Genomic DNA, 56027 nt, shown 5'->3' with positions numbered 1-56027 from the left:
CGCGCCCTCATCCCCCTCCAGGCCACCCTCGCCGCCCGCTCCGGCGCACCCATCACCGCCCTCGCGCTCCTCGGCCTCGCCCCCCTCGCGCGCACCCTCGCACGGAAGGTGAGCCCCACATGAGCGCCCTCGGCACCGCCGCCCCCGCCCCTCGCCTCGGCTACGGCACCAACGGCCTCACCGACCTCCGGCTGGACGACGCCCTTGCCCTCCTCGCCGACCTCGGCTACGACGGCGTCGGCCTCGCCCTCGACCACATGCACCTCGACCCCCTCGCGCCCGACCTCGCCACCCGCACCGCCCACGTCGCCCGCCGCCTCGACACACTCGGCCTCGGCGTCACCGTCGAGACCGGCGCCCGCTACGTCCTCGACCCCCGCCGCAAGCACGGCCCCTCACTGCTCGAGCCGGACCCCGACGCCCGCGCCCACCGCACCCGCCTCCTCCTGCGGGCCGTCCGCGTCGCCGCCGACCTCGGCGCCCACGCCGTCCACTGCTTCAGCGGCATCACCCCCGACGGCACCACCGAGCCCGTCGCCTGGAAACGCCTCGCCGCATCCCTCACCCCTGTCATCGACGCCGCGGCCGCCGCCCGCGTCCCCCTCGCCGTCGAACCCGAACCCGGTCACCTCCTCGCCACCCTCGACGACTTCCACCACCTCCGCGGCCTCCTCGGCGATCCGGACCCCGCCGTCCTCGGCCTCACCCTCGACATAGGCCACTGCCAGTGCCTGGAGCCGGCCGCCCCGGCCGACTGCCTCCGCGCCGCCGCCCCCTGGCTGCACCACGTCCAGATCGAGGACATGCGCCGCGGCGTCCACGAACACCTTCCGTTCGGCGAAGGCGAGATCGACTTCCCGCCCGTGCTCGCCGCCCTCGCCGACATCACCGCCGGCGGCTACCAGGGCCTGACGGTCGTCGAACTGCCCCGCCACTCCCACGCGGGCCCCGCACTCGCCCGCACCTCCCTCGCGTACCTCCGCGACCACCTCGCCCGACGGGAGACTCCGGCATGCTGACCGACTCCGCCCGCAGCTGGCTCGACGAGGCCCTCGCCGCCGCCGCTGCCCGCACCTCCCTCTGGGAGCTGCGCTTCGCCTCCGCGGGCCGGCACTGCGGCCAGGAGCACGCCGACTCCGTCCGGGTCCTTCTCCTCAAGGAAGCCCGCGCCGACGCGACCACCCTGACCCGGCTCTACCACCAGGGCACCGCCGCCGAACGCCGCGCCGTCCTCCTCGCCCTCCCCTCGCTCCTCACCGGCCCCGAGGCCCTGCCCCTCGTCGAGGACGCCCTGCGCACCCACGACACCACCCTGATCGCCGCCGCCGTCGGCCCCTACGCCGCCTCCCATCTGGCACCCCACCCCTGGCGCCACGCCGTCCTCAAGTGCCTCTTCACCGGCATCCCCGTCGACACCGTCGCCGGCCTGCCCCACCGGGCCCGGGGCGACGCCGAACTCGCCCGGATGCTCATCGACTACGCCGCGGAACGCACCGCCGCCGGACGCCCCGTCCCCGACGACCTCCACCGCGTCCTCGCCCTCACCACCCCCACGGAGGACTCCTGATGCGCATCTTCGACCCCCACATCCACATGACCTCGCGCACCACGGACGACTACCGCGCCATGTACGAGGCCGGCGTCCGCGCCCTGGTCGAACCCTCCTTCTGGCTCGGCCAGCCTCGCACCTCGCCCGCCTCCTTCTTCGACTACTTCGATTCCCTCCTCGGCTGGGAACCCTTCCGAGCCGCCCAGTACGGCATCGCCCACCACTGCACCCTCGCCCTCAACCCGAAGGAGGCCAACGACCCCCGCTGCACCCCCGTCCTCGACGCCCTGCCCCGCTACCTCGTGAAGGACAACGTCGTCGCCGTCGGCGAGATCGGCTACGACTCCATGACCCCCGCCGAGGACACCGCCCTCGCCGCCCAGCTCCAGCTCGCCGCCGACCACGGCCTGCCCGCTCTCGTCCACACCCCGCACCGCGACAAGCCGGCCGGCCTCAGGCGCACCCTCGACGTCGTGCGCGAATCCGCACTCGCCCCCGACCAGGTCCTCCTCGACCACCTCAACGAGACCACCGTCAAGGAAGCCGCCGACAGCGGTGCCTGGCTCGGCTTCTCCATCTACCCCGACACCAAGATGGACGAGGACCGCATGGTCGCCGTACTCAAGGACCACGGCCCGGACCGCGTCCTCGTGAACTCGGCCGCCGACTGGGGCAAGAGCGATCCGCTCAAGACCCGCAAGGTCGGCGACGCCATGCTCGCCGCCGGATTCTCCGACGACGACGTCGACCGGGTGCTCTGGCGCAACCCCGTCGCCTTCTACGGCCTCAGCGGCCGGCTCCGGCTCGACCTCCCTTCACCCGGCGCGTCCCACCAGGGCAACTCCATCCTCCGCGGCGGGGAATGAGGGAGGCCCTCGATGCGCTTTCGCCACCCCGACGGCTCGACCGTCCACCTCGCCTACTGCACCAACGTCCACCCCGCCGAGACCCTCGACGGCGTACTCGCCCAGCTCCGGGACCACTGCGAACCCGTTCGCCGGCGTCTCGGCCGCGACCGTCTCGGCATCGGCCTCTGGCTCGCCCGGGACGCCGCCCGCTCACTGATCACCGATCCCGCCTCCCTGCGCGCACTGCGCGCCGAACTCGACCACCGCGGCCTCGAAGTGGTCACCCTCAACGGCTTCCCCTACGAGGGCTTCGGCGCCGAAGAGGTCAAGTACCGCGTCTACCAGCCGGACTGGACCCGCCCCGAACGTCTCGCCCACACCACCGACCTGGCCCGGCTCCTCGCCGCGCTCCTCCCCGACGACGTCACCGACGGCTCCGTCTCCACCCTGCCCCTCGCCTGGCGCACCTCCTTCGACTCCCGCGCCGCCGACACCGCCCGCAGGGCCCTGAGGACCCTCGCCGAACGCCTCGACGCCCTGGAGGAGCTCACCGGCAAGTCCGTCCGGATCGGACTCGAGCCGGAACCCGGCTGCACCGTCGAGACCACCGCCGACGCGATCGCCCCGCTCACCGCCGTATCGAGCCGGCGCATCGGCGTCTGCGTCGACACCTGCCACCTCGCCACGTCCTTCGAGGACCCCCGTACCGCCTTGGACGGCCTCGCCGCCGTCGGTGTCCCCGTGGTCAAGTCCCAGCTCTCCGCCGCACTGCACGCCGAGCACCCCCATCTCCCCGAGGTCCGCGCCGCGCTCGCCGCCTTCGCGGAACCCCGATTCCTGCACCAGACCCGCACCAGCACCGCCGCCGGTCTGCGCGGGACCGATGACCTCCCCGAAGCCCTCGCGGGCCGCTCGCTCCCCGACGGCGCGCCCTGGCGCGCACACTTCCACGTCCCCCTCCATACGCCGCCCGCTCCTCCGCTCACCTCCACCCTCCCCGTGCTCCAGGACACCCTCGGCCTCCTCCTCGGCGGCCCGCGCCCCCGCACCCACCATCTGGAGGTCGAGACCTACACCTGGCAGGCCCTCCCGGCCGCGCAGCGCCCCCGCACCCGCGCCCGTCTCGCCGACGGCATCGCCGCCGAACTCACGCTGGCCCGTGACCTCCTGACCGACCTCGGCCTCAAGGAACTCCCATGACCGGTCTCCGGAGCGACACCCGACCCATCCCCCTCCTGGTCCTCGACGTCGTCGGTCTCACGCCCCGCCTCCTCCAGCACATGCCCCGCCTCCGGGCCCTTGCCGGGTCAGGCTCCCAGGCCGCTCTCTCCACCGTCCTGCCGGCGGTGACCTGCACCGCCCAGTCCACCTTCCTCACCGGTACTCTCCCCTCCGAGCACGGCATCGTCGCCAACGGCTGGTACTTCCGCGACCTGGGCGACGTCCTCCTCTGGCGCCAGCACAACGGCCTCGTCGCCGGCGACAAACTCTGGGACGCGGCCCGCCGCTCCCACCCCGGCTACACCGTGGCCAATATCTGCTGGTGGTACGCCATGGGCGCGGACACCGACATCACCGTCACCCCCCGTCCCGTCTACTACGCGGACGGCCGCAAGGAACCCGACTGCTACACCCGGCCCCCGGCCCTCCACGACGAACTCACCGAGAAATTCGGCACCTTCCCCCTCTTCCACTTCTGGGGCCCGGGCGCGGATCTCGTCTCCAGCCGGTGGATCATCGACGCCACCCGGCACATCCTGCGCACCCGCCGCCCCGACCTCGCCCTCAGCTACCTCCCGCACCTCGACTACGACCTGCAGCGGTTCGGACCGGACGACCCGCGCTCCGAGCGCGCGGCCGCCGATCTCGACGCCGCCCTCACACCCCTCCTCGACGAGGCACGGGCCGAGGGGCGCACCGTCGTCGTCCTCTCGGAGTACGGCATCACCCGCGTCGACCGGCCCGTCGACATCAACCGCGCCCTGCGCCGCGCCGGACTGCTCGAGGTCCACACCCAGGACGGCATGGAGTACCTGGATCCGATGGCCTCCCGCGCCTTCGCGGTCGCCGACCACCAGCTCGCCCACGTGTACGTCCGCCGCCCCGAGGACCCCGGAGAGATGGCCGCCACGCGCGAGGCCCTCGCCGGGCTTCCCGGACTGGAACGGCTCCTCGACGACGAGGGCAAGAAGGAGTACGGCCTCGACCACCCCCGCTCCGGGGAGCTCGTCGCCCTCGCCGAGCGCGACGCCTGGTTCACGTACTACTACTGGCTCGACGACACGAAGGCGCCCGACTTCGCCCGGCTCGTGGAGATCCACCGCAAACCGGGCTACGACCCCGTCGAGCTCTTCATGGACCCGCTGGACCCCTACGTACGGATCAAGGCGGCGACGGCGATCGCCCGCAAGAAGCTGGGCATGCGCTACCGACTGGCGGTCGTGCCTCTCGATCCCTCACCTATTCGCGGCAGCCATGGCCGCCTCCCCACGAGCGATGACGAAGGTCCGCTCATTCTGTGCTCCACCCCCCGCGCTGTCAGCGGCCGCGTCGCGGCCACCGATGTGAAGTCCCTGCTGCTCCAACTGGCCGGTCTCTGCTGACCGGACTCCAGTGAATCAGACCCCACCGACAACGAGGAGTTATCCACAGATGAGCCGCACCCGCCGTATCCACAGCGCCCCGGCCGACCCCGAGCTCACCCGGAAGCTCAGCAGACGGAACATGCTCGGTGTCGCCGCCGGCGCCACCGCCGCCGCCCTCCTCGGAGCGGCCGCCCCCACCGCAGGCGCCGCCGAGGCCGCCCCCGCCGCGGCCGACCCCACCGACCGGGGCAACGGCCACGGCCGGCCCGTACTGCCCCCCGGCCACCTCGGCATCCAGCTCTACTCCCTGCGCGACAAGGTCTCCACGCTCGGGTTCGCCACCGTCTTCGCCGAGCTGAAGAAGTACGGCTACGACGAGGTCGAGTTCGCCGGGTACACCCAGGGCTCCGCCGGCCCGATCACGCTCGCCGAACTCGATCGGCTCACCCGCGACCACGGCCTGCGCGGCATCGGCAGCCATGTCGGCTACTACTCGTCCGACCCCAACGCCTACACCTTCGCCCAGAACCTCACCCGGGTCCTCGACGACGCCCAGGCCCTCGGCCTCCCGCACATCGGCACCGCCTCGGGCCCCTGGCGCTACGGGGCGACCGTCGACGGCTGGAAGCGCTGCGCCGAGGAGTTCAACCACTACGGCGCCGAGGCGAAGAAGCGCGGCATGAAGTTCTACCAGCACAACCACGCCGAGGAGTTCTCCTTCGCCACCGACCAGCCGGACGTCCGCCTCTACGACGTCCTGCTCGCCGAGACCGACCCCGACCTCGTCCACCTCGAAATGGACATCTACTGGGGTTACGTCGCCCAGCACCGCTTCTCCCGCCGCGCCGACGGCACCCCCGCCCCCTTCGACCCGCTGACCTACGTCCTCGACCAGCCCCACCGCTATCCGCTCTTCCACGTCAAGGACGGTGAACGCGACGACTCCGTCCGGGACGGCTACCGCATGGCGGACGTCGGGGACGGAGACATCGACTACCGGCGCTTCATCTCGGCGGTGAACCGCACCCGTCACGGACGCCACGCCCACCACTGGCAGGCCGAACGCGACAACCCGGTCGAGTCGTTCGACTTCGCCCGCAAGTCGAGCGCGCACCTCCACTCGCTGCGTGAGAAGAGCTGACCTGGGTGGTCACTCCGCCCCCGCGTCGCGGCTGATCGGCCGCGGGTTCGCCGTCACACGGCGGGCCCGCGGCCGTCCCGGCGGATGCAGGAACAGCGCCACGAAGCCGGCGAAGAGCGAGATCGACCCGGCGAGCACGAAGGCTCCGGAGTAGTCCCAGGCGGAGACCACCACCGCGCCCATACCGGAACCGAGCAGTCCCGAAACCAGCTTGGAGCTGTAGACCAGGCCGTAGTTGGAGGCGTTGTTGTTCTCACCGAAGTAGTCCGCGGTCATCGCCGCGAACATCGGGAAGATCGCTCCGCCGCCGAAGCCGGAGATGCTGGAGAACACCAGGAACAGCGGCAGATTGTGGATGCTGCCGGACCAGAGGATTCCGTACTGGGCGAGCCCGAGGACGATACAGACGAAGATCAGGCACTGCTTGCGGCCGTACCGGTCGGAGAGCCAGCCGATCACGCCACGCCCGGTGCCGTTCACGATCGCCTTCAGGGACATCGCGGTCGCCACGATCCCGCCCGCGAACCCCGCCTCGTCGCCGAACGGCACCTGGAAGGCGATCCCGAAGATGTTGACGCCCGAGGTGCACAGCAGACAGAACCACATCAGCGCGACCCGCCCGGTCCGCCAGGCCTCGATCGGCGTGTACTGCTTCACCGCCGGAGGGTTCTTCTCCAGCGCCCGCCTGGCGCGCGGGTCGTCGGGCTTCCTCAGCGGATCGATCTGGGCCGGCCACCAGTTCTTCGGCGGGTCCTGGAAGAAGTACCCCGCCACCGCCACCATCGCGGCCAGGAAGAGACCGACGGCGACCAGCACCCAGCGGAAGTTCGTCAGATCCATGTAGCCGGTGAAGATGAAGACGAACGGCACCGAGCCGTAGGCGAACCCGCCGTTGACGAAGCCGGTCTTGCCGCCCTTGCGTTCCGGGTACCACTTGCCGACCATGTTGACGCAGGTCGCGTAGACCATGCCCGCGCCCATACCGCTGAACATGCCGAAGCCGATGTAGGCGACGATCACATGCGGCGCGAACGCCAGCGAGAGGTAGCCGAGGAGCGTGCCGACCGCGCCCAGCATCATCGCCCAGCGGGCCGGAAGCTTTCCGCTCTCGCGCAGCTTCCCGGCCGGGAAGGCCACCGAGGCCTGGAAGAACACCCAGACGCCGAGCATCCAGAAGATGTGCGCGCTGCTCCAGCTGTGCGCGGTGTGCAGGGTTTCCTCGGCGGACGCGAAAGCGTACTCCGCCGAGCTGATGCCCATCATGCCCACCCACGGCAGGATGACCATCCACTTGCGTGTGCGGCCCATCAGGTCGATGTCGGTCTCGCCGACCCGGTACGTGCGGCCGTTGGCGTCCGTCACCTCTCTGTAGGGGAGGGAGGTGGTGATGTCGGTTGTCGTCATGGAGATCGAACCCCTCGCGTGGAAGAAGTCTGGCCAGCGCCCCCTGTCCGTTCCCTTCGCACCGGGACCCGCGGCGAGCGGCCGCCGCGAGCCCCGTGGTTCGAGCTGTCGCTCAGCTCACCGCATCACCGCCCAGCAGTCCGGCGGCGCGCGCCCACCGGTATTTCGCACCGAGCACGTCCACGGGCCGCTCGGTGGTGTACGGGTAGGCCACGACGCCCCGTTCGAAGAGGTACTGGCAGGCCTCCTCGACCTCGACGTCACCGGCGAGGGAGGCCACCACCGGCTTCTCGATGCCCCGTTCCCGGAACTCCGCCACCACGCGCGCGGTGAGCTCGGCGAACACCATCGGGGGAGTGACGATGGTGTGCCAGTAGCCCAGCACGAGCGCGTGGATGCGTGGGTCCTCCAGGCCGAGCCGGATCGTCGCCTCGTACGTGGAGGGCGGCTCGCCGCCCGTGATGTCGATGGGGTTGCCCGAGGCCCCGAAGGGCGGGATGAACGCCTTGAAGGCTGCGTCCAGATCGTCCGGGATCTCCATCAGCCGCAGCCCGTTGTCGACGATCGCGTCGGACAGCAGTACTCCCGACCCGCCGGCGCCGGTGATGACGACGACGTTGTCCCCCCGCGGAGCCGGCAGCACGGGCAGGGCACGCGCGTACTCCAGCATGTCGCTCAGCCCGGGCGCCCGGATGACGCCCGCCTGCCGCAGGATGTCGTCGTACACCGCGTCGTCACCCGCGAGCGCCCCCGTGTGCGAGCCCGCCGCCTTCGCCCCGGCACTCGTACGGCCCGCCTTGAGGACGATCACCGGCTTCTTCGGCACGGTCGCCCGGGCCGCCTCCACGAAGGCCCGCCCGTCCTTGAGGTCCTCCAGGTGCATCGCGATGCACTCGGTACGGGGGTCCTCGCCGAACCAGGTGAGCAGATCGTCCTCGTCGATGTCCGACTTGTTGCCGAGCCCGACGATCGCCGACACACCCGTGCGCGTGGTGCGGGCGAAGCCCAGGATGGCCATCCCGATGCCGCCCGACTGCGAGGTCAGCGCCACGCCGCCCTTGACGTCGTACGGAGTGCAGAACGTGGCGCACAGGTCCTGCCAGGTCGAGTAGTAGCCGTAGATGTTCGGGCCCAGCAGACGGATGCCGTACCGCTGCGCCACCTCCACGATCTCGTCCTGCAGGGCGTGCTCCCCGGTCTCGGCGAAGCCGGACGGGATCAGCACCGCGTTGGGAATGCCCTTGCGCCCCACCTCCTCCAGCGCCGATGCCACGAACGGAGCGGGGATCGCGAAGACCGCCACATCCACCTCACCGGGAACGTCCGTGACACTCTTGTACGCCTTGCGGCCCAGAATGTCATCGGCTCGGGGGTTCACCGGATGGATCTCGCCCGGGAATCCGCCGTCGATGAGGTTGCGCATCACCGAATTGCCGATCTTCCCGGTCTCGTTGGAGGCGCCGATGACGGCCACGGCGGTCGGCTGCATCAGCCGCCGCATGGAGCGCAGGATCTCCTCCCGGGTGTACGTCCTTCGCGGCGGGGGGAGTTCGGAGGCGAGGATCACGCGGATGTCGGCGGCCGTGGCGCCGGTGGGTGTGGCGATCACGGGGTTGAGGTCGATCTCGGCGATCTCCGGAAAGTCGGTGACCAGCCGGGAGACGCGCCGGATCTGCTCGGCGAGCGCCCACCGGTCGACGGCCGGCGCCCCCCGCACCCCACGCAGGATCTCCGCCGCCCGGATCGAGTCGAGCATCGACACCGCCTCGTCGGCGGTCACCGGCGCGAGCCGGAACGTGACGTCCTTCAGCACCTCCACCAGCACCCCGCCGAGCCCGAAGGCGACGATCTTGCCGAAGGCGGGATCGGTGACGGCACCGACGATGACCTCCTGGCCCGGCGGCAGCATCTGCTGCACCTGGACACCATCGATCCGCGCGTCGGGAGCGTAGGCGCGGGCGTTCTCGACGATCCGGCAGAACGCCTCCCTGACCTGGGCCGCGCCCTCCACACCGATGACGACAGCGCCCGCGTCGGTCTTGTGCAGGATGTCCGGAGAGACGATCTTGAGGACCACCTTGCCGCCGAGCCGGTCGGCCTGTGCCACCGCCTCGTCCACGTCCCGTGCGAGCGCCTCGCCCGGCACGGCGATGCCGTACGCGTCGGCGATCCTCTTCCCCTCGGGCGCGGTGAGCGCGGTGCGCCCCTCCGCCCGTACGGCGTCGAGCAGTTCCCGTACCGCCCGCTGATCGAAGCTGTGCGCTGTCACTAGATCACCCCGCTCGTCTTGAGCAGCCGCAGTTCCTCGTCGCCGAGCCCGAGCTCGCCGACGTACACCTCTTCGTTGTGCTCGCCGAGCAGCGGGGAGGCGATCACCTCCACGGGGGAGTCGGAGAGCTTGAGCGGGGAACCGACGGTGGTGAAGGTGCCCCGCTCGGGGTGGGCGACCTCGACCACCATCTCGTTGGCGACCAGCGAGGCGTCCTCGATGATCTCCTTGGTGGACAGGATCGGACCGCACGGAATACCGCGGCTGTTGAGCAGTTCCAGCACCTGCCACTTGGGAAGCGTCGAGGACCACTCCTCGATCAGCTGGAACATCTTGGAGAGCTTGGGCAGCCGGGCCTCCGGAGTCGCCCACTCCGGGTCGTCGGCGAGCTCGGGCCGGCCGATGAGTTCCGAGATGGGGGCCCAGCCGACGGGCTGGACGATGACGTACACGTAGTCGTTGGGGCCGCCGGGGGCGCACCGCACCGCCCAGCCCGGCTGGCCTCCGCCCGAAGCATTACCCGAACGGGGGACTTCCTCGCCGAAATCTTCGTTGGGATACTCGGAGAGCGGCCCGTGGGACAGCCTCTGCTGATCCCGCAGCTTCACGCGGCACAGATTCAGCACCGCGTGCTGCATCGCGACGTTCACCCGCTGCCCCCGCCCGGTGTTCTCGCGCTGGAAGAGCGCCGCGAGGATCCCAGCCACGGCATGGACGCCGGTGCCGGAGTCACCGATCTGGGCGCCCGTCGCCAGCGGCGGCCCGTCCTCGAACCCCGTGGTGGCCATCGAGCCGCCCATGGCCTGTGCGACGACCTCGTACGCCTTGAAGTTGGTGTACGGGCCGTCCCCGAACCCCTTGATGGAGGCATAGACGATTCGTGGATTGATCTCCTGGATGCGCTCCCAGGTGAAGCCCATCCGGTCGACGGCCCCGGGGCCGAAGTTCTCGACCATGACGTCGCTGCGCCGGATCAGCTCGGTCAGGATCTCCTTGCCCCGCTGGGTCTTGGTGTTGAGGGTGATGCTCCGCTTGTTGCAGTTGAGCATCGTGAAGTAGAGCGAGTCGACGTCCGGGATGTCCCGCAGCTGCTTGCGCGTGATGTCCCCGGACGGGGCCTCCAGCTTCACCACGTCCGCGCCGAGCCAGGCGAGCAGTTGGGTGGCGGAGGGACCGGACTGCACATGCGTCATGTCGAGAACGCGGATGCCTTCGAGTGCCTTGGTCATGGCCGGGCGCTCCTCACTTGTACATGGTCTGGTTCATGGTTCCGGGGGCGTACGCGTCGGGGTCGACCCAGACGTTGATCAGGGACGGCAGCCCGGACTCGCGGGCCCGGCGCAGCGCCGGTCCGATGTCGGCGGGGTCGCGCACCTCCTCGCCGTAGCCGCCGAGCATCTGGGCGAACTTGTCGTAGTGGACGTCGCCGAGGGTGTTGCCGACCCGCTCGCGCTCCAGGCCGTACTTCTGGGCCTGGCCGTAACGGATCTGGTTCATGGAGGAGTTGTTGCCGACGATGCCTACGAAGGGGAGGTTGTAGCGGACGAGCGTCTCGAAGTCCCAGCCGGTGAGGGAGAACGCGCCGTCACCGAAGAGCGCCACCACCTCCTTGTCCGGGCGGGCCTGCTTGGCGGCCAGGACGAAGGGGATGCCGACGCCGAGCGTGCCCAGGGGACCGGGGTCCATCCAGTGCCCGGGTGATTTGGGCTGCACGACCTGGCCGGAGAAGGTGACGATGTCCCCGCCGTCGCCGATGTAGATCGAGTCCTCGGTGAGGAAGTCGTTGATCTCGCTGACCAGGCGGTACGGGTGGATCGGCGAGGCGTCCGAGCGCAGTTGCGGCAGCCGCTTGTCCAGAGCGGTCTGCTCGGCGGTGCGCAGCTCCTCCAGCCACGCCTTGCGCCGGATGGCTCCGCCGTTGAGCCGGCCGCTCGCCGCCTCGGTCACGGACCGCAGGACCAGCCCCGCGTCGCCGACGATCCCCAGGTCGATGTCCCGGTTCTTGCCGACGGTGCGGTAGTCCAGGTCGATCTGGACGACGGTCGCGTCCGGGGAGAGCCGCTTGCCGTAGCCCATCCGGAAGTCGAAGGGAGTGCCGACGATGACGATGACATCGGCGTTGGCGAAGGCGTAGCGCCGGGAGAGCTGGAAGTGGTGCGGATCGCCGGGCGGCAGGGTGCCGCGTCCCGCCCCGTTCATGTACGCGGGGATGTTGAGGGTCCGGACGAGTTCGACGGCGGCGTCCGTGGCGCGGGTCGTCCACACCTGGCTGCCCAGCAGGATCGCGGGCTTCTCGGCGTGCACCAGCAGATCGGCGAGCTTCTCGACGGCCTCCGGGTCGCCGGCGCTGCGGGTGGAGGCGCGGTACTGCCCGGCCTTGGGGATCCGCGCCTTCTCCACCGGGACGGTGGCGTCGAGGACGTCGCGCGGGATCTCCAGGAAGGACGGGCCGGGCGCTCCGTGGTAGCACTCGCGGAACGCCATGGAGACCATGTCCGCCGCCCGGGCCGTGTCCGGGACGGTGGCGGCGAACTTGGTGATGGGGGTCATCATGTCGACGTGCGGCAGGTCCTGCAGGGAGCCCATCTTGTGCTGGGTGTGGGCGCCCTGGCCGCCGATCAGGAGCATGGGGGACTCGGCGCGGAAGGCGTTGGCCACTCCGGTGACCGCGTCGGTGGTCCCGGGGCCGGCGGTCACGACCGCGCAGCCGGGCTTCCCGGTGATCCGGGCGTAGCCGTCGGCGGCGTGCGCGGCCACCTGCTCATGGCGTACGTCGACGACTTCGATGCCCTCGTCGACACAGCCGTCGTAGATGTCGATGATGTGGCCGCCGCAGAGCGTGTAGATGACGTCGACCCCCTCCGCCTTGAGGGCCTTGGCGACCAGATGTCCGCCGGAGATCCGTTCCTGCTGGGGCTGCTGGCTGTCGTCGGGCATGGCGAAGTCCTGTCCCTTCGTAGGGGCGTTGGGTACTCGGTGCGCTTGATCGCGGTCGATTGCATACAGTCGACGAATACTGTATGAAGCTTGTTATCCCGCATCGCCCGGATGGTGTCCAGGGGGTGTGCGGCACTTTCGAGACAGGGAGCCGAGATGGACCTGTACGAGCACCAGGCAAGGGAACTCTTCAAGGGCTACGGCATCGCGGTCCCCGACGCGGCCGTCGTCGACCACCCCCGTGAAGCACGGCGGGCCGCCGAACTCCTCGGCGGCCGCGTCGTGGTGAAGGCGCAGGTGAAGACCGGAGGCCGGGGCAAGGCGGGCGGCGTCAAACTGGCGGACGACCCCGCCGCCGCCGAGATCAAGGCTCGCCAGATCCTCGGCATGGACATCAAGGGCCACACCGTGCGCCGGGTGATGATCGCCCAACCCGTCGACGTCCGGGACGAGTTCTATGCGAGCTACGTCCTCGACCGGGCGGCCGGCGCCTTCCTCGCCATCGCCTCCGCCGAGGGCGGCATGGACATCGAGGAGGTCGCCGCCAACCGCCCCGAAGCCGTCGCCCGCATCCCCGTCGACCCGGCCGAGGGCGTCACCGAGGCCAAGGCCGCCGAGATCGCCGCCGCGGCCGGCCTGCCCCCGGAGGCCGCCGACGTACTGCACCGCCTCTGGCGGGTCCTCGTCCGCGAGGACGCCCTGCTCGTCGAGGTCAACCCCCTCGTCCGTACGGCCGACGGCGCGATCCTCGCCCTCGACGGCAAGGTCACCCTTGACGACAACGCCCGTTTCCGGCAGTCCCGTTGGGGCGAGGAGTCAGCCGCACCGGACACGCCCGGCGCCGGCCCCGCCGCCACCGGCACATCCGCCGGCACCGACCGGCTGGAGGCCACCGCGCGGGCCAAGGGCCTCAACTACGTCAAGCTCGACGGCCAGGTCGGCATCATCGGCAACGGCGCCGGACTCGTCATGTCCACCCTCGACGTCGTCGCCGGCCAGGGAGCCCGCCCCGCCAACTTCCTCGACATCGGCGGCGGCGCCTCCGCCCAGGTCATGGCCGACGGCCTCGACGTCATCCTGAGCGACCCGGACGTGAACGCCGTACTGGTGAACGTCTTCGGCGGCATCACCGCCTGTGACGCCGTCGCCGAAGGCATCGTCCAAGCCCTCGAATCCGTCCACCTCACCAAACCCCTGGTCGTCCGCCTCGACGGCAACAACGCCGCACGCGGCCGGGCCGTCCTCGACGCCCGCGCCCACCCCCTCGTCGAGCAGGCCACCACGATGGACGGCGCCGCCGCCCGCGCCGCCCGACTCGCCACCACCTGAAGGGATGCCAAGGACATGGCCATCTACCTCACCAAGGACAGCAAGGTCCTCGTGCAGGGCATGACGGGCGCCGAGGGCATGAAACACACCCGCCGCATGCTCGCCGCCGGCACCGACGTCGTCGGCGGGGTCAACCCGCGCAAGGCAGGCACCACCCTCGACCTCGACGGCCGGGCGACACCCGTCTTCGGCTCCGTACGCGAAGGCATCGACGCCACCGGGGCGGACGTCACGGTCGTCTTCGTCCCGCCCCCCTTCGCCAAGGCGGCCGTCATGGAAGCCGTCGACGCCGGCATCCGCCTCGCCGTCGTCATCACCGAAGGCATCCCCGTCCACGACACCGTCGCCTTCCAGGCGTACGCCCGCGCCCGCGGCACCCGGATCATCGGGCCGAACTGTCCCGGCCTCATCAGCCCCGGCCAGTCCAACGCCGGCATCATCCCCGCCGACATCGCCGCCGAGCCCGGCCGCATCGGACTCGTCTCCAAGTCCGGCACGCTCACCTACCAACTCATGTACGAACTCCGCGAGCACGGCTTCTCCTCGGCCGTCGGCATCGGCGGCGACCCCGTCGTCGGCACCACCCACATCGACTGCCTCACCGCTTTCGAGGCCGACCCCGACACCGACCTCATCGTGATGATCGGCGAGATCGGCGGTGACGCCGAGGAACGCGCCGCCGACCACATCGCGGCCCACATCACCAAGCCCGTCATCGCCTACATCGCCGGCTTCACCGCACCCGAGGGCAGGACGATGGGCCACGCCGGCGCCATCGTCTCGGGCTCCTCCGGTACGGCGGAGGGCAAGAAGAAGGCGCTGGAAGCGGCCGGTGTGCAGGTCGGCTCCACCCCCACCGAGACGGCCGGACTCGTCCTCGCCCGGCTCGCGGCACCCGCCGACGCCACCCCCGCCTGACACCCCCGGAGCGCCGGCGCCATCCCCGACAAGCCGCCGCGGCGCCGTCGGGCGAGATCCCGGACAGTCGACATCCCGACTGCCGACAGCCGACATCCCGACACCCCCCCCGCGCACCCCACCCCCGTTCGGCCAGAGCAACTCCCGCCCCGACTGTGCACCGAGAGCGGAGAACCGTCATGGCACCCACCCCACCTCCCGCCCCCACCCTCACCCTCAAACCCGGCACCGCCTGGGCCGACGCCTGGCAGCGGTGCCAGGCCGCCGCCCCCGAGGCGTTCCGCGACGAGACCGTCCTCAACCTCTGGGCCGGCACCTGGCACCCCGACGGCCGGGCGCTCCCCGCCACCAGTCCCGTCGACGGCAGTCCCATCGCCGGACCACCGCGCCTCGACGCCACCACCGCCCACCAGGCCGTACGCGCCTCGCTCGACCAGCACCGCGCCTGGCGGCACATCCCCCTTCCGGAGCGCCGCGCACGCGTGGCCGCCACGCTCGACGCGCTCTGCGCGCACCGCGAACTGCTCGCCCTCCTCCTCGTCTGGGAGATCGGCAAGCCCTGGCGGCTCGCCCAGGCCGACGTCGACCGCGCGATCGACGGAGTGCGCTGGTACGTCGAGGGCATCGAGCCGATGCTGGCCGGCCGCACCCCGCTGCCCGGGCCCGTCTCCAACATCGCCAGCTGGAACTACCCGATGTCCGTCCTGGTCCACGCCCTGCTCGTCCAGGCGCTGGCGGGAAACGCGGTCGTCGCCAAAACCCCGACCGACGGCGGCCTCGCCTGCCTCACCCTCGCCTCGGCCCTCGCCGCCCGCGAGGGCATCCCGATCACCCTGGTCAGCGGCAGCGGGGGCGAACTCTCCGAGGCCCTCGTCCGCGCGCCCGAGATCGGCTGCGTCTCCTTCGTCGGAGGCCGCGACACCGGCGCGAGCATCGCCACCGCAGTCGCCGACCTCGGCAAACGCCACATCCTGGAGCAGGAGGGCCTCAACACCTGGGGCATCTGGAACCACACCGACTGGCCCACGCTCACCGCCGTCGTCCCCAAGCTCTTCGACTACGGCAAGCAGCGCTGCACCGCCTATCCGCGCTTCGTCGTCCAGCGCACCCTCTTCGCCGACTTCCTCGCGGCCTACCTGCCCCCCGTCCGCGCCCTCCGCTTCGGCCACCCCCTGGCCGTCGAGCACCCCGACGACGCCCTCCCCGACCTCGACTTCGGGCCGCTCATCAACGCGGCCAAGGCCAAAGAACTCGGCGACCAGGTCGCCGAGGCCGTCGACCGGGGCGCGATCCCCCTCCACCGCGGAACCCTCGCCGAGGGCCGGTTCCTGCCCGGCCAGGACACGTCCGCCTACCTGCCGCCCGTGACCCTCCTCGGCCCGCCGCCATCCTCGCCTCTCCACCACGCCGAACCCTTCGGCCCGGTCGACACGATCGTCCTGGTCGACACCGAGGCGGAACTCCTCGCCGCGATGAACGCCTCGAACGGCGCCCTCGTCGCCACCCTCTCCACCGACGACGAGAAGACGTACGACCGGCTCGCCCCGCAGATCCGCGCCTTCAAGACCGGCCACGGCACACCCCGTTCCCGAGGCGACCGCTCCGAACTCTTCGGCGGCTTCGGCGCCTCCTGGCGCGGCGCCTTCGTCGGCGGAGACCTGCTCGTCAAGGCGGTCACGGAGGGCCCGGACGGCGAGCGGCTGCCGGGCAACTTCCCCGACCACCACCTGATGCCCTGACGCGGCTCACCCGATCCCCTGGCGATCCGCCTCCAGGGCGAAGGCACGGTCCGCGCCCTCCGGCGCCGTACGCTCCACCAGCTGGACCAGGAGCGTACGGTGCCGGACCAGCGGCTCCCGGCGGTCCTCCGGCGCCAGCGACAGAAGATCGTCCAGCCCGGCCAGCATCCGCCGCGACACCTGCGGGTTGCCCGCCGCGCACCCCCGGATCTCGGTGAACCCCAGATCCACCAGATCGGTCCACCCCGGCACGTCCTGCACCAGCCGCACCACACCGGCGCGGTCGCGGTGGTGGACGGTCCCCAACGGCCGGCCGGCCAGCTCGGCGAGCAGCTGCGTGATCCGGTCCAGACTCTGCACGGCCGTCGTCGGATCGTTGACGGCGGGGGAGAGGGCCCGCAGACCGATGTCGGCGAGCTGCCGCAGCCCGAAACCGACGTCCTGGTGGAAGGTCCGCTCGACCCCGACGGAGACCGCCGCCGCCAGTCGGCGGGACGCCTGACCGCCGTGCACGGCCAGAACCGGCGTCCCCGGCACCACGAAATCCCCGATCCGTGGCAGCAGCCGCAGCACCACCCCCTGCCGCCGGGCCGCCCGCACCAGCAGCGCGACATTCACATCCCGGACCAGGCCCGCACGCCCCCGGTGAACAAGGAAGGCCGTCGCCTCCCCGAGCGCGTCGACCTCACCCGCGTAGCGCGGCTGCTTCGCGAGCACCCGGAACGACTCCGTCGTGATTCGCTCCACCACATGCCCCACCCGCATCAGCCGCAGTGTCGTGTTCACATACGCCACGAAGAGCAGCAGGCTCAGTCCCACCATCAGCAGCGTGAGGGCCGACTGCACGAGCGGCACGGTGGAGACACGGCGGGGATCGGTCCCGCTGTCGTACGAGGTGAGGACCAGCAGCGACAGCAGAAACGTCGCGAGGAAGACCGAGAAGGTCGCCTTGGTGATCCGGCTCCGGATGAAGATCCGCACCACCCGGGGGCTGAACTGCCCGCTCGCCATCTGCACCGCGACCAGCGAGATCGAGAAGACGACACCGATGAAGGTCATCATCGCGGAGCTGATGGTCGTCACGATCGTCTTGGCGTCCTCGACGATCCCGATCAGCTCGGTGACCTCGTCGTACGCCTCCGCCTCCTGCAGCGCCTCGACGAGCGCCGTGTCCACGGCGGACGCCGCCGCCCACAGCACGAACACCCCCGCCATCGCGACGACCGGGGCGAACCAGAAGGTGTCCCGCAGATGCTCGCGCAGCGGCGAGAGCATCCGGGGCCGGCGGTACTCGGAGAAGTAACCCACCTCGCGCAGGCTAGGCGCCGCCGCCCCGGAGAGGCCGACGACGCCCCGTGAAGCCGTGATCACCGTCCGCACGTGCGCCGCCCGGCGCCGGGCGGATCAAGCGCAACCGACCCGCCGCACCTCACTGACCACGGGAAACGTGGGTGAAAGGCGCCTCGAACCCCTGGTAGAGTTATCCATGTCGCCGCGGGGAACACCCCAAAGCGGCACAACACCTGGTCCGGGTGGCGGAATGGCAGACGCGCTAGCTTGAGGTGCTAGTGCCCTTTATCGGGCGTGGGGGTTCAAGTCCCCCCTCGGACACACAGAGAGATCTCCCGGGATCTCGCCCCAAGTGCTGGTTGAGATGTTCTCAACCAGCACTTTCGTTTTGGGCGGGCTGCGCCCTGCCGGGGCGGCACAGGGCGGCGGAAGCCGCCCATCCGTTCAGACCTTCCGTGCCACCACCACCCGGCACCTCGGGCTCCCGTCCTCCCGGCGCCCCAAGGACTCGACCGGCAGCAGCGACACCTCGAAGCCCGCCCGCTCCAGCTTCGCCCGCACGTCCGCGAGCCGGAAGGTGCGGTAGTACATGACGAAGCGCGGGCGCCACACCGCGTTGCGGACCCGCATCACGGTGTCGAAGCCGAGCAGGGCCCAGTAGGGCAGCGAGCCGACGCGCGGGGGAGCGGGGAGGGGGAAGGCGAAGAGGCCGCCGGGGCGCAGGGAGGCGTGAGCCTGCTGGAAGAGGATCTGCTGCTCCCCCGGCAGGAAGTGGCCGAAGGCGCCGAAACTCACCGCGAGGTCGAAGACGGGCGCGAAGGGGAGAGCCAAGGCGTCCGCGCGGATCAGGGTGGTCGTGGGGTGAGCGCGGCGGGCCTCGGTCAGCATCCCCGCGCTGAAGTCGACGCCCGCGACCCGGCCCGTGCACAGCGACCGGAGGACGCAGAGGCCCGCGCCCGTCCCGCAGCAGAGGTCGAGGCCCGTGGCGAAGGGGCCCAGCGGGCGCAGGGTGTCCGTCACCGCGCAGAGGATGTGGTCGGGGGTGCGGAAGGGCGTCTCGTCGAACTTCTTCGCCAGCAGGTCGTAGCCGCGTTCCACCGAGGCGAGCGCCTGGTAGGTCAGCTCACGGGCGGTCGGGCCCTGTGGGGTGAACATGCTCAGACAGTACGCCGTCGCCCCGCGGCCGCACGGCCGTCCACGAGGGGGCGATGCCGGTCAGCTGGCAGGTGAGCAGATAGAGGGGGATCGGCGGGGTGTACGGGGACGTGCCGTCCGGGTGGTGGATCAGGCGGGGGCGGCGGTCGGGGATCTCCGCGCCGGTGGCGTAACAGGCCGGCATGGGCCAGAGCAGGTCCAGGTCGGAGCCGGCCGGGACCAGCCACCACCACCAGTCGGTGTCGGCGTAGACGCAACCCTTCGCGGGCAGGCGGGAGAGGATCCGGAAGCCGTAGCGGGCCGGCACGCCGACCGCGTCGCAGCCCAGGCTGGTCGAGAGGGCCGGGGGGACGATCAGACGGGTCGAGCCCGTGGGCGTGGTCCGGCGCGCCCGAGGGGCCAGCAGCGTCGCCATCGACCTCAGCACGGCTCCCCCATGCCGTGGGCCAGCTCCGCCCACACGACTCTGGCCGTTCCGTGCCCCGTGCGGTCCGCGCCCCAGGCGGTGCACAGGCCGTCCACCAGCAGCAGCCCTCGGCCGCGCTCGTCCTCGCCGCAGTCGCGGATCAACGGGTCGCCCGCGCCGCCCTCGTCCCGTACCGCTATGCGCAACTGCTCCTCGCCCTCCCGCAGTTCGCAGACGACATGACCGCTCGCGGTGTGCACGACCGCGTTGGTGACGAGTTCGGAGACGATCAGGGTGACCGTGTCGCGTATCTCCGGATCGCAGCCCCAGAGGATGAGCCGCTCCTCCGCCAGCCTGCGGGCGCGCGAGACGGATTCCGTGCGGGCCGGGAGCTCGAAGGCGAAACGTCGGATATCGGGGCGGGTGACACCGGTTCGTGGGCGCTGGGTCATGACGCGGGGGCTCATGAGATCTGAGGGGAGCGCGTTACCAGAAGCCACGACCGGTTCCTCACAACAGTGGGTAAGCAGCTCCGTACGTCGCCCCCCGTGGCGGCGCGCGGCAGCAGCGCGTACTGGTTCATCGGAGTACTCTGCTCCTGACGAGGACACTTGGCAAGTGGCACTCTGAAAATTGCAGAGTGCCGTGTTCTCTCTGGCACCTCTTCATGGCACACTCGGTCGAAACAGAGCGCGTCGGGGAGGTCTGGGAGTGAGCGAGCCGCGGTCCGCCCCCACGGTGGGACAGGTCGTTCTCGGCAAGCGTCTGCAGGATCTGCGCGAGCGGGCCGGCCTGAAGCGGGAGGAGGCCGCCAAGGTCCTCCGCGTCGCGCCGGCCACGATCCGCCGCATGGAGACCGCGGAGGTCGCGCTGAAGATCCCGTACGTCCAGCTCCTGCTGAAGGCGTACGGCATCACCGACTCCGAGGCCGAGGGGTTCATCGCCCTCGCCGAGGAGGCCAACCTTCCCGGCTGGTGGCAGCGGTTCCACGACGTGCTGCCCGGCTGGTTCTCCATGTACGTCAGCCTGGAGGGGGCCGCGAGCCTCATCCGGGCGTACGAACCGCAGTTCGTCCCCGGTCTGTTGCAGACCGAGGGGTACGCCCGCGCCATTCTGCGCAGCGGGGCCGTCGGCGGCAGCGATGCCGAGGAGATCGAACGTCATGTAGCCCTGAGGATGGAGCGGCAGTCCCTGCTGACCAGGGACGACGCACCGAAGTTCTGGGTGATCATGGACGAGACAGTCCTGCGCCGACCGGTCGGCGACGGGCCGGAAGTGATGCGCGACCAGCTCGACCGGCTGCTCGAAGCGTCCGAGCTGCCGAACGTCACCCTGCAGATCGCGGAGTTCGCGTCCGGCCACCACCCCGGCACCTACGGACCGTTCGTCCTCTTCCGCTTCGCCATGCCCGAACTCCCGGACATGGTCTACAGCGAGTACCTGACCGGCGCCGTCTACCTCGACGCGCGCCCCGAGGTGGCTTCCCATCTCGAGGTCATGGACCGCATGGCGGCCCAGGCCGCGACTGCACAACGCACGAAGGAGATCCTCAAGGATCTCCGCAAGGAGCTGTGAATGGATCGCATATACAACGGCATGCCCGCCGCGGAGCTCGGTGCCGAGGGATGGCACAAGCCCTGGAGCGGCGGGAACGGGGGCAACTGCGTGGAGGCCATGAAGCTGGCCGACGGCAGAGTCGCCGTGCGACAGTCCGCAGACCCTGAAGGACCAGCGCTCATCTACACCCACGGCGAGATCGCCGCGTTCATCCAAGGAGCGAAATCCGGTCAGGCCGACTTTCTGCTCACCTGACCCCTTCCGTCACACCCCTACCGTCGCGTAACTCTTGCTCCAGCAACCGTAGTTCCTCCGCCGACCAGGAGCCCCGATGACCCAGGACCCCGCAGCCGTACGGATCGACACCAGCAAGCCGCATCCCGCACGGATGTACGACTGGTTCCTGGGCGGCAAGGACAACTATCCGGTCGACGAGGAGATGGCCCGGCAGCTGCTCACCGTCGACGCCCGCGGCCGGGACATGGCCCGGGTCAACCGGGCCTTCATGCACCGCGCCATCCGCTGGCTCAGCGCCAACGGCGTACGGCAGTACCTGGACATCGGCACGGGCATCCCGACCGAGCCCAACCTGCACCAGATCGCCCAGGAGGCCGCGCCCGAGTCCAGGGTCGTCTACTGCGACAACGATCCGATCGTGCTCGCGCACGCGGCCGCGCTGCTGCGCTCGACGCCCGAAGGGGCCACCGAGTACATCCAGGCGGACGCCCGCGACCCCGAACTGATCCTCGAAAGGGCCGGAAAGGTCCTTGATTTCGACCAGCCCATCGCGCTGTCGATGCTCGCCCTGCTGCACTTCGTCGGGGACGAGGACGGCGCGTACGACCTGGTCGGCAAGCTCGTCGAGAAGCTCGCACCGGGCAGCTACCTCGTCCTGTCGCACGTCACCGGGGACTTCGACCCGGAGGGCGCGGCGAAGGCCGTCGGCATGTACAAGGCCCGTGGCCTGACCCTGCGCCCGCGTTCGCGGGACGAGCTGGCCGCGTTCTTCGACGGCCTCGAGCTGGTCGAGCCCGGCGTCTCGCTCACGGCTGAGTGGCACCCGGAGCTGGGCGAGGCCGTCCCGGTTCAGGGCGACGACCCCATCCCGGGGTGGGCCGGCGTCGGCCGCAAGCTCTGACCTGTCGCCGTACCCGCTCGAAGGCCCGCGGACCGTCCGGTCCGCGGGCCTTCGGCCGTCAGCCCCGGGGCTCCACCAGCGTCACCAGGAACGTCCGCGCCGCGCCCACGTTCCCCGCCGCGTCGATCGTGCGGTACTCCACCGTGTGCGTGCCGTAGTCCGGCGTGGCGTCGTCCCACGGGACCGCGCGGCTCCGGCCCAGCTTCCCGTACACGAGGTCGTCGATCACCGTGCCGCCCGGCGAGAAGCGGAACGGCGCGTCGGCGTCCGTGGGCCAGCCGTAGTACGTGTACCAGCCGTCGCCGTCCACGCGGAACTGGCTCACCACGGGCCCCGGTCGGTCGTCCCGCCCCGCCAGCCGCATCGTGAACTCGCCGTCGTAGACGTACTCGACCGGCCTGCCCGGCCGCTGCACCGTGCGCAGCGGCGGTGACAGTTCGTACGACGTCGACGCCGCCCGGGCGTCGACCGTCCACCTCAACTCGGCGTCCGAGCCGGGAATCCGTGCCGTCAGGGTGTGGGTGCCGTCGGTGAGGCGGAGCGAACGCAGGTCCAGATCACGGTCGTTGCCCGGGTTCGCGACGGTACGGCCGTCGAGGCGCCACCGGACGGCGAAGGTGCGGTGGGTCGGGTGGGTGGTGTCGGCGTGGACCACCGACCGCCCTCCGACGGGCGCCTCGGTCGGGGTGTGGCCGGTGAACGCGGCCCCGACGTCGTCCCGGGGTGTGCTGAGCGCGGGGTCGACCGTCCACGTCACCGTACGGGTCAGGGCGGCGGAGCCCCGCACGGCGGGGTCGCGGACGAACGGGGTCGGGTCGCTCACCGTCGCCGTCAGCGTGTGGGCGCCGGGGGAGAGGGCCAGCTCGCGCAGGTCCAGGGTGCGGGCGTTGCCACGGTCCAGCGCCCGGCCGTCCAGCCGCCACACCACATCGAGTTCTCCACCGAGCGGGTGCAAGGTGTCGACCCACACCGTCCGGTCGGCGCCGATCGGGGCCGTGTCGGGGGTGTGGCCCTGGACGAGGTCCACCTTCGCCGAGATCGCCTGGACCATCACCTCCCGCTCCACCTGGTCGAAGGCGTAGCCGAGCGTCTTCATGATCGAGTGCTTGCTCGGCCGCCAGACACCACCGGTGCTGTACAGCCCGCCCTCGTACCGGCCGATGACGCCGCCCGCCTCGCTGCGTTCGCCCAGCCAGCGCCACCACTTGGCGCGCTCGTCCCGCATCTCCCGCTCGGTGCGGAGCGTGTGATGCGCCGAGGAGGGCTCGGGGCCGGAGTACACGCCGCCGGGGACCCCACGCGCGTAGTAGTCGTACTCGTCCTGGAGCCTGCCCAGCGAGTGGCCGATCTCGTGCGGGGTGATGAGGGAGGAGAGGGCGTTCCCGCCGGACGCCGTGGCGTAACTGCCCCCCGCCCCGCCGTAGGTGTCGCTGTGGGCCAGCGCCACGATCTGCCGGTTGGCGCCGCTCGTACCCGGTACGAGATCGGCGAGCGCGCCGGCGAGCCTGCTGTCGACGGTCAGCAGCCGCTGCACGCTGTCCGGGTCGCAGCCGCCCCAGAAGCCCATGCCCAGGGCGGTGTCCCGGCGCGGGGCGTCGAGCCCCGGGTCGCAGTCGACGCCCGACTCGCGCGAAGGCACCTCCACCGCCCAGACGTTGATGTACGAACGGTACGAGGCGAACGGCTCGATGCTCCACAGAACGTTCAGATGCTTCTCGACGTCGGCGCGGAACGCCGGCATCTCCTCGGCCGTGTAACCGTCGCCCATGACCACCAGGTTGAACCGCTTGTCCGCGGGGCCGGTCGTCTGGACGGGGACGACGGTGGCGGCCTCGATGACGGGCGCCGGTCCGGCGACCGCCGGTCCGGCGCCGACCAGACCGGCGGTCAGCAGACAGGCCGTCGTGAGGCCGGCCGCCGCCCTTCGAAAACGCATGCCAGGAGAATCCATGGGGCGCGAGCGTAGGCCGTGCCCCGAGTGACGTAAAGATGTTCACCAGCCGTCGTCGGCCTGTCGCCTCACCTTCGCAGGTACGCCAGACCCTCGTGCTCGGCCGTGTAGCCGTCGACCAGCCGGCGCGCCACGGTCACCGAGTCCACCAGTGGATGCAGCGCGAACGCCTTGACCGCCGTCGCACGCGATCCGCTCTCCGCCGCCGCCAGCACCTCGCGTTCGACCGCCTTGACCGCCGTCACCAGACCCACCGCGTGGTACGGCAGGGGTGCCACCGACACCGGGTGCGCGCCGGCCGCGTCCACGAAACAGGGCACCTCGACGACCGCGTCCGCGTCGAGCACCGAAAGGGTCGTGCGATTACGGACGTTGAGGATGAGGGTGGCGCGCTCGTTGCGCGCGATCGCCCGCATCAGCGCCAGGGCGACCTTCTCGTACCCGCCCGACTCCAGGTCGTCCTCGTCCCGCTCGCCCACCCCGGCGGCCTCCCGGTTGGCGGCCATGTACGTGGCCTCCCGGTCGGCGAGGGTGCGCTGCCAGGTGGCCAGCGCAGGCGTGTCGGGCTTGCTCATCTCCTCGTAGAAACCGGCCTGTTGGCCGAGGAGATAGGCGCCCCGGGTCCGCTCGGCCCGCTGGTAGGCCTGAACGGCCTCCCGGTTGAAGTAGTAGTAGTGCAGGTACTCGTTGGGGATCGCGCCCAACGAGCGCAGCCAGTCGGCGCCGAAGAGCTTGCCCTCCTCGAAGGAGCCGAGCGCCTGCTCGTCCGCGAGCAGACGCGGCAGCTGGTCACGTCCGCCGACCCGCAGACCGCGCAGCCAGCCGAGGTGGTTCAGACCCACGTAGTCGATCCACGCCTCGTCGGGGTCGGCGCCGAGGATCCGGGCGACCCGGCGGCCCAGTCCCACGGGAGAGTCGCAGATGCCGATGACCCGGTCCCCGAGGACCCGGGACATGGCCTCGGTCACCAGACCGGCCGGGTTGGTGAAGTTGATGACCCAGGCGTCCGGGGCGAGTGCGGCGACCCGCCGGGCGATGTGCAAGGCGACGGGCACCGTCCGCAGACCGTAGGCGATACCGCCCGCGCCGACCGTCTCCTGGCCGAGCACCCCTTCGGCGAGCGCGATCCGCTCGTCGGCCGCCCGGCCTTCGAGACCGCCCACCCGGATCGCCGAGAAGACGAAGTCGGCGCCGCGCAGCGCCTCGTCCAGGTCCGTCGTCGCCTCGACCGACGGGGCGTCGGCCACCCCAGCACCCTGCTCGGCGAGGACCCGGGCGACGGCCGAGAGCCGTCCGGCGTCGAGGTCGTGAAGCGTGACGTGGCTGACCCGCCCCTCGGCGTGGTCCGCCAGCAGCGCGCCGTACACGAGCGGGACCCGGAATCCGCCGCCTCCGAGAATCGTCAGTTTCATGGTCGTACGCTACTGCGATGCACGTACTGAGCAGCCGGATTCTGCTTCGGCCGGCCGATCCCGAGCGATCCCGGCGTTTCTACGGCGAGACGCTCGGGCTCGCGGTGTACCGCGAGTTCGGCACCGGACCCGATCGGGGCACCGTCTACTTCCTCGGCGGCGGCTTCCTGGAGGTCTCCGGGCGAGCCGCCGCGCCCCCGCCCCCGCCGGAGCTGCGGCTCTGGCTGCAGGTGGACGATGTGCGCGCGGTCCGCGAGGAGCTGCGAGGCAAGGAGGTGGAGGTGCTCCGGGAGCCGGTGAAGGAGCCCTGGGGCCTGGTCGAGATGTGGATCGCTGACCCCGACGGCGTCCGGATCGCCGTCGTCGAAGTGCCCGAGGAGCATCCGCTGCGCTACCGCCCCTGAGCGAGGGGGCGGTCAGCCCGCGTCGAGGGCGTTGCGCAGACCGAGACGGTGGCGGAGCCGGTCGTGCCGTTTGAGGGCCTCCAGCTCGGGGGCGCGGAAGAGCGGCTTCACCGTGCAGCGCGCGGCGGCCGAGCCCGTACGGTCGAGGAGCGCGTTGACCGCCTGGCGGGCGGAGGCGTTGGCGCCCTCCATCGTCGCGAGGTCGATGTCGACGGCGACGTAGTCGCCGGCCAGGTAGAAGTTGGGGATCTTCGTCGCCGCCCGCGGGCGGTTGTGGAAGGTGCCGACGGGGTGGATGAGGAGCTGGTCGTCGTTGGTCGGGTTCGGGGTGCCGAGGCCGTCCACGCCCGGGTCGAGGGACCAGGAGTGCAGGGCGCCGTCCTTGAGCACCGTACGGCCCGTGTCGTTGAAGGCGGCCTTGAGCTGCGCCCACACCTCCCGGGCCACCTCGGTGCGGGTGCACTGCTTGGCCGTCCTGCCGTAGAGGACGCCGGGCCGGTCCCACTCCGAGATGTCCACCGAGAGGCAGTCGACGACGGACCCGTCGCCGTAGTCGGCGGCGAAGTCGCGGGACGGCCAGTGCCCCGCCTGCTGGATGCACGTCAGGGACCAGGGCGAGTCGATGCAGTTGGCATGACCGGCCAACAGCGGTGCGGGCTCGGTCAGATAGAACTGAATGCCCGTCATCCAGTCCGTCTCCAGCCTGTCGCACCGCGCGAGCTGCGGGTCGGCCGCCCGCAGCGCCGCGCCCCAGGTCCGCCGGGCGTGCTCGACCGGCATCGCGGAGACGTAATGGTCGGCGGTCATCGAACGGCGGACGCCCTGCGGGTCCTCGATCACCGCCGCCGCGATCCGTCCGGCTCCGGAGTCGTACGCCATCTCCCGTACGGTCCAGCCGACCCGGAACTCGACGCCCAGGCCGGTCAGATGGGCGACCCACGGGTCGATCCAGGCCTCGTTGGTGGGCAGGTTCAGGATCCGGTCGAGGGGCCCGTCGGCGCCACGGCCGAGGGCGTTGAAGGCGAAGGCCTCCAGGAGCGTGGCGACCGTACGGGTGCTGGCCTCCTCGGCCTTGGTGGCCACGATGTTGCGGGTGAGGCCGACGGCGAGGATGCGCTGGTAGTCGTAGCTCATCCGCTCGGCCCGCAGGAACTCCCACCACGGGGTCCGCTCCCAGGTCTCGTTCCGCCGCTCGTCGCAGCTGGTGAGGAAGACCAGGAAGCGGTTGACGAAGTACGCGGCCTCGGCGAGCGGGATGGAGCGGACGGTCTCCAGGAGCGCGGTCAGGGCGCGGCGGATCTCGTCGAGCGTGAGCTCGGCGGGCCGGTGGCCGGGCCAGGGGAGCGGGATGCGCAGGTCCTCACGGCCGGTGCGGGCGAAGGACATCTCGGCGGGGGCGACCAGGTTGTCCCAGACGCCGTTCGCGTTCCCGGGGAAGGGGATGCGCCGCATGGTGTCGGGGAGGTTGTGATAGATGCCGGGGATGAACCGGAAGCCGTGCTCGGCGGGGAGCGCCCGCCGGCCGCCGCGCGCGCTGTCCGGCACGTCCATCGAACGGGCCTTTCCGCCGAGCGCCCGGCGCTCGTAGACGGTGACACGGAAGCCGCGTTCGGCCAGTTCGTGGGCGGCGGTCAGACCGGCGACCCCGCCGCCGAGCACGGCGACGGAGGGGGCCGCGGCGGCCGGCGTCCTCGTCTCGGCCACCGTCGTCTCGGCCGCGGTGGCCGAGGCCGGTACGGCTACGACGGCGGCCGCGCCGGTGACCGCGGCGGCCGTGGTCACGAAGGTGCGTCGCGAGGTGCCCGTACGGTTCATGCCCCAACCCCTTTACCGGCGGTAACAGTCACGTCCGGCGCAGGAGCATACGGGCGTCCACCGGTACCCGGAAGGCCCGCGCGGCCCCCGCCGCACACATGGCGCGATCCCGACCTCGGACGCCCCACGACACAATGGCCCCATGTCCCGACGCAACGCCCGCAAGAACCCCACCCGGCCCCAGCGCCCCGCCGTCTCCGCAGACACCCCCTGCCCCTGCGGTCTCACCGCCACCTACGGCGCGTGCTGCGGGCGCTTCCACGCCGGCCCGACCACCGCACCCACGGCGGAGCTCCTCATGCGCTCCCGCTACAGCGCCTTCGTCGTCCGCGACGAGGCGTATCTGCTGCGCACCTGGGCGCCGGAGACCCGGCCCGGCGAGGTCGACTTCGACCGGTCACTGCGCTGGACGGGCCTGGAGATCCGGGACACGACCGACGGCACCGCCTTCCACCAGGACGGGACCGTCACCTTCGTCGCCCGGTACACCCACGGAGGAGCGCCCGGCTCACTGCACGAGCGCAGCCGTTTCCGGCGGCACGAGGGGGCATGGGTGTATGTGGACGGGGAGTTCCTCGACGGCGCGTGAGGGCGGGCCGGCGCGGCGCCCGTGAACTGCGCCCGAAGACGGCGCCTCGGCCCGAGGGCGCCCGCCACCGAGCGCCTCGGTCAGGACGTGACGCCGACCGTCTCGCGGCGGCCCGACACCCGACTCCTGATCAGGACGTCACGCCGACCGGCTCGCGGCGGCCCGACGGCAGGCCGCTCGCGAGATCCTCCGCGATCAGCTTCTTGGCGATGGCGTCCGTCGCCGCCCGCAGCTCCGGCCCGCTCGGCCGGCCGCGCTCGTGCTCGATCCGGGAGCTGAGCCAGTCCGACCAGGCATGGGTGATGACCTCGGCCTCCCGCTTCCCCGCCGGCGTGTGCGAGAGCAGTGTGCCGTCCCTGGTCAGGAACCCCTCGTCGACCATGCGGTCGAAGACCGGCAGCAGCACCTCCGGCGGCACCCGGCGGCCGGCCGAGATCAGACCCAGGCTGGCGTGCCCGACCAGCCGGGTGAAGAGCTCCACCTGCATCACCGCCCACGCGCCGGCCGTGTCCAGCCGGGTGTCGGAGTCGGCGACGATCCGGCGCGCCGTGTCGAGGCCCGTCTTCCGCATGATCCGGCCGACGGAGAGTTCGAGCAGTTTGGCCGAGTCGCCCGCCGTCGTGGGCGAGGCGAACCCCTCGCCCATGTCGGGTGCCGAAGCCCGGGCGGTGTCCCTGAGCGGCACCTCCTTCAGAAAGAGCGCCACGACGAGGCCGATCGCGGCGACCGGCACCGTCCAGAGGAAGACCGTGTGCAACGTGTCCGCATAGGCCTGGACGATCGGCGCCGCCATGTCGTCCGGCAGCCCGTGGACACCCGAGGGGCTCTGCGCGGCGCCCGCGAGGACGGACGGGTCCGGAGCTCCGGGGAGGGCGGCGGCCTCGCCGACGCCCTGGCCGAGGTTGGGACGGAGGGAGTTGGCGTAGATGGTGCCGAAGACGGCCGTGCCGAAGGCGCTGCCGAGGGTACGGAAGAAGGTGACGCCCGAGGTGGCGGTGCCGAGATCGGCGTAGTCCACGGTGTTCTGCACGGCGATCGTGAGCACCTGCATGCACAGGCCGATGCCCACACCCAGCACGAACATGTAGAGCGACTCGAGCCACGTGCCGGTCTCCGTGTCCATCAGCGACAGAAGGAAGAGGCCGACCCCCATCACCAGACAGCCGGCGATGGGGAAGATGCGGTAGCGGCCGGTCTTGCTCACCACATTGCCGCTGTAGATCGAGGCGATCAGCAGACCGACGACCATCGGCAGGGTCCGGATGCCGGAGAGGGTGGCCGAGTCCCCGTCGACGTACTGGAGATACGACGGGAGGAAGGTCATGGAGCCGAGCATGGCGAAGCCCACCACGAAGCTCAGCACGGAGCAGACGGTGAACACCGGATTGGCGAACAGCCGCATGGGCAGCATCGGTTCGGCGGCCCGGGTCTCCACCCAGCAGAACAGCGCGAGGGCGATCAGACCGCCGGCGAACAGCCCGATGATGACGCCGGAGCCCCATGCGTACTCGTTGCCGCCCCAACTGGTCGCCAGGATCAGCGCGCTGGAACCGGCCGCGACGAGCGCGATGCCGGCGTAGTCGATGACCGGCCGGCTCGCGGAGCGCACGGAGGGAATCGTGCGGGCGGCGGCGATGACGACCAGGATCGCGATGGGGACGTTGACGTAGAACGCCCAGCGCCAGCTCAGGTGATCGGTGAAGAGGCCGCCGAGCAGCGGTCCGATGACGGTGGAGACGCCGAAGACGGCGCCGATCGCGCCCTGGTACTTCCCGCGGTCGCGCAGCGGGATCACATCGGCGATCAGCGCCATCGAGGTGACCATCAGGCCGCCGGCGCCGATGCCCTGCAGACCGCGCCAGAGGATCAGCAGCGTCATGTTGGCGGCGAGGCCGCAGAGGAACGAGCCCGTGATGAAGACGATCGCGGAGATCTGGAAGATCACCTTGCGGCCGAAGAGGTCGCCGAACTTGCCGACCAGGACGGTGGCGACCGTCTCGGCCAGCAGGTAGGCGGTGACCACCCAGGACATGTGGGCGGCGCCGCCCAGGTCCGAGACGATCGTCGGCAGGGCGGTGCCGACGATCGTCTGGTCCAGCGCGGCGAGCAGGACGCCGAGCATGATCGTGCCGAAGACGATGTTGCGGCGGCGGCTGTCGAGCACGGGGGGCTCGGCGACCCGGGGCGCGGGGCCGGTTTCGCTGGTGGTGGTCACCCTCGCAGCCTCACACCGGGCGTCGCCGCCCGCATGCGGGAGACGGCCGAACCGGTGCGGCGGCGGGGCGGCGCCTCGAACGGGCTACACCTCGAACGGCTACGCCTGGAACGGTCCACAGGTCGAACGGGCGAGGCTCCGGAGGCGATGGGAGCCGAATGCGCGGCGCTTCGGACGGGGTGGGACCCGAACGGGCGGCGCTGCGGGCGGGGTGGGACCCGAACGGGCGGCGCTGCGGGCGGGGTGGGGCCCGAACGGGCGGCGCTGCGGGCGGGGTGTGCCGCGTCCTCCGGTCCCGTTACCGCGGGCGCACCGGCAGGAGGGGGTGGTGCTTCGCCAGGATCTTGTTCGCCCGCGCCAGCGTGGCCAGGGCGTGCTCGCGGTCCGCGCGGTCCTCCGCGCAGAGCGGCCCGCGGAATCGGTACACCTCGCGCGCGGCGCAGTCGGCGTCGACCTCCGCCTGCAGGACGTGCAGCGGCAGGCAGGAACCGATCAACGCGGCCACACGGTCGGGGATCGGAACGGGAACGAGGCGCGAGGGCGAGGTGATCACGAGTCAGTCCTTGTGGGTGCGGGGCGAGGCGGGGTCTTCCTTACATACGTACCGGATGCGCTTCCGGGTTCGTCGACGGGGATGTCTCCGCGGCGCAACGGCGCTCGGGCCGTTCGGCGCGGCGTACGGATCGTCGGAGCCGCGTGTGCCGGGGCGGGGCGGCAGCGGCGCGGGACGTTCCCGCAGGTGTGCGGCGCGCTGCGCGATCACCGGGCCGCCACGAGGTGCCGGGATCGCCCAGGAGTCCACCGAACATCGCGCCGGAATTCCGGATTCGGCGGCGGAACGCTCGCTGAGGAATGTGAAGCATCTCACCCCCGAGCGACCGGTCCTTGAGGTTTGCGGGGCGGCTCGCCGCCGTGTCGAGTCATCGCTGCAGGGGTGTTGAAATCTGATTACGCGTGAGTAAGTTGACTCATGAGTAAGCCCTCGGGGGTGCGTCCCCGGGGCAGTCGATCCCCCCGCAGCCAGTCCACCGCTCCAGGCAACTCCCCACCCGCACGCCGCGAACAGGAGCCCCCATGGGCGTACGCAAGGATCTGAAGCAGGCCAGGAAGCGTGCCGATCTCCTCGACCGGTTTCCCGTGGAGGTGATCCGGGAGAACGGGGTCGTACGGGAGGCGCGCACCGGGCTCGTCGTCGCTCCGCACGCCGCCGGGACCCCCGCCGACATCCCGTTCGTCAACGCCGCCGAGGACCCCGGGGCCGTCGTCATCCGCCGACGGCGGGACGGGCACTGGCTGCCCGTCACCGCGGCCGAGTTCGCCGGCGACGTGATGGCGACGGCCAAGGGTCTGATCGCCGCCGGGCTCGACGTCGGGGGCCGGGTCGCGTTGATGGCGCGGACGAGTTACGAGTGGGCCGTGCTCGACTTCGCCGTCTGGGCCGTCGGCGGACAGAGCGTGCCCGTCTACGCCACCTCCTCCGTCGAGCAGATCGCCTGGATCCTGCGGGACTCCGGAGCCCGTCACGTCGTCACCGAGAACGCCGAGCACACCGCCGCGGTCGCCGAGGCGGCCGTGGCGCTGCCGGGACCACCCCGTGTCTGGCAGCTCGACTCCGGCGGCCTGACCGAACTCGCCGCACTGGGGAGCGAGACACCGGAGGGCGAGGTCACCGAGCGCCGCGCGGGGCTCACCCCGGACACCATCGCCACCCTCTGCTACACCTCGGGCACCACCGGCCGCCCCAAGGGCTGTGTCCTCACGCACGGCAACCTCCACGCCGAGGCGTCGACGACCGTCGAACTTTTGCATCCGGTCTTCAAGGAGGTCACCGGTCAGACGGCTTCGACCCTCCTCTTCCTGCCGCTCGCCCACATTCTCGGGCGCACCCTCCAGATCGCCTGCCTCATGGCCCGTATCGAACTCGGGCACTTTTCGAGCATCAAGCCCGACGAGCTCCGCCCCGAACTGCGGCGGTTCAGGCCGACCTTCGTCGTCGGCGTGCCCTATCTCTTCGAGAAGATCCACGACACCGGCCGGGCCACCGCCGAGAAGCTCGGGCGCGGCTCGTCCTTCGACCGCGCCGACTCCGTCGCCGTCCGCTTCGGCGAGGCGGCGCTCGACCACCTGCTGGGCGGAGGCGGCCGCCCCGGCCTCGGACTCAGGGCTGCCCGGGCGCTCTACGACCTGCTCGTCTACCGCCGTATCCGCAAGGAGCTCGGCGGAAGACTGCGGTACGCCATCAGCGGCGGCTCCCCGCTCGACCGCCGCCTGAGCCTCTTCTTCTACGCCGCGGGCATCCTCGTCTACGAGGGTTACGGCCTGACCGAGACCACCGCCGCCGCCACCGTCACCCCGCCCCTGCGGCCCCGGCCGGGCACCGTCGGCCGGCCCGTCCCCGGCACCGCCGTCCGCATCGCCGACGACGGCGAGATCCTCGTCAAGGGCCCCATCGTGTTCACCGCGTACTGGAACAACCCCGAGGCCACGCGGGAAGCGCTGCGGGACGGCTGGTTCGCCACCGGTGACCTCGGCGCCCTCGACGACGACGGCTATCTGGTCATCACCGGCCGCAAGAAGGACATCCTGGTCACCTCCGGCGGGAAGAACGTCTCACCGGCCGTACTGGAGGACCGGCTGCGCAGCCGTCCGCCGGTGGGCCAGTGCATGGTCGTCGGCGACAACCGTCCCTGCGTCGCCGCCCTCGTCACCCTCGACCCTGAGGCGGTCCAGCACTGGCTGGCCGTTCGCAAGCGCCCCCGGGACACTCCGGCGGCCGCACTCTGCGACGACCCCGAGCTGATCGCCGACGTCCAGAAGGCCGTCGACTACGCCAACCAGGCCGTCTCCCGGGCCGAGGCGATCCGCATGTTCCGCATCGTGCCGGGGGAGTTCACCGAGGACAACGGCCTGCTCACGCCCTCCCTCAAGATCAAGCGACACGCGGTCGCGGCCGCCTACGCCGCCGAGATCGAGGACCTCTACCGCTGAGACGGGGGGCGGGGAAGCCGGGAAGTCGGGAAGTCGGGGGAGGCCAGAAGGGCTAGGGAGGCGGGGACAGTACCTCCGACAGGTCGTAGGAGACCGGTTCCTCCAGCTGTGCGTACCCGCAGGATTCCGGCGTACGGTCCGGCCGCCACCGCTTGAACTGGGCCGTGTGCCGGAACCGGTCGCCCTCCATGTGGTCGTACCCGACCTCACAGACCCGTTCCGGCCGCAACGCCACCCACGACAGGTCCTTCTTCCCCGACCAGCGGCTCGGCGCGCCCGGGAGCCGCGCGCTCTGGTGAGCCGCCTCCTGCGCCCACGCCGCCCAGGGGTGCGCGTCGGGTGGGTCCATCCGAAGCGGTGCGAGCTCCTCGACGAGTTCCTCGCGGCGCCTGGCGGTGAAGGCCGCGCAGACGCCGACGTGCTGGAGGGTGCCGCCCCGGTCGTACAGGCCGAGCAGCAGGGAGCCGACCACCGGCCCGCTCTTGTGGAAGCGGTAGCCGGCCACCACCACGTCGGCCGTCCGCTCGTGCTTGATCTTGTACATCAGCCGGGCGTCCGGCCGGTACGGCAGATCCAGCGGTTTGGCGATCACGCCGTCGAGGCCCGCGCCTTCGTACTGCTCGAACCAGCGCGCCGCCACGTCCGGATCCGTCGTCGCCGGCGCCAGATGGACCGGTGCGTCCACGCCGCTCAGGGCCTGCTCCAAGGCGGCCCGCCGGTCCGTGAGGGGCGTGTCCATCAGCGACTCGTCGTCGAGGGCGAGCAGATCGAAGGCGATGAACCGGGCAGGGGTCCTCTCGGCCAGCATCCGCACCCGGGAATCGGCGGGGTGGATGCGCTCGGTGAGCCGGTCGAAGTCGAGGCGTCCCTCGTGCTCGATCACGATCTCGCCGTCGACCACGCACCGCCGCGGGAGCCGGGGCGGCAGCGCCTCGGCGAGCTCGGGGAAGTAGCGCGTCAGCGGTTTGCCCGTACGGCTACCGATGACGAGCTCGGGGCCGTCGCGGTGCACGATGGCACGGAAGCCGTCCCACTTGGCCTCGTACTGCATCCCCGGCGGAATCTTCTTCACGGACTTGGCCAGCATCGGCTTCACAGGGGGCATCACCGGCAGATCCATGGATTGATTGTCCGGTATGCGGCGATTGTCGGCGAGCCCTACGCTGGCACGCATGGCAGGAAAAGCGGCAGCGATCGAGCTGGAGGTCGGCGAGCGGACCGTGCGCGTCTCCAATCCCGACAAGGTGTACTTTCCCGAGACCGGCTACACCAAGCTCGACATGGTCAGCTACTACCTGGCCGTCGGCGAGGGCATCACCCGCGCCCTGCGGGACCGGCCCACGACCCTGGAGCGCTACCCCGAAGGGGTGACCGGCGAATCCTTCTTCCAGAAGCGCGCCCCCAAGTACCTCCCGGACTGGATCCCCACCGCGCACATCACCTTCCCCAGCGGACGCTCCGCCGACGAGATGTGCCCGACCGAACCCGCCGCCGTGCTGTGGGCCGCCAACCTCGGCGCGGTCACCTTCCACCCGTGGCCGGTGCGGCGCGAGGACACCGACCACCCCGACGAACTGCGCCTCGACCTCGACCCGCAGCCCGGCACCGACTACGCCGACGCCGTGCGCGCCGCCCACGAACTGCGCGCGATTCTGGGCGAGGCCGGGCTGCGCGGCTGGCCCAAGACCTCCGGCGGGCGCGGCCTGCACGTCTTCGTCCCGATCCAGCCGCTCTGGACCTTCACCCAGGTCCGCCGCGCGGCCATCGCCGCCGGCCGTGAACTGGAACGCAGGATGCCGCAGCACGTGACCACCAAGTGGTGGAAGGAGGAGCGCGGGCAGAAGATCTTCGTCGACTACAACCAGACCGCACGCGACCGTACGATCGCCTCCGCCTACTCCGTACGCCCCCGCCCGCACGCACCGGTCTCCGCGCCGCTGCGCTGGGAGGAGGTCGACGACGCGACGCCGCAGGACTTCGACATCACGACGATGCCGACCCGCTACGCCGAGGTGGGCGACGTGCACGCGGACATGGACGATGAGCGGTTCAGCCTGGAGGGGCTGCTGGAACTGGCCCGTCGGGACGAGGCGGAACACGGTCTCGGGGATCTGCCCTATCCGCCGGAGTACCCGAAGATGCCCGGGGAGCCGAAGCGGGTCCAGCCGAGCCGGGCCAAGAAGGCCGGAGGGCCCGAAGGAGCCGAAGGAGCCGAAGGGAAGGCTCCCGACGGCGGGTCGGCGGACTGATGGACGGAGATCGGCGCGCCGCATTGATCGAATGTTGATGGACCGTTTACGGCCAGGGGGCAACGTGTCAGCCATGCAGACCGACACCACCGTACTGACAGCCCCCGCCCCCGCTTCCGTCCCCGCCCTTGCTTCGGACATGACCTGGCAGGAGAACGCCCTCTGTGCCCAGGCCGGCCCCGAATTCTTCTTCCCGGCCCCGGGCTCCTCGACCCGCGAGGCGAAGCAGTTGTGCGGGGCGTGCGAGGGGCGAGTGGCGTGCCTGGAGTACGCGCTGACGCACGACGAACGGTTCGGGGTGTGGGGCGGGCTTTCGGAGAAGGAACGGATCCGGCTGAAGCGGCAGCGTGGCTGAGCGGGCGGCCTGAAGATCAGGAATCCATGGCCGACCGCGCCGGCGGACCGTCGCAGACGAGGGGAAAACCCGTCACGGCCTCGGGTGAGGCGATATCAGGATGCCGTCCCTGACCCGCTCTTACTACGATCACCGGATCATGGAGCCCCACCACATACCCGTCACGGACGAGGAACTGGCCGCCTTCGACCGCACGATCGGCAGGCTGCGCGGCCTGCCCCTCGGCGATCCCGCGCGCATGCGCGGCGAGGAGCTCGCCGCCACCTTCGCCCGCGAGAGTCGCAACAAGCGCCGCAAGGCGCTGCGCGCCCAGCGGTCGGCCGCCGATGCCGCGCTGGCCGCGCGCACCGCGACCGGGGCCCTCGACCGGCGGGAGGACGCGCCGCTGGTGGCCGACGGGAGGGAATCACCGGGCGTGTTCCTCAGGCCGCGCTACTGCTATGTCTGCAAGACGCCCTATCGACAGGCCGACTCCTTCTACCACCGGCTCTGCCCGCCCTGCGCCGCCGACCACACGGCCCGCCGGGCCCTGTCCACCGATCTCACCGGACGGCGCGTGCTCCTCACGGGCGGCCGCGTCAAGATCGGTTTCCAGCTGGCCCTGATGATGCTGCGGGACGGCGCCGAACTGCTCGTCACCAGCCGCTTCCCGCACGACACCCTGCGCCGCTTCCGGGCCGCCGAGGGCAGTGAGCGGTGGATGGACCGGCTGACGGTCGTCGCCATCGACCTGCGCGACCCCCGCCAGGTCCTCGGCCTGTGCGAGCGGCTGCGCGCGGACGGCCGGCCCCTGGACGTACTCGTCAACAACGCGGCCCAGACGATACGCCGGCCCCCGGAGTCGTACGCCCTGCTGGCCGCGGGGGAGCGCAAGGCACTGCCGGAGGACGTGATCCGCGCGCCCGGGTACGAGAGCGCCGACCGCGTCCCGGTCCTGGCCGGTCTCACCGGCCTCGCCGCCCTCGACGGGCCGGACAGGCCGGACGCGCCTGACGAGGCCGGGCTGCTGCCCGACCTCTCGCCGCAGAACTCCTGGTCCGTACGGCTCGGCGACCTGGACGCCGCCGAACTCCTGGAGGCCCAGCTCGTCAACGCCGTCGCGCCGACCCTGCTGTGCGACCGGCTGCTACCGCTGCTGCTCGCCTCACCGCGACCGCGTCGCTACATCGTCAACGTGTCGGCGGTGGAGGGCCGGTTCGCCGTGCGGAACAAGACGGGCGGCCACCCCCACACCAACATGGCGAAGGCCGCCCTGAACATGCTCACCCGCACCAGCGCCGCCGAGCTCGCCGCACAGGGCGTCCACATGTGCAGCGTCGACACGGGCTGGATCACGGACGAGAATCCCGCGCCGCGCAAGGCCAGGATCGCCGCCGTCGGCACCCGTACGCCGCTCGACGTCGTCGACGGCGCGGCCAGGATCTACGACCCGATCGTGCGCGGCGAGGCGGGGGAGCCGTTCTCCGGCGTGTTCCTCAAGGACTACGCCGTGGCGGAGTGGTGAGCGCGGGAGTGGCGGCTCCGGGCGCCGGGAGTGGCGGCTCCGGGCGCGGATGGGACGGCTCCGGGCGCCCGGGCGTGACGGCTCCGCGCGTGGTTCAGCCCGCCGCGCGCGCCGCCATGCGAGCCTTGCGGGCCGCGAGCTTCTCGTCGAACTTGCTCGCCTCGCTGTCCAGGCCCGCCATGTACAGACCCAGCTCCTCCTGGGCCTTCACACCCTCGGGGCCCAGGCCGTCGATCTGGAGCACCTTGAGGAAGCGCAGCACGGGCTGCAGCACGTCGTCGTGGTGGATGCGCATGTTGTAGATCTCGCCGATCGCCATCTGCGCGGCCGCCCGCTCGAAGCCCGGCATGCCGTGTCCGGGCATCCGGAAGTTCACGACGACGTCCCGCACGGCCTGCATGGTCAGGTCGGGGGCGAGCTCGAAGGCCGCGCCCAGCAGGTTGCGGTAGAAGACCATGTGCAGGTTCTCGTCGGTGGCGATGCGCGCCAGCATCCGGTCGCAGACCGGGTCGCCGGACTGGTGGCCGGTGTTCCGGTGGGAGATGCGGGTGGCGAGCTCCTGGAAGGCGACGTACGCGACGGAGTGCAGCATCGAGTGCCGGTTGTCGGACTCGAAGCCCTCGCTCATGTGGGCCATCCGGAACTGCTCCAGCTTGTCCGGGTCCACCGCGCGCGAGGCCAGCAGATAGTCGCGCATCACGATGCCGTGCCGGCCCTCCTCGGCGGTCCAGCGGTGCACCCAGGTGCCCCAGGCGCCGTCGCGGCCGAAGAGGGAGGCGATCTCGTGGTGGTAGCTGGGGAGGTTGTCCTCGGTGAGCAGGTTCACCACGAGGGCGATCTTGCCGATGTCGGTGACCTTGGACTGGGAGGGGTCCCAGGCCTCGCCGTCCTCGAAGAGCCCCGGGAAGTTCCGGGCGTCGGACCAAGGGACGTACTCGTGCGGCATCCAGTCCTTGGTGACCTTGAGGTGCCGGTTGAGCTCCTTCTCCACGACCTCTTCCAGCGCGTACAGCAGGCGGGCGTCGGTCCACCCGGTCGAGCTGCCGAGGTGGGGAGAGGTGAGTGTCACGGGGACTCCTGGGGACGGAGAAAGGGGAACGGAAATACCTACGCACTCGTAGGTTACGAAACCGTAGGTTAAGGCTCCGTAAGGCGGTCGGCCAAGCCCGTCTCAGCGATGTCCGGTTACGTTCCGTTATGTACGCAGCTCGTGCCCGGCCCACAGAGAGGCAGGTCACGTGCCCGGCCGCCCCCCGCTGCCGCGATCACGGCTACGCAGAGCAGGACAGGGCCGGGCCGGGCCGGTTCGGGCCCCCGCCCGGGAAGGCCTCGTACGCGGCCGCCGTGACCGCCGTGACCGCCGTGACCGCCGTGACCGCCGCGGCCGCCGCATCCGGCTGCCGGCCGCGGCGGTCGACGCCCACGGCGGAGACCGGCGTCTCGCCCCGGTGCCCGGTCCGCGCGGGGGGAGGAAGTCCTACGTCTCCCGCGATGCCTCGCGGGGCCGCTCCGGCTGGGCCTCCCGCAGCTCCTCCCGCACCGTGTCCGCCGTCGTCGCCCGCAGCTCACCGTCGAGCAGCAGCCAGCGGGTGATCCCGAGCGACTCCAGGAACGGCACGTCGTGGCTGGCCACGATCAGCGCCCCCTCGTACGACTCCAGCGCCGCCGTCAGCTTCCGGACTGAGGCCATGTCCAGGTTGTTGGTCGGTTCGTCCAGCATCAGCAGCTGCGGCGCCGGTTCGGCGAGCAGCAGTGCCGCCAGCGTCGCCCGGAAGCGCTCCCCGCCCGACAGGGTGCCGGCCGGCTGATCCGCCCGCGCGCCCCGGAACAGGAAGCGCGCCAGCCGCGCCCGGATCGCGTTGGCCGTCGCCGTGGGCGCGAACCGGGCGACGTTCTCCACCAGGCTCAGCCCGTCGTCCAGCACGTCGAGGCGCTGCGGCAGAAAGCGCAGCGGCACCTGCGTCACCACCTCGCCCGACACCGGCTCCAACTCCCCGGCGATCGTCCGCAGCAGCGTGGTCTTGCCCGCTCCGTTCCGGCCGACGAGCGCGATCCGCTCCGGACCGCGCAGCTCGAACTCGCCGCCGACGCGGGCGCCGTACCGCAGTTCCAGCGCGCGCAGCGCCAGTACGCCCCGGCCCGGATGGACGATGGTGCGCGGCAGCTCGATCCGGATCTCGTCGTCGTCCCGTACCGCCTCCACCGCCGCGTCCAACCGCTCCTTCGCCTCGGCGAGCCGCTCGGAGTGCAGGGCGCGGTGCTTGCCCGCGGAGACCTGGGCCTCGCTCTTGCGGTTGTTGGCGACGATCTTCGGTACCACCTTGTTCTGCGCGCTCTTCTGCGCGTACCGCTTGCGACGCGCCAACTTGAGGTGAGCGTCCGACAGTTCGCGCTTCTGGCGCTGCATGTCGGCCTCGGCGACCCGCACCATGCGCTGTGCCGCCTCCTGTTCGGCGGCGAGCGTCTCCTCGTACGCGGAGTACGCGCCGCCGTACCAGGTGACCTCGCCGTCGTGCAGATCGGCGATCTGGTCGACCCGCTCCAGGAGTTCGCGGTCGTGGCTGACGACGACCATGACGCCGCTCCAGGCCTCCACCGCCTCGTAGAGCCTCGCCCGGGCGTACAGATCGAGATTGTTGGTCGGCTCGTCGAGCAGCAGGATGTCCGGCCGGGCGAGCAGCAGCGCGGCCAGGCGCAGCAGGACGGACTCGCCGCCCGAGACCTCGCCGATGGTCCGGTCGAGGCCGATACGACGGAGACCGAGCTGGTCGAGCGTGGCGCGGGCCCGTTCCTCCACGTCCCAGTCGTCGCCGACGGCGGCGAAGTGCTCCTCGGCGGGATCGCCCGCCTCGATGGCGTGCAGCGCGGCACGGGCCGCCGCGATGCCGAGGGCCTGGTCGACCCGGAGCGTGGTGTCGAGGACCAGGTTCTGCGGCAGGTACCCGACCTCGCCGACCGTGCGGACGGCGCCGGATGCGGGGGTGAGCTCACCGGCGATCAGCTTGAGGAGCGTGGACTTCCCCGAGCCGTTCAGGCCGATGAGACCGGTCCTGCCCGGGCCGACGGCGAGCCGGAAGTCGTCGAGGACCTCGGTGCCGTCGGGCCAGGAGAACGAGAGGGACGAGCAGGTGATGAAGGTGGGGCGGGTCGCCATGGGGGCCTCCCGGTTGCAAGAGCGTGGGCTGGGGCAACGGGTGAGACACCGGAGGCGCGGGCAGGCACAGAGGCTCGTACGCCGAGGTCGAACACGGCACACGCGGCACGAAGGGGCACGCGCGGCGCGGTGTCTCGAACCTCAGACGAGCAACGGCCTTCTCCGATCGGGCGACAACAGGGCCAGGTCAGGACGGTACGCGCGCCGCCGGAGGGGAGGCAATCGGTTTACGGCGGGAGGCAGCCGGGACGTCGGAGGGAGGCCGGCGGTCAGCGGGTCAGGAGTACTCCTCCAGGAGCGCCGCCAGTTCCTGGTCCCACTTGCCCGCCTCCAGGTAGTGGTGTTCGCGGCCGACCGGCACGAGATGCTGCGAGCGTGCGAGGAAGTCCCGGAGTTCCGCCGTACGGATGTGGACGACGGCCACCCCCTCGGGCGCGTGGAACTCCAGGACGGTGCGGTCGTAGCCGTACGGACGGACGCGTACGTCGCCGACGCCGGCCGGGCCGTCCACGCCCTGCGCGAGCAGGTCGCGCGAGAACGCCCACGACACCTCGACGCCCTCCAGGGTCGCCGGCGGCGGGAAGGCCATGCTCACCGCGAACGGATCCTCACGGTCGTAGCGCAGTGTGGCGGGAACGGTTTCCATCCGGGGAGCGGATGCGACCAGGCGGGCCTCGACGGCCTGCTCGATGACGGTGGACAAGGCCAGCTCCTGTCACGCGGCTTCGGTTCCTGACGTCTCCCTGACACCAGGGAAGACGAACGATCGGGCCTGAACGTGCACTGGAGGGTCACGTGAGCTGTGTCACCGCTCCGGTGCGCGCTCGGACTCCCGACGGACGAGGGCCGGCCCGAGCGATCGCAGTAGTCCGGGTTCCCCGAAGCTCCGTATCCATACGAGCCACCCCGACGAGCCACTCTCCCGGCGCATTCGTACGAGCCATCGCGACGAGCCACCCCACTGCCCACCCCCTACGCGCCTTCTGACGAGGCGCCTGGTCGACGCACCCTGGACGGGGCCTTCCCCGTGGGCTAGCTTCCGGCGCCATGACGTCCATGGGGAAGACGAGACGAATGATGTCGGTGGGGCTGACCGGGGCGGCGCTCGCCATGGCCTTGGCGGTCCCGGCGCAGGCCGGGGAGACCCCTGCGGCGGCGCCCGGCTGGAAGCTGACGCAGACCGGTACCGACGCCCGCTTCCGGGGGCTCGCGGCGGTGAGCCGGAACACGGCGTGGGCCGCGGGCTCGAAGGGGACGGTGCTCAGGACCACCGACGGCGGACGGAGCTGGCGGAACGTGTCGCCACCGGGGGCGGCCGAGCTCCAGTTCCGCGACGTGGAGGCGTTCGACGCCCGGCGGGCGGTGGTGCTCGCCATCGGGGAGGGAGAGGCGTCCCGGGTCTTGCGGACCGAGGACGGCGGCGCCAGCTGGACCGAGTCCTTCCGCAACACCGACCCGCGCGCCTTCTACGACTGCATGACCTTCTTCGACGACCGCCACGGACTCGCCATGAGCGACCCGGTGGACGGGAAGTACCGGATCCTCTCCACCCGTGACGGAGGACGGTCCTGGCGGGTGCTCCCCGACGAGGGGATGCCGGCCGCGCTGCCGGGCGAGGCGGGCTTCGCGGCGAGCGGTCAGTGCCTGGTCTCGGCGGGCCCCAAGGACGTCTGGCTGGCCACCGGAGGCGGCGCCACCGCCCGCGTGCTGCACTCCGCGGACCGCGGCATGACCTGGACCGCCGCCGCATCGACGATCCCGGCGGGCGACCCGGCACGGGGCGTCTTCGCCCTCGCGTTCCGCGACCGTACGCACGGGATCGCCGTCGGCGGCGACTACCGCGCGGACCAGCCGTCCCCGCGGGCGGCCGCGGTCACCGGGGACGGCGGCCGCAGCTGGCGCCAGGCCGCCACGCCGCCCCCGGCGTACCGCTCCGGCGTCGCCTGGCTCCCGTACAGCGGCACGGCCGCGCTCGCGGTCGGTCCCACCGGCACGGACCTCACGACGGACGGCGGCCGCACCTGGCGGACGGTCGACACCGGCTCGTACGACACGGTCGACTGCACGCGGGACGGCGCGTGCTGGGCCGCGGGCGAGCAGGGCCGCATCGCCCGCCTCGAACGCCGCTAGGTCGTGTGTCGTCCCGTCGGTCGTGCCAGAGTCCGGCACGGTCGACGCGACACCTCCTAGGAGGGCAACTGCTCGCGGAACGGAGCGAGTTCGTCGGCCGTCTTGGTCGCGTAGAACTCCGTGATCCGGTACGCGCACACGCCCTCGGCGGTGAAGGGGTCGGCCGCGACGATCTTCTCGATCCGCTCGCGGTCGCCCCCGACGGCGAGAATGACCCCGCCGTCGCGCGGGTTCTTCCGGCCCGACGCGATGAAGACCCCGGCGGCGTACTGCGCGTCGAGCCACTCGATGTGCGCCGGGAGCAGGGGGTCGACCCGCTCGACGGGCGCGGTGTAGGTCAATTCCAGTACGAACATGATCGCCAGGCTACCCGGGGGCTTCGAGGCCGCGGAAAACCGCTCGCCAGGCGGACGCGGCGGCGCCGTAGGGTGGCCTCATCATGACGATCATCGACATTCCCGCGGGCTGGCCCACCGACGAGGCCGCCGCCCGCGCTCTCCAGCGGGAGCTGCGAGGACGGCTCGTGCTCGACGAGCCGGGCCCGGAGCCCGGCACGGGGCATGTCACGGGGCTCGACGTGGCGTACGACGACGAGCGGGACCTCGTCGCGGCGGCGGCCGTCGTGCTCGACGCGCGCACGCTCGACGTCGTGGAGGAGGCCACGGCGGTCGGCCGTGTCTCGTTCCCGTACGTCCCGGGGCTGCTCGCCTTCCGTGAGATCCCCACCGTGCTCGCGGCGCTCGACTCCCTCGCCGCCGACCCCGGCCTCCTCGTCTGCGACGGCTACGGCATCGCCCACCCCCGCGGATTCGGCCTCGCGAGCCACCTCGGGGTGCTGACCGGCCTGCCGTCGATCGGCGTCGCCAAGAACCCCTTCACCTTCACGTACGACCGACCGGGAGCCGCCCGCGGCGACTTCAGCCCCCTGCTGGCCGACGAGGGGGAGGAGGTCGGCCGCGCGCTGCGCACGCAGTCCGGCGTGAAGCCCGTCTTCGTCTCCGTCGGTCACCGGGTCTCCCTTCCCCGCGCCTGCGCCCACACCCTCCTCCTCGCCCCGCGCTACCGCATCCCCGAGACGACCCGCCACGCGGACTCCCTCTGCCGCCGCGCCCTGACAAAGGCGCTGGGCGCCGCGCCGTGACCGAGCTGATCCTCGACGTCCGGGACCGCCCTGTGCCGGGCCTGTGTCTGCGCACCGCCGGGAACCGCCTGATCCTCGCGCAGGGCGACGACGCGCTCCTCCTCGCGATCGTGGAGCGGTACGACAAAGGCGTCGCCTTCTACCGCACGGCCCGGCCCCGCCCCCTACTCCCTCCCCTCCGCGCCGCCGACGCCCGCGCGTACGCGGACCGGCCGGAGCGCTGGGGCCACCGGATAGCGGCCCTCCTGACGGCCGACCCGGACGGGCCGCTCCACGACGGCCGCTGGGTGCTGACCTCCGAGACGGGCCCGCAGTGGAACCGGCACGGGCTGGGCCCCACCGCCTACTGGAGCGAGCTCCTCGTCGAAGGGCACCCCGACGGGTACATCGACTGGTGGTTCCACTACGGGTCCTCGGAGCTGTTCCCGCTCCGGCCCCTGCCCGGCGCCGGCGACGCCCGCGTCAAGGCGTACCGCGGACAGGCCCGGGCCGGGATCCTGCCCCCGGTCCTCCTGTGGTGGGTGAGCGGCCTCGACTGCCATGTCCTGCTCGACGGCCACGCCCGGCTCGCCGCAGCCCTCGCCGAGGATGTGGAGCCGCCCTTCCTCGTCCTGCGGCGCACGGTGCCCCACGACGACCGCGAGCGCGGGGAGGCCGAGGCCGCGGCCGCCTACGCGGCCGAACTCGACCGCCACCGCGCTCTGAGGGACCGGCACGGCCCCGGCGTCCCGGACGGCGCCGAGAGCGCGGGCCGGACCCTCGTCCGCCGGCTCGAAGAGCTGCGCAGCGGCGAGCGGCCCACCTGGGCCTGGCCCCTGCCCGGAGGTGAGCACGCGTGGCATCGCATCGTGCGCGACCTGAGTACGAGTACGGATACCGGCCTGGGGTCATGGGCGGCACAGTGGGGCGCATGACTGCCCCCGCTTCCCTCCCCACCCCCGTGCGTCCTGCCGCGCGCGCCATGACCGCGACGCTCGCCGTCGCCGGTCTCGTCGCCCTGGCCTGGGTCTGTGCCATGGTCTACGTCGTCGTCGCCTGGGCGACGGCATGATCGGCACCCTGCAGTGCGTCGTGCTCGACTGTCCCGACGTCATGGAACTGGCTGAGTTCTACCAGCAGTTGCTCGGCGGTGAGATCAACCGACCGGATCCCCAGTGGGCCGTGAGCGACGCCTGGGCCACGCTGCACGACGCCGCCGGGGCCCCCGTCCTCGCCTTCCAAGGGGTGGCCGATCACCGGCCGCCCGTCTGGGGCGCGCCCGAGCAGCAGTTCCATCTCGATGTGCGCGTGGCGGATCTGGAAGCCGCCCATCAGGCGGTCCTCGCCCTCGGGGCGTGGCAGCTCGACGACGGGGACGGCGACCGGGGCTGGCGGATCTACGCGGACCCGGCCGGCCATCCCTTCTGCCTCATACGCCACCAGGGCCTGCCGTCCCATGTCACGCCCACCTCAGCCCCGGTGGGCGGGTGACATGAGCGCCTCGGAGGCTGCCCGGCCCCGATCCGCCGGGCAGCACCGAGTCCTCGCGGACACGACTCAGCGCGCGTCGGCCACCCGGAAGCGGATCCCCGCCGCCACGAGCCGGTCGAGCAGCGCGTCGCCCATCGCCACCGCCGTCGTCACCTGGCCGGAGGTCTTCGGGAGCGGGTCGAGCGCGAGGCAGAGCGCCGACTCGGCGAGCATCTTCGCCGTCTCGTCGTACCCGGGGTCACCGCCCGATACCTCGGTGAAGACCCGTCGCCCGCCGCCCTCGCCGACGAACCGTACCGAGAACCAGCTCCGTGCCCGACGCTCCTCGCCAGGGCCCTGCCCCGGCTCATAACGGCCCATCAGCCAACGTCTTACAGCGGGCAGTTGGGCGGCCGCCACGCCCGTGCCGACCGCCACGGCGCCGCTCAGCGCCATCGGGAGCGTCCTGACCGAGGCGTAGTGCCGGTAGCGGAAGTCGGGCCCGTACCGTTCGAGCGCCGCGGCGGAGCGCACCACCACCTGGGGATCGAGCGTCGGCAGCGGCAGCGCCCAGGTGCCCGTCTCACGGCTGAACCGTGGTCCGCCCAGCGGCGCCCGCGCCCGTCGCCCCATCAACCGGGGCTCGTGCAGCCGCCGTTCGTGTGCGGCGCGCAGGATCTGGCGGCCGCGTCCCATCGCCGTCAGGGCGGAGGCGAAGGTCCCGCCGGAGAAGACCGCCCCGGCGCGCACGAAGCCGTCGATCCGCAGCGGCACGTCCTTCGGGAGCTGCTGGACGGTGAAGTACACGCCCAGGTCGTGCGGCACCGAGTCGAAGCCGCAGGCGTGCACGATCCGCGCCCCGGTCTCCCGGGCCCGCGCGTCGTGCCGTACGTACATCAGGTCGACGAACTCCGCCTCGCCGGTGAGGTCCACGTAGTCCGTGCCGGCCTCCGCGCACGCGGCCACCAGACCCTCGCCGTACCAGACGTAGGGGCCGACGGTGGTGGCCAGCACCCGGGTGGACTCCGCCAGTTCACGCAGCGCGTCCGCGTCGGTGGAGTCCGCGACCAGCAACGGCAGCTCCGCGCAGCGCGGCCACCGCGCGGCGAGCCGTTCACGAAGCGCCCCCAGCTTGGCCCGGCTGCGGCCGGCGAGCGCCCAGCGGCACCCGGCCGGGGCGTGCTCGGCCAGATACTCCGCGGTGAGCTCGCCCACGAAACCCGTCGCCCCGAAGAGGACCACGTCGTACGGTCTCGCTCCGGCGTCCCGCCCCGCGACCGCCCCTGTCTCCATCCGCCCCTCGCCTTCCCCTGCGCCGCTCTCCGGGCGCTCGTCGTCGGCGGAGCCTAGCGGAACTCCTGGGAGACACAATTTCCAAGCGCTTGCTCGGCCTGGGGTCTTGTGCGGAGTGGAACACGTTCCTAGCATCTCTGGTGTTACATCATTGGTGTCACACAGCGCTGGGGGCTTGATGGCAGGGACGCGAAACGCCCGGAACGGCCCGCTCTCCGCGGTGCGTGTGGTCGAGCTGGCCGGGATCGGGCCCGGCCCCTTCGCCGCCATGCTCCTGGCCGATCTCGGCGCCGACGTCGTGCGGGTCGACCGGCCCGGCGGCTCGGGGCTCGGTATCGACCCCGCGTACGACCTCACCAACCGCAACAAACGTTCCGTCCTTGTCGACCTCAAGGCGTCAGGAGGTCCCGCGGCCGTCCTGGACCTGGTGGAACGGGCCGACATCCTGATCGAGGGGTACCGACCCGGCGTCGCCGAGCGCCTGGGCGTCGGACCCGACGCCTGTCTCGCCCGGAACCCCAAGCTGGTCTACGGCCGGATGACGGGCTGGGGCCAGGACGGACCGCTCGCCGCCGACGCCGGTCACGACATCGCGTACATCGCGATCACCGGCACGCTCTCCATGATCGGCCCCGATCCGGACGGCCCGCCCACCGTGCCCGCCAACCTCGTCGGCGACTACGCGGGCGGCTCGCTCTACCTGGTCGTCGGCGTCCTCGCCGCACTCCAGCACGCGCGCGCGCACGGCGAGGGACAGGTCGTCGACGCGGCGATCGTCGACGGCGCCGCCCACCTCGCCACCATGATCCACGGCATGCTCGCGGCCGGCGGCTGGCAGGACCGCCGGGGCGTCAACCTGCTCGACGGCGGCTGCCCCTTCTACGGCACCTACGAGACCTCCGACGGCGGGTACATGGCCGTCGGCGCCCTGGAGCAGCAGTTCTACGACCAGTTCGTACGGCTCCTCGGCATCGAGGACATCGCCCCGGCCCGCAAGGACTTCGGACGCTGGGCCGAGCTGCGCACCGCCGTCGCCGACCGCTTCCGTACCCGTACGAGAGAGGAATGGACCGCGGTCTTCGCCGGGACCGACGCCTGCGTGGCGCCGGTCCTCTCGCTGCGCGAGGCGCCCGCCCATCCGCATCTCGCCGCCCGCGCCACCTTCGTCCACCACGGTGGCCTCACCCAGCCCGCCCCGGCGCCCCGCTTCTCCGCCACCCCCGGCGCCGTCCGCAGCGGCCCCGCCCTGCCCGGCGCCGACACCGACGAGGTCGCCCACGACTGGGCCGTACCCTCCCTGATCAGCAAAGACGCCCCTCAGGAGCCCGAAGCATGAAGCGCCAGCTCTACACCGACGACCACGACGCCTTCCGCGAGACCGTCCGCACCTTCCTCGCCAAGGAGGTCCTGCCGCACTACGAGCAGTGGGAGAAGGACGGCATCGTCTCCCGCGAGGCATGGCGCGCCGCCGGACGCCAGGGGCTGCTGGGCCTCGCCGTCGACGAGGAGTACGGAGGCGGCGGCAACGCCGACTTCCGCTACAGCGCCGTCCTCGCCGAGGAGTTCACCCGGGCCGGCGCGCCCGGAATCGCCCTCGGCCTGCACAACGACATCATCGGCCCCTATCTGACCTCCCTCGCCACCGACGAGCAGAAGCGCCGCTGGCTGCCCGGCTTCTGCTCCGGTGAGCTCATCACCGCCATCGCGATGACCGAACCGGGCGCCGGCTCCGACCTCCAGGGGATCCGGACCACGGCCGAGGACCGGGGCGACCACTGGGTCCTCAACGGCTCCAAGACCTTCATCTCCAACGGCATCCTCGCCGACCTGGTGATCGTCGTGGCGCGGACGACGCCCGAGGGCGGCGCCCACGGCCTGTCCCTGCTCGTCGTCGAACGCGGCATGGAAGGCTTCGAGCGCGGCCGGAACCTCGACAAGATCGGCCAGAAGTCCCAGGACACCGCCGAGCTCTTCTTCCACGACGTCCGCGTTCCGAAGGCGAACCTCCTCGGCGAGCTCAACGGCGCCTTCGTCCACCTCATGACCAACCTCGCCCAGGAGCGGATGGCCATAGCCGTCGCCGGCATCGCCGCCGCCGAGCACCTCCTGGAGATCACCACGACGTACGTCAAGGAGCGCGAGGCGTTCGGCCGGCCGCTGGCCAAGCTCCAGCACATCCGCTTCGAGATCGCCGAGATGGCGACCGAGTGCGCCGTCACCCGCACCTTCCTCGACCGGTGCATCGTCGATCACTCGAACGGGGAGCTCGACGCCGTCCACGCCTCGATGGCCAAGTGGTGGGCCACCGAGCTGCAGAAGAGGGTCGCCGACCGCTGCCTCCAACTGCACGGAGGGTACGGCTACATGGCCGAATTCCCGGTCGCCCGAGCCTTCACCGACGGCCGCATCCAGACCATCTACGGCGGGACGACCGAGATCATGAAGGAGATCATCGGCCGCTCCCTGCTCGGCTGACCCCTCCGCTGTCCACCCCTCTGCCTCCTGAAAGGCTTCTCGTGAGCACCGAAGCGTACGTGTACGACGCGATCCGCACCCCGCGCGGCCGCGGCAAGGCCAACGGCTCCCTGCACGGCACCAAGCCCATCGACCTGGTCGTCGGCCTCATCCACGAGATCCGGGCCCGCTTCCCCGGACTCGACACCGCCGCGATCGACGACATCGTCCTCGGCGTCGTCGGCCCCGTCGGCGACCAGGGCTCCGACATCGCCCGGATCGCCGCCATCGCCGCGGGCCTCCCCGACACCGTGGCCGGGGTCCAGGAGAACCGCTTCTGCGCCTCCGGCCTCGAAGCCGTCAACATGGCCGCCATGAAGGTCCGCTCCGGCTGGGAGGACCTCGTCCTGGCCGGCGGCGTCGAGTCCATGTCGCGCGTCCCGATGGCCTCCGACGGCGGCGCCTGGTTCGCCGACCCGATGACCAACTACGAGACCGGCTTCGTCCCCCAGGGCATCGGCGCCGATCTCATCGCCACCATCGAGGGCTTCTCGCGCCGCGACGTCGACGAGTACGCGGCGCTCTCCCAGGAGCGCGCGGCGGCCGCCTGGAAGGACGGCCGCTTCGACCGCTCCGTCGTCCCCGTCAAGGACCTGCGCAGCGGCCTGCTCGTCCTCGACCACGACGAGCACATGCGCCCCGGCACCACCGCCGACTCGCTCGCCGCGCTCAAGCCCTCCTTCGCCGACATCGGCGACCTGGGCGGCTTCGACGCGGTCGCGCTGCAGAAGTACCACTGGGTGGAGAAGATCGACCACGTCCACCACGCGGGCAACTCCTCCGGCATCGTCGACGGCGCCTCCCTCGTCGCCATCGGCTCGAAGGCCGTCGGCGAGCGGTACGGGCTGGCCCCGCGGGCCCGGATCGTGGCCGCCGCCGTCTCCGGCTCCGAGCCGACCATCATGCTCACGGGCCCGGCGCCCGCGACCCGCAAGGCGCTCGCCAAGGCCGGTCTGACGATGGACGACATCGACCTCGTCGAGATCAACGAGGCTTTCGCCGGCGTCGTGCTCCGCTTCGTCAAGGACATGGGCATCAGCCTCGACAAGGTCAACGTCAACGGGGGCGCGATCGCGCTCGGCCACCCGCTGGGCGCGACCGGCGCGATGATCCTCGGCACCCTGATCGACGAGCTGGAGCGCCAGGACAAGCGCTACGGCCTGGCCACGCTCTGCGTGGGCGGTGGCATGGGCATCGCCACGATCGTCGAGCGCGTCTGACCGTCCTGTTCGCACCCCTCATACGGAGAAGCAGCAATGACCGAGAGCACGACCATCCGCTGGGAGCAGGACGAGACCGGGATCGTCACCCTCGTCCTCGACGACCCCAACCAGTCCGCGAACACCATGAACCAGGCGTTCAAGGACTCCATCGCCGCGATCGCCGACCGTGCCGAGGCGGAGAAGGACTCCATCCGCGGCATCGTCTACACCTCCGCCAAGAAGACCTTCTTCGCGGGCGGCGACCTCAAGGACATGATGAAGGTCGGGCCCGAGCAGGCCCAGCAGGCCTTCGACACCGGCATGGCCATCAAGCGGTCCCTGCGCCGGATCGAGACCCTGGGCAAGCCGGTCGTCGCCGCCATCAACGGCGCGGCCCTCGGCGGCGGCTACGAGATCGCCCTCGCCTCCCACCACCGCATCGCGCTCGACGCGCCCGGCTCCAAGATCGGCCTGCCCGAGGTCACGCTCGGCCTCCTCCCCGCCGGTGGCGGCGTCACCCGTACCGTACGGCTGATGGGCATCGCCGACGCGCTGCTGAAGGTACTGCTCCAGGGCACCCAGTACTCCCCGCGGCGGGCCCTCGAGAACGGCCTCGTCCACGAGGTGGCCGCCACGCCGGAGGAGATGCTCGCCAAGGCGCGCGCCTTCATCGACGCGAACCCCGAGTCGCGGCAGCCCTGGGACGTCAAGGGTTACAAGATCCCGGGCGGCACCCCGTCGAACCCTCGGTTCGCCGCCAATCTGCCGGCCTTCCCCGCCAACCTGAAGAAGCAGCTGAACGGCGCGCCCTATCCGGCGCCGCGCAACATCCTGGCCTGCGCGGTCGAGGGCTCGCAGGTCGACTTCGAGACCGCGCTGACCATCGAGGCCCGGTACTTCACCGAGCTGGTCACCGGCCAGACCGCGAAGAACATGATCCAGGCGTTCTTCTTCGACCTCCAGGCCGTCAACTCCGGCGCCAGCCGCCCCCAGGGCGTCGAGCCCCGCCGCGTCCGCAAGGTCGCCGTCCTCGGCGCCGGCATGATGGGCGCCGGCATCGCGTACTCCTGCGCCCGCGCCGGCATCGAGGTCGTCCTCAAGGACGTCTCGGCGGAGGCGGCCCAGCGCGGCAAGGAGTACTCCGAGAAGCTGCTCGCCAAGGCGCTCTCCCGGGGCCGCACGACCGAGGCCAAGCGCGACGAGCTGCTCGCCCGGATCACGCCGACCGCCGACCCGGCCGACCTGGCGGGCTGCGACGCCGTCATCGAGGCCGTCTTCGAGGACACCGCGCTCAAGCACAAGGTCTTCGAGGAGATCCAGGACATCGTCGAGCCGGACGCGCTGCTCTGCTCCAACACCTCGACGCTGCCCATCACCGTCCTCGCCGAGGGCGTCACCCGCCCCGTCGACTTCATCGGTCTGCACTTCTTCTCGCCCGTCGACAAGATGCCGCTGGTCGAGATCATCAGGGGCGAGCAGACCGGCGACGAGGCGCTGGCGCGCGCCTTCGACCTCGTACGGCAGATCAACAAGACCCCGATCGTCGTCAACGACTCCCGCGGGTTCTTCACCTCCCGGGTGATCGGCCAGTTCATCAACGAGGGCGTGGCGATGGTCGGGGAGGGGGCCGACCCCGCCTCCGTCGAGCAGGCCGCCGCCCAGGCCGGCTACCCGGCCAAGGTGCTCTCCCTGATGGACGAGCTCACCCTCACCCTGCCCCGCAAGATCCGCAACGAGACCCGGCGGGCGATCGAGGAGGCCGGCGGCAGCTGGGCCGGCCACCCCTCGGACGCGGTGATCGACCGGATGGTCGACGAGTTCGGGCGCACCGGGCGCAGCGGCGGCGCGGGCTTCTACGAGTACGGCGAGGACGGCAGGCGGGCGGGGCTCTGGCCCGGCCTCCGCGAGCACTTCGGCCGGGACGGGGTGGAGATCCCCTTCGAGGACATGAAGGAGCGGATGCTCTTCTCGGAGGCGCTGGACACCGTCCGCTGCCTGGAGGAGAACGTCCTCACCTCGGTCGCCGACGCCAACATCGGCTCCATCATGGGGATCGGCTTCCCCGCCTGGACCGGTGGTGTGCTCCAGTACATCAACGGGTACGAGGGCGGGCTGCCCGGCTTCGTCGCCCGCGCGCGCGAACTCGCCGAGAAGTACGGCGAGCGGTTCACACCGCCGGCGCTGCTGGTGGAGAAGGCGGAGCGGGGCGAGGTCTTCACGGACGGGTGACGCGCCCGCTCCGTCGGGCGGCCCCGGCGCGCCACCGGTCGGATGGTCCGATCGGGCGGAGCGGCGGGGCCGCCAGGTGTGGGGCAGGGCGGCGGACGGTGACGGCCCCTACGCTCGCAGACGATCAAGGAGGTCGTATGCGGGAGAAGATCGGTCGCCGGATCCGGGCCGTCGCGCTCGTGGTCCTCGGCGTGTGGAGTGTCGCCCTGCTCGCCGGGTGCGACTCCGACGAGGACGATCCGGCGGACGAGCCGACGCCGTCGGTCGTGACCGAGCAGACGTCGCAGGATTCGGACGAGGACGGGACCCCGCGGCCCACGGGCAGCGACGATCAGTCGATCGCTCCGCCGCCGCCCCCGCCGACGGACACCAGCACCGACGACGGCGACCCGACCTCGGCGCCGTCGGAGGCCCCGACTTCGGTGAGCCCCTCGCCCGGCGATCCTTCCGTCCCGCCCGAGCTGCCGGAACTCCCCGGTCCCGACGGTACGTGAGCGAGCCCGAGGAGCACCCGTCGCACGGGCGGGAGGCCGTGCGACAGGCCCGGGGGAGCGACCTGAACAGCCCCACCGCGCTCCTCAAGGTCGTGATCGCGCAAGGAACCTTCATCGCGGCGCTCATGTTCTATCTGGGCGCCATGTACACCAGCACCTTCTACGCGTACTTCCACATCTCGCTCAGCGCGCTGGACCTGGGCTTCGGCGAACAGGTGACCCAGAGCCTCCACATGCTGAAACTGGAGGTCCTGGTGGCCGCCGGGGTGGTCGTGCTCATCGTGTCCGGGCCGTGGGTCGGTGCCCGGTTCCGGCCGAGCGCGGGAGCGCCGCCCCGTGCCCCCTCCCGGGCGGAGGTCGTGGCGGGCCGTCTGCAGCTGCCGGTCGTGGTCGTCGGTGTGGTGCTGCTCGCCCTGTGGACCGAGATCCAGCCGTACGGCTGGATCGCCCCGCTGATCATCGCGGCCGGTCTTCTCCTGGGCCAGTTCCGCGACGCGAGGGGGCGACGGCCGGAGGGGTTCCGGCGCAGGGCGCTGCCGATCTTCGCGGCGGGAGTCTTCCTCTTCTGGACGCTCACCCAGGTCACCGTGCAGACCGCCGAACGGGACGCCAGGTCCCGCGCCCGCCACGTCACGGAGTGGACCGGCGTGGTGGTGCTCAGCAGCCATCCGCTCGCCCTGCCCACCGGCACGGTCACGAAGGAGGTGCTGCCGAGCGGTCTGCTGCACCGCTACCGCTACAGCGGGCTGCGCCTGCTCCTCGAACGCGACGGGCGGTACTACGTCGTCCCCCTGGGCTGGAACGTGGACCGCGACGCGATGTACATCGTGCGGGAGAGCGACACCGTGTGGATCGGCCTGACCCCGGGCACCCAGCCGAAGCTGCTCGGCTAGCCGGTCTCCGCGGCCTGCTCCGTACCGAACGCCGCCCGCAGCTCCTCCCGAAGAGAACGCTGGAACGCGGTCACCAGGGCCTGGATCACCATCGGCTGCATGTGTGCGGAGAGCGACTTCATGGCGGCGAGGTGATCCGGGTCCTCGGCACTCTCCCGGTACGGGTTCCACACCTCGTCCCGGAAGAGCCGGGACAGCTCCTGGGCGGCGGCGCGGGCGTGCTCCAGCAGGACGGTGCGCGAGGCGAGGATCGTCTCGTGCGCGATGGGCACGTCGAGGAGTTCGACGCCGAGACGCAGCAGGGTGGCGTCGAGCCGGAAGATGTCGGGATCGGCGCCCTTGTCGAGGACGCCCATGGCGGCGAGCCGGTCGACGTCTCCGTCGGCGAGGGTCCGACCGGCACGCCGCTCGAGCTCGCGCCGGGTGATCTCCTCGGCGGACTCGGGCGCCCAGGAGGCGACGAGGGCCCGGTGGACGGCGAGGTCCCGCGCACTGAGATCGGGCGGCAGCTGGTGCAGATACCGTTCGATGGCGGCCAGCGTCATACCCTGGCGCCGGAGCTCTTCGATCAGCGCCAGCCGGGAGAGGTGGCCGGGCCCGTAGTGACCGACCCGTCGGGGACCGATGACGGGCGGCGGCAGCAGCCCCTTGGTGCCGTAGAAGCGGACGGTCCGCACGGTGACGCCCGCCCGGGCCGCCAGTTCGTCGACGGTGAACGTCGGCGCCTGCCGGCCCCGCTCCGGCTGCTCCTCGGTCTCGGTGGCCATCTGCGGTGCCTCGCTTCCGATGCGGTGCCGTGCCGTTCCCACGGTGCAACAGTATTGCTGTCGCACCAGGATTGTAAAAGTGTGGGGCGTTGTCAGTGGTGCCTCGTACGGTGAGGGCATGACGGGGATCACGTACGTACGGGGGGACGCCACCGCTCCGCAGGGCAAGGGCGTCAAGATCATCGTGCATGTCGTCAACGACCTGGGCGGCTGGGGCAAGGGCTTCGTCCTTGCGCTGTCGCGCCGCTGGCCGGAGCCGGAGGCCGCCTACCGGAGCTGGCACCGCGAGCGCGCGCACAACGACTTCGGGCTGGGTGCCGCGCAGTTCGTCCAGGTCGGGCCGCGGCTGTGGGTGGCCAACATGGTCGGGCAGCGGGGGATACGCACCGGGCGGAGCACGGGGGCGCCGGTGCGGTACGAGGCGATCGACGCGGCGCTCGGGCTGCTGGCCGGCAAGGCGGAGGAGCTGGGGGCCTCGGTGCACATGCCCCGGATCGGGTGCGGGCTCGCCGGTGGGAAGTGGTCGAGGGTGGGGCCGCTGGTGGAGGGGCGGTTGGTGGGGCGGGGGATACCGGTCACCGTGTACGACTTCGGCGCGTAAAGGGCCCTTCGGGGCACCACCGCACCCGCGCGGTTCGGTGTCGGTGACTGCCGCTAGAGTCACGTGCTTGTTCGAATCGGGGAAGCATGACAGGGGAGCGGCATGTACGCGGAACTGAGGGACACGGCAACGGAGTTGGCCGGCGTTCTGTGGCGGGAGCACACCGTGTACCGGGAGCGGGGCGGCGGGGTGGTCATCCGGGGCGAGCACGTGGGGCGCTGGATCAGCCTGGCGCCCACCGGGGGCAAGGACCAGGCGCGCGTCCGTGCCGGGCGTCTCCTCGACGGCGGCACCACGGCCCCGGCCCGCTCGGAGGCCGTGGTCGACCTCTCCGCGGGGACGGGTGAGCTGGCCGCGGTCTGCCGCCGCCTGCTCGCCGACGTCGCCGCCGCCGAGTCGGCCCCGGCCGGCGG

Annotated in this window: 51 protein-coding genes, 1 tRNA gene and 1 pseudogene (1 of these 53 running past the window's edge); 33 read left to right on the top strand and 20 right to left on the bottom strand. The window is 71.5% G+C overall.

The annotated features are described in order from the left end of the window. The 7 genes in view from J7E93_RS15000 to J7E93_RS14970 are tightly spaced (at most 49 nt apart) and all read left to right on the top strand, a layout consistent with a single transcriptional unit that may run on beyond the window. Window positions 1-123, top strand: partial view of an SCO3242 family prenyltransferase gene (locus J7E93_RS15000; protein WP_308368612.1) — the 3' portion only. 798 nt of this gene lie to the left of the window's left edge; the window shows 123 of its 921 coding nt (coding positions 799-921); the start codon falls outside the window, past its left edge; it ends in the stop codon at window positions 121-123. Next, complete coding sequence (locus J7E93_RS14995; protein ID WP_215069486.1) at window positions 120-1019, top strand: sugar phosphate isomerase/epimerase; 900 nt, start codon at window positions 120-122, stop codon at window positions 1017-1019. Before J7E93_RS15000 ends, J7E93_RS14995 begins: the two co-directional genes overlap by 4 nt. Continuing rightward, complete coding sequence (locus J7E93_RS14990) at window positions 1013-1567, top strand: EboA domain-containing protein (protein WP_215069484.1); 555 nt, start codon at window positions 1013-1015, stop codon at window positions 1565-1567. Before J7E93_RS14995 ends, J7E93_RS14990 begins: the two co-directional genes overlap by 7 nt. Beyond that, complete coding sequence (locus J7E93_RS14985) at window positions 1567-2415, top strand: TatD family hydrolase (protein WP_215069476.1); 849 nt, start codon at window positions 1567-1569, stop codon at window positions 2413-2415. The genes J7E93_RS14990 and J7E93_RS14985 overlap by 1 nt, the downstream gene beginning before the upstream one ends. A gap of 12 nt (window positions 2416-2427) precedes the next feature. After that, a complete protein-coding gene (gene eboE, locus J7E93_RS14980) occupies window positions 2428-3597 on the top strand; it encodes a metabolite traffic protein EboE (RefSeq protein ID WP_215069474.1) in 1170 nt (389 codons plus the stop codon). Continuing rightward, the gene (locus J7E93_RS14975) at window positions 3594-5000 is read left to right on the top strand and encodes a nucleotide pyrophosphatase/phosphodiesterase family protein (RefSeq protein ID WP_215069466.1); all 1407 of its coding nucleotides are present in this window, start codon (window positions 3594-3596) and stop codon (window positions 4998-5000) included. The genes eboE and J7E93_RS14975 overlap by 4 nt, the downstream gene beginning before the upstream one ends. Before the next feature lie 49 nt (window positions 5001-5049). Further along, window positions 5050-6123 (top strand): sugar phosphate isomerase/epimerase, encoded by a 1074-nt coding sequence (locus J7E93_RS14970; RefSeq protein ID WP_215069464.1) that lies wholly within the window; start codon window positions 5050-5052, stop codon window positions 6121-6123. 9 nt (window positions 6124-6132) lie between these two features. Here J7E93_RS14970 and J7E93_RS14965 read toward each other — a convergent pair whose 3' ends face one another. The 4 genes from J7E93_RS14965 to J7E93_RS14950 form a co-directional block, all read right to left on the bottom strand. Beyond that, entirely contained in the window at window positions 6133-7527 is a 1395-nt protein-coding gene (locus tag J7E93_RS14965; RefSeq protein WP_215069462.1) for an OFA family MFS transporter, read from the bottom strand. A gap of 112 nt (window positions 7528-7639) precedes the next feature. Continuing rightward, window positions 7640-9796, bottom strand: coding sequence for an acetate--CoA ligase family protein (locus J7E93_RS14960; protein WP_215069460.1), 2157 nt, complete (start codon window positions 9794-9796; stop codon window positions 7640-7642). Further along, window positions 9796-11025, bottom strand: a complete 1230-nt coding sequence (frc, locus tag J7E93_RS14955; protein ID WP_215069458.1) for a formyl-CoA transferase — start codon at window positions 11023-11025, stop codon at window positions 9796-9798. Before frc ends, J7E93_RS14960 begins: the two co-directional genes overlap by 1 nt. Window positions 11026-11038: 13 nt before the next feature. Next, complete coding sequence (locus J7E93_RS14950; RefSeq protein ID WP_215069456.1) at window positions 11039-12733, bottom strand: thiamine pyrophosphate-binding protein; 1695 nt, start codon at window positions 12731-12733, stop codon at window positions 11039-11041. A 156-nt stretch (window positions 12734-12889) separates the two neighbouring features. On the opposite strand from J7E93_RS14950, the gene sucC reads away from it, so the two are divergent. The 3 genes from sucC to J7E93_RS14935 all read left to right on the top strand — a co-directional run bounded on the left by sucC (window position 12890) and on the right by J7E93_RS14935 (window position 16719). Further along, a complete protein-coding gene (gene sucC, locus J7E93_RS14945) occupies window positions 12890-14062 on the top strand; it encodes an ADP-forming succinate--CoA ligase subunit beta (RefSeq protein WP_215069455.1) in 1173 nt (390 codons plus the stop codon). 15 nt (window positions 14063-14077) lie between these two features. Next, window positions 14078-14980: a succinate--CoA ligase subunit alpha gene (gene sucD / locus J7E93_RS14940; RefSeq protein ID WP_215069453.1), complete on the top strand. Its 903-nt coding sequence runs from the start codon at window positions 14078-14080 to the stop codon at window positions 14978-14980. A 179-nt stretch (window positions 14981-15159) separates the two neighbouring features. Further along, entirely contained in the window at window positions 15160-16719 is a 1560-nt protein-coding gene (locus tag J7E93_RS14935; RefSeq protein WP_215069451.1) for an aldehyde dehydrogenase family protein, read from the top strand. Window positions 16720-16725: 6 nt separating this feature from the next. Here J7E93_RS14935 and J7E93_RS14930 read toward each other — a convergent pair whose 3' ends face one another. After that, window positions 16726-17994, bottom strand: a complete 1269-nt coding sequence (locus J7E93_RS14930) for a DUF2254 domain-containing protein (protein ID WP_215069516.1) — start codon at window positions 17992-17994, stop codon at window positions 16726-16728. A 251-nt stretch (window positions 17995-18245) separates the two neighbouring features. Here J7E93_RS14930 and J7E93_RS14925 point away from each other — a divergent pair. Continuing rightward, window positions 18246-18330: transfer RNA gene (locus J7E93_RS14925), tRNA-Leu, on the top strand. Between the two features lie 123 nt (window positions 18331-18453). Here the strand turns inward: J7E93_RS14925 and J7E93_RS14920 are convergent. From J7E93_RS14920 to J7E93_RS14910, 3 genes are read right to left on the bottom strand one after another with little or no spacing between them, the layout of a single operon-like run. Next, window positions 18454-19164, bottom strand: a complete 711-nt coding sequence (locus J7E93_RS14920; RefSeq protein WP_215069449.1) for a class I SAM-dependent methyltransferase — start codon at window positions 19162-19164, stop codon at window positions 18454-18456. After that, the gene (locus J7E93_RS14915; RefSeq protein WP_215069448.1) at window positions 19133-19579 is read right to left on the bottom strand and encodes a hypothetical protein; all 447 of its coding nucleotides are present in this window, start codon (window positions 19577-19579) and stop codon (window positions 19133-19135) included. Before J7E93_RS14915 ends, J7E93_RS14920 begins: the two co-directional genes overlap by 32 nt. A 5-nt stretch (window positions 19580-19584) precedes the next feature. Next, complete coding sequence (locus J7E93_RS14910; protein WP_215069514.1) at window positions 19585-20022, bottom strand: ATP-binding protein; 438 nt, start codon at window positions 20020-20022, stop codon at window positions 19585-19587. A 259-nt stretch (window positions 20023-20281) separates the two neighbouring features. Between J7E93_RS14910 and J7E93_RS14905 the strand changes: the two genes are divergently transcribed. The 3 genes from J7E93_RS14905 to J7E93_RS14895 all read left to right on the top strand — a co-directional run bounded on the left by J7E93_RS14905 (window position 20282) and on the right by J7E93_RS14895 (window position 22265). Beyond that, entirely contained in the window at window positions 20282-21145 is an 864-nt protein-coding gene (locus J7E93_RS14905; protein WP_215069446.1) for a helix-turn-helix transcriptional regulator, read from the top strand. Beyond that, window positions 21146-21382, top strand: coding sequence for a DUF397 domain-containing protein (locus J7E93_RS14900; RefSeq protein WP_015037566.1), 237 nt, complete (start codon window positions 21146-21148; stop codon window positions 21380-21382). It begins immediately after the preceding gene. Between the two features lie 76 nt (window positions 21383-21458). After that, entirely contained in the window at window positions 21459-22265 is an 807-nt protein-coding gene (locus J7E93_RS14895; protein ID WP_215069444.1) for an SAM-dependent methyltransferase, read from the top strand. A gap of 58 nt (window positions 22266-22323) precedes the next feature. Here the strand turns inward: J7E93_RS14895 and J7E93_RS14890 are convergent, their stop codons facing one another. Beyond that, a complete protein-coding gene (locus J7E93_RS14890) occupies window positions 22324-24201 on the bottom strand; it encodes a M64 family metallopeptidase (protein ID WP_251066563.1) in 1878 nt (625 codons plus the stop codon). A gap of 83 nt (window positions 24202-24284) precedes the next feature. After that, complete coding sequence (locus tag J7E93_RS14885) at window positions 24285-25628, bottom strand: 6-phospho-beta-glucosidase (RefSeq protein ID WP_215069440.1); 1344 nt, start codon at window positions 25626-25628, stop codon at window positions 24285-24287. Window positions 25629-25645: 17 nt separating this feature from the next. Between J7E93_RS14885 and J7E93_RS14880 the strand changes: the two genes are divergently transcribed. Next, window positions 25646-26032 carry a VOC family protein gene (locus J7E93_RS14880; protein WP_215069438.1) on the top strand — a complete coding sequence of 129 codons (387 nt, stop codon included), beginning with the start codon at window positions 25646-25648 and terminating at the stop codon, window positions 26030-26032. Window positions 26033-26044: 12 nt separating this feature from the next. On the opposite strand, the gene J7E93_RS14875 is transcribed toward J7E93_RS14880, so the two are convergent. Next, window positions 26045-27847 carry an FAD-dependent oxidoreductase gene (locus tag J7E93_RS14875; RefSeq protein WP_215069436.1) on the bottom strand — a complete coding sequence of 601 codons (1803 nt, stop codon included), beginning with the start codon at window positions 27845-27847 and terminating at the stop codon, window positions 26045-26047. Window positions 27848-27989: 142 nt separating this feature from the next. On the opposite strand from J7E93_RS14875, the gene J7E93_RS14870 reads away from it, so the two are divergent. Continuing rightward, on the top strand, window positions 27990-28436 hold the full coding sequence (locus J7E93_RS14870) for a YchJ family protein (protein ID WP_215069434.1): 447 nt from the start codon (window positions 27990-27992) through the stop codon (window positions 28434-28436). A 130-nt stretch (window positions 28437-28566) separates the two neighbouring features. Here J7E93_RS14870 and J7E93_RS14865 read toward each other — a convergent pair whose 3' ends face one another. Beyond that, window positions 28567-30651, bottom strand: coding sequence for an MDR family MFS transporter (locus tag J7E93_RS14865; protein ID WP_308368606.1), 2085 nt, complete (start codon window positions 30649-30651; stop codon window positions 28567-28569). Window positions 30652-30949: 298 nt separating this feature from the next. Next, the gene (locus J7E93_RS14860; protein WP_374105387.1) at window positions 30950-31204 is read right to left on the bottom strand and encodes a hypothetical protein; all 255 of its coding nucleotides are present in this window, start codon (window positions 31202-31204) and stop codon (window positions 30950-30952) included. A 521-nt stretch (window positions 31205-31725) separates the two neighbouring features. Between J7E93_RS14860 and J7E93_RS14855 the strand changes: the two genes are divergently transcribed. After that, window positions 31726-33639 (top strand): long-chain fatty acid--CoA ligase, encoded by a 1914-nt coding sequence (locus J7E93_RS14855; protein WP_215069432.1) that lies wholly within the window; start codon window positions 31726-31728, stop codon window positions 33637-33639. A gap of 52 nt (window positions 33640-33691) precedes the next feature. Here J7E93_RS14855 and J7E93_RS14850 read toward each other — a convergent pair whose 3' ends face one another. Further along, on the bottom strand, window positions 33692-34759 hold the full coding sequence (locus J7E93_RS14850; RefSeq protein WP_215069430.1) for an ATP-dependent DNA ligase: 1068 nt from the start codon (window positions 34757-34759) through the stop codon (window positions 33692-33694). Between the two features lie 52 nt (window positions 34760-34811). On the opposite strand from J7E93_RS14850, the gene ligD reads away from it, so the two are divergent. From ligD to J7E93_RS14835, 3 genes are all read left to right on the top strand, one after another. Then, window positions 34812-35888 carry a non-homologous end-joining DNA ligase gene (gene ligD, locus J7E93_RS14845; RefSeq protein ID WP_215069429.1) on the top strand — a complete coding sequence of 359 codons (1077 nt, stop codon included), beginning with the start codon at window positions 34812-34814 and terminating at the stop codon, window positions 35886-35888. Window positions 35889-36027: 139 nt separating this feature from the next. Continuing rightward, the gene (locus tag J7E93_RS14840) at window positions 36028-36243 is read left to right on the top strand and encodes a WhiB family transcriptional regulator (RefSeq protein WP_215069509.1); all 216 of its coding nucleotides are present in this window, start codon (window positions 36028-36030) and stop codon (window positions 36241-36243) included. A 139-nt stretch (window positions 36244-36382) separates the two neighbouring features. Then, complete coding sequence (locus J7E93_RS14835) at window positions 36383-37747, top strand: SDR family NAD(P)-dependent oxidoreductase (protein WP_215069426.1); 1365 nt, start codon at window positions 36383-36385, stop codon at window positions 37745-37747. Window positions 37748-37841: 94 nt separating this feature from the next. Here the strand turns inward: J7E93_RS14835 and J7E93_RS14830 are convergent, their stop codons facing one another. The 3 genes from J7E93_RS14830 to J7E93_RS14820 all read right to left on the bottom strand — a co-directional run bounded on the left by J7E93_RS14830 (window position 37842) and on the right by J7E93_RS14820 (window position 41604). Beyond that, on the bottom strand, window positions 37842-38816 hold the full coding sequence (locus tag J7E93_RS14830; RefSeq protein ID WP_215069425.1) for an acyl-ACP desaturase: 975 nt from the start codon (window positions 38814-38816) through the stop codon (window positions 37842-37844). Window positions 38817-39224: 408 nt separating this feature from the next. After that, window positions 39225-40901 carry an ABC-F family ATP-binding cassette domain-containing protein gene (locus J7E93_RS14825; RefSeq protein ID WP_215069423.1) on the bottom strand — a complete coding sequence of 559 codons (1677 nt, stop codon included), beginning with the start codon at window positions 40899-40901 and terminating at the stop codon, window positions 39225-39227. A gap of 277 nt (window positions 40902-41178) precedes the next feature. After that, window positions 41179-41604 (bottom strand): SsgA family sporulation/cell division regulator, encoded by a 426-nt coding sequence (locus tag J7E93_RS14820; RefSeq protein WP_215069421.1) that lies wholly within the window; start codon window positions 41602-41604, stop codon window positions 41179-41181. 344 nt (window positions 41605-41948) lie between these two features. Here J7E93_RS14820 and J7E93_RS14815 point away from each other — a divergent pair, with 344 nt between their 5' ends. Continuing rightward, entirely contained in the window at window positions 41949-43031 is a 1083-nt protein-coding gene (locus J7E93_RS14815) for a WD40/YVTN/BNR-like repeat-containing protein (protein ID WP_374105386.1), read from the top strand. Between the two features lie 56 nt (window positions 43032-43087). On the opposite strand, the gene J7E93_RS14810 is transcribed toward J7E93_RS14815, so the two are convergent. Beyond that, window positions 43088-43387 (bottom strand): YciI family protein, encoded by a 300-nt coding sequence (locus J7E93_RS14810; protein ID WP_215069419.1) that lies wholly within the window; start codon window positions 43385-43387, stop codon window positions 43088-43090. A gap of 83 nt (window positions 43388-43470) precedes the next feature. Here J7E93_RS14810 and J7E93_RS14805 point away from each other — a divergent pair, with 83 nt between their 5' ends. From J7E93_RS14805 to J7E93_RS14790, 4 genes are read left to right on the top strand one after another with little or no spacing between them, the layout of a single operon-like run. Next, complete coding sequence (locus J7E93_RS14805; RefSeq protein ID WP_215069417.1) at window positions 43471-44172, top strand: endonuclease V; 702 nt, start codon at window positions 43471-43473, stop codon at window positions 44170-44172. After that, on the top strand, window positions 44169-45086 hold the full coding sequence (locus J7E93_RS14800) for a hypothetical protein (protein ID WP_215069415.1): 918 nt from the start codon (window positions 44169-44171) through the stop codon (window positions 45084-45086). Before J7E93_RS14805 ends, J7E93_RS14800 begins: the two co-directional genes overlap by 4 nt. After that, a complete protein-coding gene (mmpA, locus tag J7E93_RS14795; RefSeq protein ID WP_215069413.1) occupies window positions 45083-45223 on the top strand; it encodes a morphogenic membrane protein MmpA in 141 nt (46 codons plus the stop codon). Before J7E93_RS14800 ends, mmpA begins: the two co-directional genes overlap by 4 nt. Continuing rightward, window positions 45220-45642, top strand: a complete 423-nt coding sequence (locus tag J7E93_RS14790) for a VOC family protein (RefSeq protein ID WP_215069411.1) — start codon at window positions 45220-45222, stop codon at window positions 45640-45642. The genes mmpA and J7E93_RS14790 overlap by 4 nt, the downstream gene beginning before the upstream one ends. A 66-nt stretch (window positions 45643-45708) precedes the next feature. Here the strand turns inward: J7E93_RS14790 and J7E93_RS14785 are convergent, their stop codons facing one another. Next, window positions 45709-46914, bottom strand: a complete 1206-nt coding sequence (locus tag J7E93_RS14785; protein WP_215069409.1) for a trans-acting enoyl reductase family protein — start codon at window positions 46912-46914, stop codon at window positions 45709-45711. A 178-nt stretch (window positions 46915-47092) separates the two neighbouring features. Between J7E93_RS14785 and J7E93_RS14780 the strand changes: the two genes are divergently transcribed. From J7E93_RS14780 to J7E93_RS14755, 6 genes are all read left to right on the top strand, one after another. Then, window positions 47093-48250, top strand: a complete 1158-nt coding sequence (locus J7E93_RS14780; RefSeq protein ID WP_215069408.1) for a CaiB/BaiF CoA-transferase family protein — start codon at window positions 47093-47095, stop codon at window positions 48248-48250. After that, window positions 48247-49389, top strand: coding sequence for an acyl-CoA dehydrogenase family protein (locus J7E93_RS14775; protein WP_215069406.1), 1143 nt, complete (start codon window positions 48247-48249; stop codon window positions 49387-49389). The genes J7E93_RS14780 and J7E93_RS14775 overlap by 4 nt, the downstream gene beginning before the upstream one ends. A gap of 41 nt (window positions 49390-49430) precedes the next feature. Further along, window positions 49431-50648, top strand: coding sequence for an acetyl-CoA C-acetyltransferase (locus tag J7E93_RS14770; RefSeq protein ID WP_215069404.1), 1218 nt, complete (start codon window positions 49431-49433; stop codon window positions 50646-50648). 36 nt (window positions 50649-50684) lie between these two features. After that, on the top strand, window positions 50685-52859 hold the full coding sequence (locus J7E93_RS14765) for a 3-hydroxyacyl-CoA dehydrogenase NAD-binding domain-containing protein (protein ID WP_215069397.1): 2175 nt from the start codon (window positions 50685-50687) through the stop codon (window positions 52857-52859). Between the two features lie 137 nt (window positions 52860-52996). Then, entirely contained in the window at window positions 52997-53353 is a 357-nt protein-coding gene (locus J7E93_RS14760) for a hypothetical protein (RefSeq protein ID WP_215069395.1), read from the top strand. Then, window positions 53350-54246, top strand: a complete 897-nt coding sequence (locus tag J7E93_RS14755; protein ID WP_215069393.1) for a hypothetical protein — start codon at window positions 53350-53352, stop codon at window positions 54244-54246. The genes J7E93_RS14760 and J7E93_RS14755 overlap by 4 nt, the downstream gene beginning before the upstream one ends. Here J7E93_RS14755 and J7E93_RS14750 read toward each other — a convergent pair. Further along, complete coding sequence (locus tag J7E93_RS14750) at window positions 54243-55013, bottom strand: MerR family transcriptional regulator (RefSeq protein WP_215069505.1); 771 nt, start codon at window positions 55011-55013, stop codon at window positions 54243-54245. The two genes, J7E93_RS14755 and J7E93_RS14750, sit on opposite strands and share 4 nt — an antisense overlap. Window positions 55014-55131: 118 nt before the next feature. Between J7E93_RS14750 and J7E93_RS14745 the strand changes: the two genes are divergently transcribed. After that, complete coding sequence (locus J7E93_RS14745; RefSeq protein ID WP_215069391.1) at window positions 55132-55614, top strand: macro domain-containing protein; 483 nt, start codon at window positions 55132-55134, stop codon at window positions 55612-55614. A 102-nt stretch (window positions 55615-55716) separates the two neighbouring features. Continuing rightward, window positions 55717-56027: pseudogene (locus tag J7E93_RS14740) on the top strand (hypothetical protein); the annotation flags it as partial.

Source organism: Streptomyces sp. ISL-36 (assembly GCF_018614205.1).
Lineage (GTDB): Bacteria > Actinomycetota > Actinomycetes > Streptomycetales > Streptomycetaceae > Streptomyces.
This window is presented reverse-complemented; position numbering and strand designations above follow the sequence as displayed.

What these genes read in the sequence shown, in the direction of transcription:
- J7E93_RS14805 (WP_215069417.1), top strand. Translation starts at nt 43,471, where the DNA reads ATGACGATCATCGACATTCCCGCGGGCTGGCCCACCGACGAGGCCGCC.
- J7E93_RS14855 (WP_215069432.1), top strand. Translation starts at nt 31,726, where the DNA reads ATGGGCGTACGCAAGGATCTGAAGCAGGCCAGGAAGCGTGCCGATCTC.
- ligD (WP_215069429.1), top strand. Translation starts at nt 34,812, where the DNA reads ATGGCAGGAAAAGCGGCAGCGATCGAGCTGGAGGTCGGCGAGCGGACC.
- J7E93_RS14810 (WP_215069419.1), bottom strand. Translation starts at nt 43,387, where the DNA reads ATGTTCGTACTGGAATTGACCTACACCGCGCCCGTCGAGCGGGTCGAC.
- J7E93_RS14880 (WP_215069438.1), top strand. Translation starts at nt 25,646, where the DNA reads ATGCACGTACTGAGCAGCCGGATTCTGCTTCGGCCGGCCGATCCCGAG.
- mmpA (WP_215069413.1), top strand. Translation starts at nt 45,083, where the DNA reads ATGACTGCCCCCGCTTCCCTCCCCACCCCCGTGCGTCCTGCCGCGCGC.
- J7E93_RS14970 (WP_215069464.1), top strand. Translation starts at nt 5,050, where the DNA reads ATGAGCCGCACCCGCCGTATCCACAGCGCCCCGGCCGACCCCGAGCTC.
- sucD (WP_215069453.1), top strand. Translation starts at nt 14,078, where the DNA reads ATGGCCATCTACCTCACCAAGGACAGCAAGGTCCTCGTGCAGGGCATG.
- frc (WP_215069458.1), bottom strand. Translation starts at nt 11,025, where the DNA reads ATGACCAAGGCACTCGAAGGCATCCGCGTTCTCGACATGACGCATGTG.
- J7E93_RS14765 (WP_215069397.1), top strand. Translation starts at nt 50,685, where the DNA reads ATGACCGAGAGCACGACCATCCGCTGGGAGCAGGACGAGACCGGGATC.
- J7E93_RS14875 (WP_215069436.1), bottom strand. Translation starts at nt 27,847, where the DNA reads ATGAACCGTACGGGCACCTCGCGACGCACCTTCGTGACCACGGCCGCC.
- J7E93_RS14885 (WP_215069440.1), bottom strand. Translation starts at nt 25,628, where the DNA reads ATGAAACTGACGATTCTCGGAGGCGGCGGATTCCGGGTCCCGCTCGTG.
- J7E93_RS14920 (WP_215069449.1), bottom strand. Translation starts at nt 19,164, where the DNA reads ATGTTCACCCCACAGGGCCCGACCGCCCGTGAGCTGACCTACCAGGCG.
- J7E93_RS14825 (WP_215069423.1), bottom strand. Translation starts at nt 40,901, where the DNA reads ATGGCGACCCGCCCCACCTTCATCACCTGCTCGTCCCTCTCGTTCTCC.
- J7E93_RS14790 (WP_215069411.1), top strand. Translation starts at nt 45,220, where the DNA reads ATGATCGGCACCCTGCAGTGCGTCGTGCTCGACTGTCCCGACGTCATG.
- J7E93_RS14965 (WP_215069462.1), bottom strand. Translation starts at nt 7,527, where the DNA reads ATGACGACAACCGACATCACCACCTCCCTCCCCTACAGAGAGGTGACG.
- J7E93_RS14975 (WP_215069466.1), top strand. Translation starts at nt 3,594, where the DNA reads ATGACCGGTCTCCGGAGCGACACCCGACCCATCCCCCTCCTGGTCCTC.
- J7E93_RS14990 (WP_215069484.1), top strand. Translation starts at nt 1,013, where the DNA reads ATGCTGACCGACTCCGCCCGCAGCTGGCTCGACGAGGCCCTCGCCGCC.
- J7E93_RS14850 (WP_215069430.1), bottom strand. Translation starts at nt 34,759, where the DNA reads ATGGATCTGCCGGTGATGCCCCCTGTGAAGCCGATGCTGGCCAAGTCC.
- J7E93_RS14895 (WP_215069444.1), top strand. Translation starts at nt 21,459, where the DNA reads ATGACCCAGGACCCCGCAGCCGTACGGATCGACACCAGCAAGCCGCAT.
- J7E93_RS14870 (WP_215069434.1), top strand. Translation starts at nt 27,990, where the DNA reads ATGTCCCGACGCAACGCCCGCAAGAACCCCACCCGGCCCCAGCGCCCC.
- J7E93_RS14815 (WP_374105386.1), top strand. Translation starts at nt 41,949, where the DNA reads ATGACGTCCATGGGGAAGACGAGACGAATGATGTCGGTGGGGCTGACC.
- J7E93_RS14900 (WP_015037566.1), top strand. Translation starts at nt 21,146, where the DNA reads ATGGATCGCATATACAACGGCATGCCCGCCGCGGAGCTCGGTGCCGAG.
- J7E93_RS14950 (WP_215069456.1), bottom strand. Translation starts at nt 12,733, where the DNA reads ATGCCCGACGACAGCCAGCAGCCCCAGCAGGAACGGATCTCCGGCGGA.
- J7E93_RS14935 (WP_215069451.1), top strand. Translation starts at nt 15,160, where the DNA reads ATGGCACCCACCCCACCTCCCGCCCCCACCCTCACCCTCAAACCCGGC.
- J7E93_RS14995 (WP_215069486.1), top strand. Translation starts at nt 120, where the DNA reads ATGAGCGCCCTCGGCACCGCCGCCCCCGCCCCTCGCCTCGGCTACGGC.
- J7E93_RS14780 (WP_215069408.1), top strand. Translation starts at nt 47,093, where the DNA reads ATGGCAGGGACGCGAAACGCCCGGAACGGCCCGCTCTCCGCGGTGCGT.
- J7E93_RS14910 (WP_215069514.1), bottom strand. Translation starts at nt 20,022, where the DNA reads ATGACCCAGCGCCCACGAACCGGTGTCACCCGCCCCGATATCCGACGT.
- J7E93_RS14840 (WP_215069509.1), top strand. Translation starts at nt 36,028, where the DNA reads ATGACCTGGCAGGAGAACGCCCTCTGTGCCCAGGCCGGCCCCGAATTC.
- J7E93_RS14835 (WP_215069426.1), top strand. Translation starts at nt 36,383, where the DNA reads ATGGAGCCCCACCACATACCCGTCACGGACGAGGAACTGGCCGCCTTC.
- J7E93_RS14750 (WP_215069505.1), bottom strand. Translation starts at nt 55,013, where the DNA reads ATGGCCACCGAGACCGAGGAGCAGCCGGAGCGGGGCCGGCAGGCGCCG.
- sucC (WP_215069455.1), top strand. Translation starts at nt 12,890, where the DNA reads ATGGACCTGTACGAGCACCAGGCAAGGGAACTCTTCAAGGGCTACGGC.
- J7E93_RS14745 (WP_215069391.1), top strand. Translation starts at nt 55,132, where the DNA reads ATGACGGGGATCACGTACGTACGGGGGGACGCCACCGCTCCGCAGGGC.
- J7E93_RS14890 (WP_251066563.1), bottom strand. Translation starts at nt 24,201, where the DNA reads ATGCGTTTTCGAAGGGCGGCGGCCGGCCTCACGACGGCCTGTCTGCTG.
- J7E93_RS14915 (WP_215069448.1), bottom strand. Translation starts at nt 19,579, where the DNA reads ATGGCGACGCTGCTGGCCCCTCGGGCGCGCCGGACCACGCCCACGGGC.
- J7E93_RS14760 (WP_215069395.1), top strand. Translation starts at nt 52,997, where the DNA reads ATGCGGGAGAAGATCGGTCGCCGGATCCGGGCCGTCGCGCTCGTGGTC.
- eboE (WP_215069474.1), top strand. Translation starts at nt 2,428, where the DNA reads ATGCGCTTTCGCCACCCCGACGGCTCGACCGTCCACCTCGCCTACTGC.
- J7E93_RS14775 (WP_215069406.1), top strand. Translation starts at nt 48,247, where the DNA reads ATGAAGCGCCAGCTCTACACCGACGACCACGACGCCTTCCGCGAGACC.
- J7E93_RS14785 (WP_215069409.1), bottom strand. Translation starts at nt 46,914, where the DNA reads ATGGAGACAGGGGCGGTCGCGGGGCGGGACGCCGGAGCGAGACCGTAC.
- J7E93_RS14985 (WP_215069476.1), top strand. Translation starts at nt 1,567, where the DNA reads ATGCGCATCTTCGACCCCCACATCCACATGACCTCGCGCACCACGGAC.
- J7E93_RS14930 (WP_215069516.1), bottom strand. Translation starts at nt 17,994, where the DNA reads ATGCTCTCGCCGCTGCGCGAGCATCTGCGGGACACCTTCTGGTTCGCC.